General features: G+C 54.6%; 75 protein-coding genes, 2 tRNA genes and 2 pseudogenes (1 of these 79 cut by a window edge). 67 read left to right on the top strand and 12 right to left on the bottom strand.

Going from position 1 to position 53,434, the window contains the following annotated elements:
- The 5 genes and pseudogenes from DXB00_RS10720 to DXB00_RS10700 all read left to right on the top strand — a co-directional run.
- A pseudogene (locus DXB00_RS10720) lies at nt 1-575 on the top strand (phosphoketolase family protein) (it extends 1,776 nt beyond the left edge of the window).
- Nucleotides 576-893: 318 nt separating this feature from the next.
- Complete coding sequence (locus tag DXB00_RS10715; protein ID WP_119214885.1) at nt 894-1,265, top strand: GntR family transcriptional regulator; 372 nt, start codon at nt 894-896, stop codon at nt 1,263-1,265.
- Nucleotides 1,262-2,161 (top strand): ABC transporter ATP-binding protein, encoded by a 900-nt coding sequence (locus DXB00_RS10710; protein WP_119214884.1) that lies wholly within the window; start codon nt 1,262-1,264, stop codon nt 2,159-2,161. The genes DXB00_RS10715 and DXB00_RS10710 overlap by 4 nt, the downstream gene beginning before the upstream one ends.
- Entirely contained in the window at nt 2,136-4,301 is a 2,166-nt protein-coding gene (locus tag DXB00_RS10705) for a DUF6449 domain-containing protein (RefSeq protein ID WP_119214883.1), read from the top strand. The genes DXB00_RS10710 and DXB00_RS10705 overlap by 26 nt, the downstream gene beginning before the upstream one ends.
- Nucleotides 4,298-4,831, top strand: coding sequence for a VanZ family protein (locus DXB00_RS10700; protein ID WP_118729323.1), 534 nt, complete (start codon nt 4,298-4,300; stop codon nt 4,829-4,831). Before DXB00_RS10705 ends, DXB00_RS10700 begins: the two co-directional genes overlap by 4 nt.
- 979 nt (nt 4,832-5,810) lie before the next feature.
- Here the strand turns inward: DXB00_RS10700 and DXB00_RS10695 are convergent.
- From DXB00_RS10695 to DXB00_RS10685, 3 genes are all read right to left on the bottom strand, one after another.
- Nucleotides 5,811-6,590: a hypothetical protein gene (locus DXB00_RS10695; protein ID WP_118729322.1), complete on the bottom strand. Its 780-nt coding sequence runs from the start codon at nt 6,588-6,590 to the stop codon at nt 5,811-5,813.
- 6 nt (nt 6,591-6,596) lie between these two features.
- Nucleotides 6,597-7,142 carry a Panacea domain-containing protein gene (locus tag DXB00_RS10690; RefSeq protein ID WP_118729321.1) on the bottom strand — a complete coding sequence of 182 codons (546 nt, stop codon included), beginning with the start codon at nt 7,140-7,142 and terminating at the stop codon, nt 6,597-6,599.
- A gap of 126 nt (nt 7,143-7,268) precedes the next feature.
- A complete protein-coding gene (locus DXB00_RS10685; RefSeq protein WP_118729320.1) occupies nt 7,269-8,309 on the bottom strand; it encodes a tyrosine-type recombinase/integrase in 1,041 nt (346 codons plus the stop codon).
- A gap of 423 nt (nt 8,310-8,732) precedes the next feature.
- Here DXB00_RS10685 and DXB00_RS10680 point away from each other — a divergent pair, with 423 nt between their 5' ends.
- Entirely contained in the window at nt 8,733-9,521 is a 789-nt protein-coding gene (locus DXB00_RS10680) for a BRO-N domain-containing protein (protein ID WP_118729419.1), read from the top strand.
- A 48-nt stretch (nt 9,522-9,569) separates the two neighbouring features.
- On the opposite strand, the gene DXB00_RS10675 is transcribed toward DXB00_RS10680, so the two are convergent.
- Nucleotides 9,570-10,217: a LexA family protein gene (locus tag DXB00_RS10675; protein WP_147358074.1), complete on the bottom strand. Its 648-nt coding sequence runs from the start codon at nt 10,215-10,217 to the stop codon at nt 9,570-9,572.
- 143 nt (nt 10,218-10,360) lie between these two features.
- Here DXB00_RS10675 and DXB00_RS10670 point away from each other — a divergent pair, with 143 nt between their 5' ends.
- Nucleotides 10,361-10,567, top strand: a complete 207-nt coding sequence (locus tag DXB00_RS10670; protein WP_117490524.1) for a helix-turn-helix domain-containing protein — start codon at nt 10,361-10,363, stop codon at nt 10,565-10,567.
- 182 nt (nt 10,568-10,749) lie between these two features.
- Here the strand turns inward: DXB00_RS10670 and DXB00_RS10665 are convergent, their stop codons facing one another.
- Nucleotides 10,750-11,442, bottom strand: coding sequence for a hypothetical protein (locus DXB00_RS10665; protein WP_118729318.1), 693 nt, complete (start codon nt 11,440-11,442; stop codon nt 10,750-10,752).
- 73 nt (nt 11,443-11,515) lie between these two features.
- Between DXB00_RS10665 and DXB00_RS16425 the strand changes: the two genes are divergently transcribed.
- The 53 genes from DXB00_RS16425 (at nt 11,516) to DXB00_RS10435 (ending at nt 44,716) form a co-directional block, all read left to right on the top strand.
- The gene (locus tag DXB00_RS16425; protein WP_158581305.1) at nt 11,516-11,674 is read left to right on the top strand and encodes a hypothetical protein; all 159 of its coding nucleotides are present in this window, start codon (nt 11,516-11,518) and stop codon (nt 11,672-11,674) included.
- Between the two features lies 1 nt (nt 11,675).
- Complete coding sequence (locus DXB00_RS10660) at nt 11,676-11,930, top strand: hypothetical protein (RefSeq protein WP_118729317.1); 255 nt, start codon at nt 11,676-11,678, stop codon at nt 11,928-11,930.
- Nucleotides 11,927-12,100 carry a hypothetical protein gene (locus tag DXB00_RS16420; RefSeq protein WP_158578299.1) on the top strand — a complete coding sequence of 58 codons (174 nt, stop codon included), beginning with the start codon at nt 11,927-11,929 and terminating at the stop codon, nt 12,098-12,100. The genes DXB00_RS10660 and DXB00_RS16420 overlap by 4 nt, the downstream gene beginning before the upstream one ends.
- Nucleotides 12,101-12,115: 15 nt before the next feature.
- The gene (locus tag DXB00_RS10655; protein WP_118729316.1) at nt 12,116-12,316 is read left to right on the top strand and encodes a helix-turn-helix domain-containing protein; all 201 of its coding nucleotides are present in this window, start codon (nt 12,116-12,118) and stop codon (nt 12,314-12,316) included.
- Between the two features lie 17 nt (nt 12,317-12,333).
- A complete protein-coding gene (locus DXB00_RS10650; protein ID WP_118729315.1) occupies nt 12,334-12,900 on the top strand; it encodes a GcrA family cell cycle regulator in 567 nt (188 codons plus the stop codon).
- Nucleotides 12,901-12,986: 86 nt separating this feature from the next.
- On the top strand, nt 12,987-13,337 hold the full coding sequence (locus DXB00_RS10645) for a hypothetical protein (RefSeq protein ID WP_118729314.1): 351 nt from the start codon (nt 12,987-12,989) through the stop codon (nt 13,335-13,337).
- A complete protein-coding gene (locus DXB00_RS10640) occupies nt 13,334-15,247 on the top strand; it encodes an AAA family ATPase (protein ID WP_119214882.1) in 1,914 nt (637 codons plus the stop codon). The genes DXB00_RS10645 and DXB00_RS10640 overlap by 4 nt, the downstream gene beginning before the upstream one ends.
- A complete protein-coding gene (locus tag DXB00_RS10635) occupies nt 15,244-15,894 on the top strand; it encodes a phage replication initiation protein, NGO0469 family (RefSeq protein WP_118729312.1) in 651 nt (216 codons plus the stop codon). Before DXB00_RS10640 ends, DXB00_RS10635 begins: the two co-directional genes overlap by 4 nt.
- Entirely contained in the window at nt 15,891-16,607 is a 717-nt protein-coding gene (locus tag DXB00_RS10630) for an MBL fold metallo-hydrolase (RefSeq protein ID WP_158581304.1), read from the top strand. Before DXB00_RS10635 ends, DXB00_RS10630 begins: the two co-directional genes overlap by 4 nt.
- Nucleotides 16,604-16,750 (top strand): hypothetical protein, encoded by a 147-nt coding sequence (locus DXB00_RS16415; protein WP_158578297.1) that lies wholly within the window; start codon nt 16,604-16,606, stop codon nt 16,748-16,750. Before DXB00_RS10630 ends, DXB00_RS16415 begins: the two co-directional genes overlap by 4 nt.
- Complete coding sequence (locus DXB00_RS10625; RefSeq protein ID WP_118729310.1) at nt 16,743-17,117, top strand: hypothetical protein; 375 nt, start codon at nt 16,743-16,745, stop codon at nt 17,115-17,117. Before DXB00_RS16415 ends, DXB00_RS10625 begins: the two co-directional genes overlap by 8 nt.
- Nucleotides 17,118-17,138: 21 nt before the next feature.
- Nucleotides 17,139-17,921, top strand: coding sequence for a hypothetical protein (locus tag DXB00_RS10620; RefSeq protein WP_119214880.1), 783 nt, complete (start codon nt 17,139-17,141; stop codon nt 17,919-17,921).
- A complete protein-coding gene (locus DXB00_RS10615) occupies nt 17,918-18,910 on the top strand; it encodes a DUF4373 domain-containing protein (protein WP_308751199.1) in 993 nt (330 codons plus the stop codon). The genes DXB00_RS10620 and DXB00_RS10615 overlap by 4 nt, the downstream gene beginning before the upstream one ends.
- Nucleotides 18,900-19,232, top strand: a complete 333-nt coding sequence (locus DXB00_RS10610) for a nucleoside triphosphate pyrophosphohydrolase family protein (protein WP_117490506.1) — start codon at nt 18,900-18,902, stop codon at nt 19,230-19,232. The genes DXB00_RS10615 and DXB00_RS10610 overlap by 11 nt, the downstream gene beginning before the upstream one ends.
- A complete protein-coding gene (locus DXB00_RS10605; RefSeq protein WP_118729307.1) occupies nt 19,219-19,431 on the top strand; it encodes a hypothetical protein in 213 nt (70 codons plus the stop codon). Before DXB00_RS10610 ends, DXB00_RS10605 begins: the two co-directional genes overlap by 14 nt.
- Nucleotides 19,428-19,769: a hypothetical protein gene (locus DXB00_RS10600; protein WP_118729306.1), complete on the top strand. Its 342-nt coding sequence runs from the start codon at nt 19,428-19,430 to the stop codon at nt 19,767-19,769. Before DXB00_RS10605 ends, DXB00_RS10600 begins: the two co-directional genes overlap by 4 nt.
- 361 nt (nt 19,770-20,130) lie before the next feature.
- On the top strand, nt 20,131-20,346 hold the full coding sequence (locus DXB00_RS10590) for a DUF551 domain-containing protein (RefSeq protein ID WP_119214879.1): 216 nt from the start codon (nt 20,131-20,133) through the stop codon (nt 20,344-20,346).
- Nucleotides 20,343-20,495, top strand: coding sequence for a hypothetical protein (locus DXB00_RS16410; protein WP_158578296.1), 153 nt, complete (start codon nt 20,343-20,345; stop codon nt 20,493-20,495). The genes DXB00_RS10590 and DXB00_RS16410 overlap by 4 nt, the downstream gene beginning before the upstream one ends.
- Entirely contained in the window at nt 20,492-20,659 is a 168-nt protein-coding gene (locus DXB00_RS16405; protein ID WP_158578295.1) for a hypothetical protein, read from the top strand. Before DXB00_RS16410 ends, DXB00_RS16405 begins: the two co-directional genes overlap by 4 nt.
- Complete coding sequence (locus tag DXB00_RS10585) at nt 20,649-20,831, top strand: hypothetical protein (protein ID WP_118729303.1); 183 nt, start codon at nt 20,649-20,651, stop codon at nt 20,829-20,831. Before DXB00_RS16405 ends, DXB00_RS10585 begins: the two co-directional genes overlap by 11 nt.
- 66 nt (nt 20,832-20,897) lie before the next feature.
- Nucleotides 20,898-21,296, top strand: coding sequence for a hypothetical protein (locus tag DXB00_RS10580; RefSeq protein WP_118729302.1), 399 nt, complete (start codon nt 20,898-20,900; stop codon nt 21,294-21,296).
- A 196-nt stretch (nt 21,297-21,492) separates the two neighbouring features.
- On the top strand, nt 21,493-22,272 hold the full coding sequence (locus DXB00_RS10575; protein WP_119214878.1) for a hypothetical protein: 780 nt from the start codon (nt 21,493-21,495) through the stop codon (nt 22,270-22,272).
- A gap of 68 nt (nt 22,273-22,340) precedes the next feature.
- A complete protein-coding gene (locus DXB00_RS10570; protein WP_118729300.1) occupies nt 22,341-22,745 on the top strand; it encodes a terminase small subunit in 405 nt (134 codons plus the stop codon).
- Nucleotides 22,738-23,760: a hypothetical protein gene (locus DXB00_RS10565; protein WP_442861376.1), complete on the top strand. Its 1,023-nt coding sequence runs from the start codon at nt 22,738-22,740 to the stop codon at nt 23,758-23,760. The genes DXB00_RS10570 and DXB00_RS10565 overlap by 8 nt, the downstream gene beginning before the upstream one ends.
- Nucleotides 23,721-24,125, top strand: a complete 405-nt coding sequence (gene terL / locus DXB00_RS18245; RefSeq protein ID WP_442861375.1) for a phage terminase large subunit — start codon at nt 23,721-23,723, stop codon at nt 24,123-24,125. Before DXB00_RS10565 ends, terL begins: the two co-directional genes overlap by 40 nt.
- Nucleotides 24,119-25,483, top strand: coding sequence for a phage portal protein (locus tag DXB00_RS10560; RefSeq protein ID WP_118729298.1), 1,365 nt, complete (start codon nt 24,119-24,121; stop codon nt 25,481-25,483). The genes terL and DXB00_RS10560 overlap by 7 nt, the downstream gene beginning before the upstream one ends.
- On the top strand, nt 25,467-26,957 hold the full coding sequence (locus DXB00_RS10555; protein WP_118729297.1) for a minor capsid protein: 1,491 nt from the start codon (nt 25,467-25,469) through the stop codon (nt 26,955-26,957). Before DXB00_RS10560 ends, DXB00_RS10555 begins: the two co-directional genes overlap by 17 nt.
- Nucleotides 26,954-27,247: a hypothetical protein gene (locus DXB00_RS10550; protein WP_118729296.1), complete on the top strand. Its 294-nt coding sequence runs from the start codon at nt 26,954-26,956 to the stop codon at nt 27,245-27,247. Before DXB00_RS10555 ends, DXB00_RS10550 begins: the two co-directional genes overlap by 4 nt.
- A 232-nt stretch (nt 27,248-27,479) precedes the next feature.
- Complete coding sequence (locus DXB00_RS10545) at nt 27,480-28,073, top strand: phage scaffolding protein (protein WP_158578294.1); 594 nt, start codon at nt 27,480-27,482, stop codon at nt 28,071-28,073.
- Between the two features lie 17 nt (nt 28,074-28,090).
- The gene (locus DXB00_RS10540) at nt 28,091-29,095 is read left to right on the top strand and encodes a major capsid protein (protein WP_118729294.1); all 1,005 of its coding nucleotides are present in this window, start codon (nt 28,091-28,093) and stop codon (nt 29,093-29,095) included.
- A gap of 7 nt (nt 29,096-29,102) precedes the next feature.
- Nucleotides 29,103-29,369, top strand: a complete 267-nt coding sequence (locus DXB00_RS10535) for a hypothetical protein (RefSeq protein WP_118729293.1) — start codon at nt 29,103-29,105, stop codon at nt 29,367-29,369.
- Nucleotides 29,302-29,652 (top strand): hypothetical protein, encoded by a 351-nt coding sequence (locus tag DXB00_RS10530; protein WP_147358073.1) that lies wholly within the window; start codon nt 29,302-29,304, stop codon nt 29,650-29,652. The genes DXB00_RS10535 and DXB00_RS10530 overlap by 68 nt, the downstream gene beginning before the upstream one ends.
- A 1-nt stretch (nt 29,653) precedes the next feature.
- On the top strand, nt 29,654-30,019 hold the full coding sequence (locus tag DXB00_RS16400) for a hypothetical protein (RefSeq protein WP_158578293.1): 366 nt from the start codon (nt 29,654-29,656) through the stop codon (nt 30,017-30,019).
- On the top strand, nt 30,019-30,465 hold the full coding sequence (locus DXB00_RS10525) for an HK97 gp10 family phage protein (RefSeq protein ID WP_158578292.1): 447 nt from the start codon (nt 30,019-30,021) through the stop codon (nt 30,463-30,465). The genes DXB00_RS16400 and DXB00_RS10525 overlap by 1 nt, the downstream gene beginning before the upstream one ends.
- A complete protein-coding gene (locus DXB00_RS10520; RefSeq protein ID WP_118729291.1) occupies nt 30,462-30,884 on the top strand; it encodes a phage tail terminator family protein in 423 nt (140 codons plus the stop codon). The genes DXB00_RS10525 and DXB00_RS10520 overlap by 4 nt, the downstream gene beginning before the upstream one ends.
- Nucleotides 30,874-31,056, top strand: coding sequence for a hypothetical protein (locus tag DXB00_RS10515; protein WP_118729290.1), 183 nt, complete (start codon nt 30,874-30,876; stop codon nt 31,054-31,056). The genes DXB00_RS10520 and DXB00_RS10515 overlap by 11 nt, the downstream gene beginning before the upstream one ends.
- Nucleotides 31,057-31,578 (top strand): hypothetical protein, encoded by a 522-nt coding sequence (locus tag DXB00_RS18240; RefSeq protein ID WP_442861374.1) that lies wholly within the window; start codon nt 31,057-31,059, stop codon nt 31,576-31,578.
- Nucleotides 31,497-32,378: a phage tail sheath subtilisin-like domain-containing protein gene (locus DXB00_RS10510; protein WP_442861373.1), complete on the top strand. Its 882-nt coding sequence runs from the start codon at nt 31,497-31,499 to the stop codon at nt 32,376-32,378. The genes DXB00_RS18240 and DXB00_RS10510 overlap by 82 nt, the downstream gene beginning before the upstream one ends.
- 14 nt (nt 32,379-32,392) lie before the next feature.
- On the top strand, nt 32,393-32,938 hold the full coding sequence (locus DXB00_RS10505; protein ID WP_243107205.1) for a phage tail tube protein: 546 nt from the start codon (nt 32,393-32,395) through the stop codon (nt 32,936-32,938).
- A complete protein-coding gene (locus DXB00_RS10500) occupies nt 32,884-33,309 on the top strand; it encodes a phage tail assembly chaperone (RefSeq protein ID WP_118729288.1) in 426 nt (141 codons plus the stop codon). Before DXB00_RS10505 ends, DXB00_RS10500 begins: the two co-directional genes overlap by 55 nt.
- A gap of 193 nt (nt 33,310-33,502) precedes the next feature.
- The gene (locus DXB00_RS10495; RefSeq protein WP_118729287.1) at nt 33,503-35,356 is read left to right on the top strand and encodes a tape measure protein; all 1,854 of its coding nucleotides are present in this window, start codon (nt 33,503-33,505) and stop codon (nt 35,354-35,356) included.
- A 2-nt stretch (nt 35,357-35,358) separates the two neighbouring features.
- On the top strand, nt 35,359-36,072 hold the full coding sequence (locus tag DXB00_RS10490; RefSeq protein ID WP_118729286.1) for a LysM peptidoglycan-binding domain-containing protein: 714 nt from the start codon (nt 35,359-35,361) through the stop codon (nt 36,070-36,072).
- 12 nt (nt 36,073-36,084) lie between these two features.
- The gene (locus tag DXB00_RS10485) at nt 36,085-37,002 is read left to right on the top strand and encodes a peptidoglycan DD-metalloendopeptidase family protein (protein WP_119214877.1); all 918 of its coding nucleotides are present in this window, start codon (nt 36,085-36,087) and stop codon (nt 37,000-37,002) included.
- Nucleotides 36,984-37,961: an XkdQ/YqbQ family protein gene (locus DXB00_RS10480; RefSeq protein WP_119214876.1), complete on the top strand. Its 978-nt coding sequence runs from the start codon at nt 36,984-36,986 to the stop codon at nt 37,959-37,961. Before DXB00_RS10485 ends, DXB00_RS10480 begins: the two co-directional genes overlap by 19 nt.
- Nucleotide 37,962: 1 nt before the next feature.
- Nucleotides 37,963-38,226 (top strand): DUF2577 domain-containing protein, encoded by a 264-nt coding sequence (locus DXB00_RS10475; RefSeq protein WP_118729284.1) that lies wholly within the window; start codon nt 37,963-37,965, stop codon nt 38,224-38,226.
- Entirely contained in the window at nt 38,226-38,645 is a 420-nt protein-coding gene (locus tag DXB00_RS10470) for a DUF2634 domain-containing protein (RefSeq protein WP_118729283.1), read from the top strand. Before DXB00_RS10475 ends, DXB00_RS10470 begins: the two co-directional genes overlap by 1 nt.
- Nucleotides 38,642-39,724, top strand: a complete 1,083-nt coding sequence (locus tag DXB00_RS10465; RefSeq protein WP_118729282.1) for a baseplate J/gp47 family protein — start codon at nt 38,642-38,644, stop codon at nt 39,722-39,724. Before DXB00_RS10470 ends, DXB00_RS10465 begins: the two co-directional genes overlap by 4 nt.
- Complete coding sequence (locus tag DXB00_RS10460; RefSeq protein WP_118729281.1) at nt 39,721-40,284, top strand: putative phage tail protein; 564 nt, start codon at nt 39,721-39,723, stop codon at nt 40,282-40,284. The genes DXB00_RS10465 and DXB00_RS10460 overlap by 4 nt, the downstream gene beginning before the upstream one ends.
- The gene (locus DXB00_RS10455; protein WP_118729280.1) at nt 40,262-42,250 is read left to right on the top strand and encodes a hypothetical protein; all 1,989 of its coding nucleotides are present in this window, start codon (nt 40,262-40,264) and stop codon (nt 42,248-42,250) included. The genes DXB00_RS10460 and DXB00_RS10455 overlap by 23 nt, the downstream gene beginning before the upstream one ends.
- A 14-nt stretch (nt 42,251-42,264) precedes the next feature.
- Nucleotides 42,265-42,870 (top strand): hypothetical protein, encoded by a 606-nt coding sequence (locus DXB00_RS10450; protein ID WP_118729279.1) that lies wholly within the window; start codon nt 42,265-42,267, stop codon nt 42,868-42,870.
- Nucleotides 42,848-43,249 carry a putative ABC transporter permease gene (locus DXB00_RS10445; RefSeq protein ID WP_147358072.1) on the top strand — a complete coding sequence of 134 codons (402 nt, stop codon included), beginning with the start codon at nt 42,848-42,850 and terminating at the stop codon, nt 43,247-43,249. Before DXB00_RS10450 ends, DXB00_RS10445 begins: the two co-directional genes overlap by 23 nt.
- Nucleotides 43,250-43,400: 151 nt before the next feature.
- A complete protein-coding gene (locus DXB00_RS10440) occupies nt 43,401-43,859 on the top strand; it encodes a phage holin family protein (RefSeq protein WP_119214875.1) in 459 nt (152 codons plus the stop codon).
- Nucleotides 43,859-44,716 carry a peptidoglycan recognition protein family protein gene (locus DXB00_RS10435; protein WP_119214874.1) on the top strand — a complete coding sequence of 286 codons (858 nt, stop codon included), beginning with the start codon at nt 43,859-43,861 and terminating at the stop codon, nt 44,714-44,716. Before DXB00_RS10440 ends, DXB00_RS10435 begins: the two co-directional genes overlap by 1 nt.
- 215 nt (nt 44,717-44,931) lie before the next feature.
- Here the strand turns inward: DXB00_RS10435 and DXB00_RS17745 are convergent, their stop codons facing one another.
- The 7 genes and pseudogenes from DXB00_RS17745 to rpmB all read right to left on the bottom strand — a co-directional run bounded on the left by DXB00_RS17745 (nt 44,932) and on the right by rpmB (nt 47,702).
- On the bottom strand, nt 44,932-45,366 hold the full coding sequence (locus DXB00_RS17745; protein WP_158581303.1) for an AbiH family protein: 435 nt from the start codon (nt 45,364-45,366) through the stop codon (nt 44,932-44,934).
- A gap of 62 nt (nt 45,367-45,428) precedes the next feature.
- Nucleotides 45,429-45,773, bottom strand: a pseudogene (locus tag DXB00_RS18235) (AbiH family protein); the annotation flags it as partial.
- Between the two features lie 292 nt (nt 45,774-46,065).
- A tRNA-Tyr gene (locus DXB00_RS10420) sits at nt 46,066-46,150 on the bottom strand.
- 21 nt (nt 46,151-46,171) lie between these two features.
- Nucleotides 46,172-46,247 (bottom strand) — tRNA-Thr (locus tag DXB00_RS10415).
- Nucleotides 46,248-46,403: 156 nt separating this feature from the next.
- Nucleotides 46,404-46,733 carry a branched-chain amino acid transporter permease gene (locus DXB00_RS10410; protein WP_110436522.1) on the bottom strand — a complete coding sequence of 110 codons (330 nt, stop codon included), beginning with the start codon at nt 46,731-46,733 and terminating at the stop codon, nt 46,404-46,406.
- Nucleotides 46,734-46,735: 2 nt separating this feature from the next.
- Nucleotides 46,736-47,422, bottom strand: coding sequence for an AzlC family ABC transporter permease (locus DXB00_RS10405; protein WP_119214872.1), 687 nt, complete (start codon nt 47,420-47,422; stop codon nt 46,736-46,738).
- A 91-nt stretch (nt 47,423-47,513) separates the two neighbouring features.
- The gene (rpmB, locus tag DXB00_RS10400) at nt 47,514-47,702 is read right to left on the bottom strand and encodes a 50S ribosomal protein L28 (RefSeq protein WP_110436524.1); all 189 of its coding nucleotides are present in this window, start codon (nt 47,700-47,702) and stop codon (nt 47,514-47,516) included.
- 264 nt (nt 47,703-47,966) lie between these two features.
- Here rpmB and hprK point away from each other — a divergent pair, with 264 nt between their 5' ends.
- The 7 genes from hprK (at nt 47,967) to DXB00_RS10365 (ending at nt 53,176) form a co-directional block, all read left to right on the top strand.
- On the top strand, nt 47,967-48,899 hold the full coding sequence (gene hprK / locus DXB00_RS10395; protein ID WP_117492289.1) for an HPr(Ser) kinase/phosphatase: 933 nt from the start codon (nt 47,967-47,969) through the stop codon (nt 48,897-48,899).
- Between the two features lie 66 nt (nt 48,900-48,965).
- Entirely contained in the window at nt 48,966-49,508 is a 543-nt protein-coding gene (locus DXB00_RS10390) for a hypothetical protein (protein ID WP_117751844.1), read from the top strand.
- Nucleotides 49,509-49,676: 168 nt separating this feature from the next.
- Complete coding sequence (locus tag DXB00_RS10385) at nt 49,677-50,375, top strand: hypothetical protein (RefSeq protein ID WP_119214871.1); 699 nt, start codon at nt 49,677-49,679, stop codon at nt 50,373-50,375.
- Nucleotides 50,300-50,824, top strand: coding sequence for a copper amine oxidase N-terminal domain-containing protein (locus DXB00_RS10380; protein WP_147359208.1), 525 nt, complete (start codon nt 50,300-50,302; stop codon nt 50,822-50,824). Before DXB00_RS10385 ends, DXB00_RS10380 begins: the two co-directional genes overlap by 76 nt.
- Complete coding sequence (locus tag DXB00_RS10375; protein WP_117492295.1) at nt 50,821-51,072, top strand: stalk domain-containing protein; 252 nt, start codon at nt 50,821-50,823, stop codon at nt 51,070-51,072. The genes DXB00_RS10380 and DXB00_RS10375 overlap by 4 nt, the downstream gene beginning before the upstream one ends.
- A 21-nt stretch (nt 51,073-51,093) precedes the next feature.
- Nucleotides 51,094-51,942: a hypothetical protein gene (locus DXB00_RS10370; protein ID WP_118730429.1), complete on the top strand. Its 849-nt coding sequence runs from the start codon at nt 51,094-51,096 to the stop codon at nt 51,940-51,942.
- A gap of 337 nt (nt 51,943-52,279) precedes the next feature.
- Nucleotides 52,280-53,176: a hypothetical protein gene (locus tag DXB00_RS10365; protein WP_118730430.1), complete on the top strand. Its 897-nt coding sequence runs from the start codon at nt 52,280-52,282 to the stop codon at nt 53,174-53,176.
- Nucleotides 53,177-53,434 lie beyond the last annotated feature (258 nt).

Here is a 53,434-nt window from a genome sequence, read left to right as displayed (position 1 = left end):
CAGGCTGTGCAGCACTGCACCCAGGCATCGGTATCTGGGAGTGGGCGTCCAACGATCAGGGCGCAGAACCGGACGTTGTTATGGCGTGCTGCGGCGAGACGCCGACGCTCGAAACGCTGGCTGCCGTATCCATCCTGCGGGAAGAGCTGCCCGAACTCAAGGTTCGCGTTGTCAACGTGGTTGACCTGATGAAGCTGCAGCCCGAGCGGGAGCATCCGCACGGCCTGTCCGACTCCGAGTACGACATGCTGTTCACCAAGGATAAGCCGATCATCTTCGCCTTCCACGGCTACCCGACGCTCGTCCATGAGCTGACCTACCGCCGTCATAACCGCAACCTGCACGTTCGCGGCTACAGGGAGGAGGGCACCATCACCACGCCGTTCGATATGCGCGTGCAGAATGATATCGACCGCTTCCATCTCGTCAAGGACGTTCTGCTGCGCCTGCCGCAGCTTGGCAACCGCGGCGCGTACCTCTATCAGAAGATGAGCGATAAGCTGGTGCAGCATCAGCAGTATATCACCGAGTACGGTGAGGATATGCCGGAAGTCCGCGAGTGGAAATGGAAATAATAGAGAATTGAAAATGGAAAATGGAGAATGACCGTGAAGGGATGGTTCTCCGCAGGGCGCACATTGTGCGCCCTTTTTCTTTTGCAACGATAAATCATGTTCATACCGACAAATAACTGCACAAACATTACCGTAGGGTGCGCCGGGGTCGGCGCACCCTACGGTAAGGCTTTCTATCACGTTAATTACTAACTTCTAATTCCTAATTACTAATTATGCTTGACATGCCGTCTGGTTCGTGTTATTATCTAACTGTACTAAAACACACAGTACAGTTGATACACTCTCAAATCAACAAAAGGAAAGGAGGCGCGTCAGGTGATTAAAATCGACTATCGGGATGCCCGACCCATCTATGAACAGGTGGTGGACGGCATTGAGGGACTGGCTCTGCGTGGGGCACTGCCAGCGGACACCCAGCTGCCCAGTGTACGGCAGCTTGCGATGGAACTGTCGATCAACCCGAACACAATACAGCGCGCTTACGGAGAGCTGGAACGCCGCGGTGTGATCTACGCCGCAAAAGGACGGGGAAATTTTATATCGGACAATGCAGCGGTGCTGCGTTCCCAGAGGCTTAACGAACTGGGTGAGCAGATTACCGTACTGGCCGGTCAGGCGCGCTCACTCGGGGCGACCGAGGAGCAGCTGCGCGGCTGGGTAGAGAGGAAAGGAGAGAGCAGAACATGATTACGGCAACCAACGCGACCAAGCGGTTTGAGGACATCACGGCGGTCGATCACATCTGCGCGGAAGTCAAGGACGGCTCGGTCTACGGCCTGATCGGCTCGAACGGCGCGGGCAAGTCCACGTTCCTGCGCATGCTGGCAGGCATTTTGCAGCCGGATGAGGGCACGGTGCAGATCGACGGAGAGGACATTTTCGAGAACATTGCAATGAAGGAACGGTTTTTCTTTATCTCGGATGAGCAGTTTTTCTTCCCGAACAGCACACCGAAGGAAATGAAAAACTACTACAAGCGCTTTTACAGCAAATTCGATGAAGCGCGCTACCGCAAGCTGATGAACGGCTTCGGTCTGGACGAAAACCGCAAGCTGCGGACGTTCTCCAAGGGCATGAAAAAGCAGGTTTCGGTCATCTGCGGCGTATGCAGCGGCACGGACTACTTATTCTGCGATGAGACGTTCGACGGTCTCGACCCGGTCGTTCGCCAGACGGTAAAGAGCCTGTTTGCCGAGGATGTAGCGGACAGAGGTCTGACGCCCATCATCGCCTCGCACAACCTGCGTGAGCTGGAGGACATCTGCGACCATGTCGGTCTGCTGCATCGCGGCGGCATCCTGTTCTCGCGCGATCTGGACGACATGAAGCTCGGTATGTACAAAATGCAGTGCATTTTCTCAAATTCGCTGCCGGATTCCGCGTGGGAAGGCTTTGACATTCTGCACAAGGAGCAGCGCGGCTCGCTGTACACGATTACGGCGCGCGGCAGCCGGGAAGAGCTGCTCGCTAGGGTGAACGCGCTGAACCCGACCTTCTGCGAAATGCTCCCGCTGACGCTGGAGGAAATCTTTATCAATGAAACGGAGGTGGCAGGCTATGATGTCAAGAAACTCCTGTTCTAAGGGTCTCGTGCGGGATTGCATGAAACGCAACCTGTGGGCCATCGTGCTGTCCACGGTGGGATTCTTTATGGCGCAGCTGCTGCCGGTGATTATGACGGCGCAGCACAGCCTGTCGGCACATAAGCAGGATCTGGTCAATCTGAGTGCGGCAGATGCCGCGGCAAGCTGGCAAGGCTATGTGGAGAGCGTCGGTGAGATGCTCGGCGGACAGAATGTGTTTGTCAAGCTGGCCGTCATCATTCTGGCGGTCACCTGCGGTGTGAGCATGTTCGCGTACCTGCACAATCGCCGCAAGGTGGATTTCTATCACAGCCTGCCGATTTCGCGCAGCCGTCTGTTTGCGGTAAACTACGCGACCGGTGCGCTGTGCGCGCTCGTGCCGTACCTCGTGCTGCATGTACTGAGTATTGTCGGCGCATGTGCAATGGGCTTCGGGGAAGCGGTCAATGCCTCGCTCATCGGCGTGATCGCGTCCAACGTCATTTTCTTCTTCCTGCTGTACGCGATGGCGGCTGTTACGACCATCCTGTGCGGCAATACGGTCATCACGCTGCTGCTCGGTCTGTGGGTGTACTTCGGGCCGACGCTCGTAACCGCACTGTGGCAGGGTCTCAAGAGCATGTTCTTCCAGACCTATGTGACGGATGCCTCCATGACTTCGCTGCTGTTCTGCAGCAAATTTGCACTGCTGATTCAGTATTTCGGCGTAAACGGCACGAAAATGCATGGCTGGGCAGTGGAGCCTGTCCATGCGATGGATTACTCCGCCGGGCTGCAGGAGCTGAGTGCCATCGGTCTGCTGATCGGCTATGCGGTTGCGGCGATCGTTATCACCGCACTGGCGCTGTTCCTGTTCCGCATCCGAAAGAGCGAGCGGGCGGGCACGGCACTGGCATTCAACCCGATCAAGCTGCCCGTCAAGATTATTATCTGCGTGGTTATGGGTACGGCGTTCGCTGAGATTTTCAAAATGCTGGTCTACGAATCCGAGCTGTGGTTCTGGGTCGGTCTGGTGCTCGGCACGGTCATTTTCCACTGCGTGGTGGAGATTATCTACGCGTTCGACTTCCGCGCCATCTTCCGCAAGCCGCTGCAGCTGGTTATCATCCTTGCAGTGCTGTGTGCGGGTCTGCTGACCATGCAGTCCGACGTGTTCGGCTATGATAAATGGCTGCCGGATGAGGGCAGCATTGCAGCGGCAGCGCCGATGGGTTACGTCGGTGAATCGGCACTGCTCAGTGAGCCGGAAAACATCGCGGCAGCGCGGCAGCTGGCGGCGCTCGGCGTGGAAAGCCTGAATAATACGGATGAAAATGCACAGAAGGCGTGCATTACCGTCACCTTCAAGCTGAAGAACGGCAAGGTGAAGAGCCGTTCGTATGAGCTGCCGGCCACAGACGAAGTGTTCACGCTCAAAAAGCAGATTTACCAGTCCGCAGAGTACAAACAGAAGGCGTGGTCGCTGTTTGCGCTCGGCGAGGTCAATGAGGGTTATCACCGCAACATTGTTTTCTACACCAACGGTGACGGCTACAACGGCGTCGGCACACTCAGCGACTCGCAGAAGGCGCAGGAGATCATTGACACGCTCAAGGCAGAGACGCTGACCCACACCGGTGATGCCATGCCGGTGCTGCGCATGGAATTCTCGCAGCAGAACAACGACGATTATATCAGCGAGGGAGCGGTCTGCGTGACCGATAAGGATGTCAAGACGCTTGCACTTATCAAAAAGTATGCCAATATCGTTCCCAAGGCTGTCGGCGCGAAAAACGTAAAGCTGATTACACTGAGCATCTATCTGCCGGATAAAGACATCTGGCAGGGCGTGCAGGTGACCGACAGAGCGGACATTGACGCACTGCTTAAAAACGCGGTCAACATTGACGCAATGAATCTGTACGGCAGCAATGCGATGGCGTACGGCATTATGCAGCAGTTTGCCCGCAGCAGCGTATGCTTGACCTACACGGACGAAAAGGGCGATGAGTGGAACGCAAGCGCAGGCTACACCGAAGAGGATTATCCGGAGGATATCATCGAGAAATACCGTGCACAGGCGGAGAAGGACGCGGAAAACGGCGTCGGGTCTGTACAGGACGGTGATGTTGCCTATACGACGGAAGTGGCTGTCGGATGAGAAAGCGCGGTATCATCGGCACGCTGCTTCTGCTGGTGTATCTTGCAGGCGTGGGACTGTTCACCGGTCCCTCGCTGGCGCAGATATTCCTCGGCAGGCTGCCGCAGCCAAGACTGGAGCTCGTTCCGTTCGCGGATATGATTTCCGTGGTAAAATCTCCGGAGGCGCCCGGTCTGGGTCCGTTCGTGAACATTGCCGGAAATATCGCGCTGCTGTTTCCGCTCGGGCTGTTCCTGCCGCTGTTCTGGCGGTGGTTCGAGCGGGCAGGCCGCACCATCTGGTGGTGCTTCGGCACCTCGCTCAGCATTGAGCTGATACAGCTGGTCGCGGGCGGCGTCACCTCGGTGGATGATCTGCTGCTGAATACCCTGGGCGGCGCACTCGGCTTCGCGGCGGCAAAGCTGCTGATGAGAGCGTGTCCCAAACTCGCGCCGCGGGGCGAGGGAAGGGCAGAGTGGGCAGCACCGCTTGTCTGCTGGCTCGTCATCATCGCGGCAAGTACAATATCCGATCTGCTGATTCTGTGGTAGGAGACAGCGGGTCGCAGGATAGAGAGTAATATACGGAAAACAGGCACACCGAGAGGTGTGCCTGTTTTGGGGTTTATGTGATTGAAATACGAGGTAAATGCACAAAAGCCGCCCCGAAGAGCGGTTTATTGACAGTATGAAACCATGTATGCTATAATGAAGTTGCTGATATGGAACGGCGAGGTTATTCCCCCGGAATAAGGGGGTGACGCGCATGACAACAATGGAGGTACTTACGCTTCTGATGCTGCTTGCGACGGTTGTCTTCGGTATTTTGAACCTCAAGAAATAACCGCCACCTAAAAAGGCAGCGGCGTTTTCCTCAAGCTCTAAACTTGTTCGGGGAACGACCGCACCTGACACGTGAGAGCCGTTCTTATATCAGTATTATAAACGGACGCTCCGGTTTTGTCAAGTGATGAGACCGGAGCGCTTGTTTGTTGAGAGACATGGTTTTGCACCATATATCCCGTAGGGCGAACAGTGTTCGCCTAAATTACACGTTGTCATTGATTGGTAGGGGGGCGCACACTCCGACTCGCTAAGAGCCGCCTACGGCGGTTGCTCGCTGGACGCCACTGCGGTGGGTGTGCGCGCCCCTAAGGGATAACGTCGCAAATGGCAATATATCGTTACAAACGGTCCGTGCTGGTAGATTTCATCATTGAACGACCGTTCTTTCCTTCGGATTGGGCGCGTGCCTGCCGTGATTGGCGGGTGCAGCTTATGGCTTTACTGCCACACGCGTGCCTGCCCGTCCGGTGGTGGATTCGAACCACCGAAGTCATAGACGACAGATTTACAGTGTGGAGCAAACCCGCAGAATAGCTGACGATTTCGGGGTTGTTCCCTTATTATTCCCTTGTTCTTTAGATAAATATCACTCCGAAGTCGATGCCCTATACAGCAACATCTTTGCCTGAGGAGTAGGAATGGTATATGATGATGTATTATATTTGAACAGTTATGAAAATTTTTACTATCGCCTAAAAACAACCAATACAACCACTGCACTTATCAATACCATGATGTTAAAGTACAGAACATAAGGATATTTTCGGCGTAACCGTCCCCAGGCTCGATGATTTTCTGGGCAGGACTCACATTCTCTTCCTTTGCAAGATGCTGCAATGCTTTGATTCGCAATCTTAGATACTGCGTACATTAACATAAATAATGTGTTAAATGCAATAAATCCAACTATCAATAAATATAGAAGCATATTCTTCACATTCATATTATTTATGTTCGAGAAAGTTTCTGTCAGTAACTTGATCTCAGTTGAGAAACCCAATACTATACCAGAAAAAATACCTAAAATTGCAATAGATTGACCATGGAATCCATTGACACGGTCAAGTAGATCAGTTACATTTTTGTTGCTTTCTTTATTCAACTGTTGAGCTTGTTTTAATGCTTCATCCGCTTTAGCACTTAAAAATGCCACTTTCTCCATTCTAGCCAAACGTAATGCTTCTAACTTAATATGATCATATAACTTTGTCATACCCTTACTAAGGTTAGAATGATCGTCTGATATTCTCGACATCACTCGTTCAAGAACAGCACAGACATTATCGCGCACATCACTCTGAAAGCCCTCTAATTGTTGGGAAATTTCATAATATGAATGCCGAAAAGTACCATCGTTATAGATTTCTTGAAAATCATTGAGTAACTCGTCGGCTTCCTCATCAGATGGCTCAATATAATGTGTCATGCTCTCAATGAGTTCACTTAGTTTCTCAGAATATTCCATATCAGATTAAGAGTCCAATCCAAGAGGATCATTACATGCAAAGAATCGTTTAATTGCATTTTTGCTTATCATCTGTCGTGAAGCAGTATTTTTCCATGGATCCTCTTTGTGTGTCATACTTACTAATTGTCTTGCAGAATACAGTAAGCATTTGTTTAGGACCTTATGCAATAAATTAAATGCTTTACTATCAATCCGCAAAGAATTACCAAATTCATTGGCAGCAGTAACATCGATGTTATTGATAGGATTGCTTAGGTTTACATTATACTCAAAATAAGCTTCAGGAACAACCGGACCATATTGCCAGTTGTATATATCCTCATCAAAAGCAAGGGAATCTAAGCACCTCATAAAATATCCTTGAATATAGTATAAAATTTTCTGCAGCTGCAAGTTTGTAACCGTTCTACCATCATCAGCTGTCGTTGAACAAATATAGTTCGACAACGATAGCACGGGGTATTCTCGTTGCATACATTCCCCTCCTTTCAAATTTATTGTAACATAATTATCAGAAAAAGCAATATTCTTTCTAAATGCCATCCACATATCTACAAGCTCCTTTTTTATGATTTAAGAATACCCTTCAATATATGTCTGATATACCGTATAAATTGACCACAAATGGTCAACTAAGAAAAAATTCCTCCGATTTTTTTCGGAGGAATTACAAATTCAGTACGCCAGCTTCTGCGACGCCCGGCGCTGGTCGTCGGTATTGATGTGCGTATAGATCTCGGTGACCTTAACGGACGAGTGTCCGAGCAGGGTCTGCACGGCGCGCAGCTCGGCGCCGCCCTTGATGAGGTAGGTGGCGTAGGTATGGCGCAGCTTATGCGGCGACAGGCGGCGAATGGGCAGCCCATCGAAAAAGCTGTCGTACTGCCGGCGGAACGAGCCGGGTGTCATGTAACCGCCGCGCTTTGCCGGAACAACGTAGATACTCGTTTTCGGCGCGTCCGCCAGCACCGCGGCAAGCTGGTCACCGTAGGTGACAACGCGCACCCGCTCGTTCTTGGTCACGTCCACGGGCGCAAACTCGCCTTTGGCAACACGGGTGACAACGCGCCGGACGGTGATTGTGCGGTTCTTCCGGTCGATGTCGCGCCAGTGCAGCCCCATGACTTCCTCGCTGCGCAGACCGGCGTACAGCAGAATGGCAATCGCCACACCGAACGGTCGGTCAAGGTGAGAGAGCAGGCAGGCGATTTCGTCCGGCTTGTAGACGGTGATATTCTTGAATGTCGCGTCCGGCTTGACCTTGATACCCTCGCACGGATTGCGGCTGCACAGACCGTTCGCAACCGCGCTTTTCATGATCTGGTCGATGGTGATGAAGATGTGGTGGCGTGCGCTCTTACTGAGGTGCGCGGCGCTGCCCATCAGCCGCTCAATGTCGGCGGGCATGACCTTGTCGAGCGACATTTTGCCGAGCATAGGCAGGATATAGCGGTTGAAATACAGCTCGTAATTGGCGTAGGTGCGGTACTTGACCGACTGCTCTTTGCGTTCCAGCCACTCTGCGCCCCAGCCTCCGACCGACTTCCGCCGGGCCTGCGTCTGTTTACCTTTCTCGAGAAATTCCTCGTAGGCGGCTTTAGCGAGCGCACGAGTGCGCCTGCAGAATGACTTCTGAACATGGCTGCCGTCCGGCATATCGAGCCAGACACGCAGTTCCACACTGCCGTTCGGCTTTTTGCGGAAACTTCCGTTCATAATGATAAAACCCCTTTCTTATCGCATGAAGGTGTGATAAAATAGAGGTACTGATAGGTTTCGCGATTTGTCAGTACCTCATGTCCCGCTCTGGTGTTGGTAGCACCGGGGCGGGATTTTTTGAAAAAATATTTGTTGAATATTTATAGTAACGCCAAAGATGCCAGAAAGCTCCGCAGAACGCTGCGAACCGCTGGTGTCGGTTGGATGAATGATAAAACGTATCAAAAAGTTCAGAAAACGCGAGATTGAAGTTTTTTCACCGTCATTTTGTCAATTTACAGAATTGGTGCCATGCGGTAAGATACCACCTGTAATTACAACTGAGCGCGCTCACCCCGAAATGGGGGACAGCATTGGAGTAACGCATGGCGGGGTATGTTCCCGCCGCTCCTTTCCACCTATGGACGAAAGGACAATGCAATGAGCAAAGAAATTCAGATTTTCGCAAATGACCAGTTCGGCGAGGTTCGCACGCTGACTAAGGACGGCGAACCGTGGTTTGTCGGCAAGGACGTAGCGGACATTCTCGGTTATTCCGATACCGCACAGGCGGTCCGCAAGCACATCGATGACGAAGACAAGGGGGTGGTTGAAATGACAACCCCCGGCGGCAAGCAGAACATGGTTATCATCAACGAGTCCGGCTTGTACAGCCTTATCCTGTCCAGCAAGCTGCCGGCGGCCAGAGCGTTCAAGCGCTGGGTAACGTCCGAAGTGCTGCCTGCAATCCGCAAGCACGGCGAGTACACGGCACCGAAGGTATCGCAGAAGCGGCTCGGCGAGGTCAACAGCGCGGCACGCATTATCCGCCAGACACTCAAGGAGGCCGGTATGGCGCCGCAGTTTGTTGCCGTTGCCATGAAGAGTCTGTACGCGCCGGTCGGTGTGGAGATCCCGCTCGAGGGCGTAACGCTGAACAAGCAACTGTTCGATGCGACCGCGATTGCTAAAAAGGTTGGCGTAATGTCCAGATCGGGCAAACCGCACGCACACGCAATCTCCGCGATCATCGCGCAGGTGGACGTACTGCCCGAGGAAAAAGAGCTTGCGCCGTTCCAGAGCGCCGTCAGCGGCCACGCCGGAACGAACGTGCAGTACACGAAGTCGGTCGTTGCCAAGGTCAGCCTGTGGCTGGAGCGCCACGATTACCCGGAAAGTTTTGAGTACCGGGGCAAGAAGTACACGCTGCGGTATAGTGCGGCAGCATAAATATCCTATCCCTGTTCACGGTTCTACCAGTGAATGGGGATTTTTGTTTTAGCTCGGTCGAAATTCAACCTTGACGACCAGACCCAGAATTTGAACATTAGTCTCTTTCAAATCGTAAACAAACGGCTTGTGTTTGGGATTGGTGGACTGCGGCATGAGGGTTACTATGTTACCACTTCGAGAAAAGCGTTTGAGGGTTGCGTCTTGATCGTCGATAAGGACTGCCGCGATCTCGCCATTTTCAACAATATCCTGTCTACGGATAATAACAATATCACCATCAAAAATACGGGCGGCATTCATGCTGTCACCTCGTACGCGCAGAGCAAAGTATTCTGCGCCGCCGTTAAGGTCGGTAAAAGTGTAGCCCTCGATATTTTCTTCGGCGTAGATCGGCGCTCCTGCAGCGATGCGGCCGAGGATGGGGATGCGCTTTAGGTGAGAGAAGTCAACCGGAACGGCATTGTCGGGAAGTTTGTTTGTTTGTTCCTTGATAGGTGCTTTGCCGGTCAGCGTGTTCATGTCTACATTATAGAAGTCGGCAAAAACTTCAAGGGTTTCCAGATCTGGCTCGCGCTTGCCGGTTTCATACATACCGATCGCACTGCGGGATATTTTCAGGGTGTTTGCAAGCTCCTGCTGGGACAGTCCTTTTCTTTTTCGCAAATAAGTGAGCATATCACTAAGTTGTGCCAAATGGATCGCCTCCTTATGTTGGTATCATAACACGACCCGTGACAAAAGTAAATAGAAAAATGTCACGAAATGTGTTGACAAAGATTGACGAGGTTGTTATAATAACATTGTCACATAAAGTGACACGCAAGGAGGTGACAAAAATGACGATTGCAGAACGGCTTGTGCAGGCAAGAGGTAACATTCCGCGTGATATTGTAGCCAGTGCGGTAGGGATTTCGCTGTCTGCTATCTCGATGTACGAGAATGGACAGCGTGTACCGCGTGACGAGATCAAGGTCAAACTGGCGGATTACTACCACACGACCGTACAGGCTCTTTTTTTTGACACAGATAGTCACGATAAGTGACAAAAGCGAGGTAAGAAACAATGACTGAAAACACGCAAAAATCTATTAAGAAGGCACTTTGTTTTGAAAAAAACGGAGAAACATTTGCAGTTGAGATTAGTATTGCAAATGTTCCTCCGAAGCGCGAGCGAGATACCATAATCAGATGGTTGGATGAGCTCTATGTTAATGCAAAAATGGAGTTATGTTATCATTAAAGGAAGGATAATTTTAGCCATTTCTTCTGGATGTTTAGCCAGTTCTTGCATAATAATTTGCTCCTGATCTTCGGATGTTAAGCCAGGGCGGAGCATTTGCTGCAACAGGGTTGGTTGGGTACAGCAGAAATTGAGAAAATTTTTCATTACTTCCTGTTGTGGATCTGCTTTTTGTCCGAAAAGAGTGGGTACATAATTGGTAAATGCGCACAACTCCAAAAACTGGTTATCAGGCTTATTGGGATTTCGTTGATAGAAACCAAATCTTGAGATGAGCTTTGTTTTCAAATCTTCCATACCACCTGCTTCCAAAGAGTATTCGATATAGCGCAAGTGAGAAATATCGAAAGGAATTGAAGGTGCATTTTGCTCACGGATAAGAATGGTGCGTGGGCTGATGGCATGGCGTATACCGAGTTCATAAAATACATTTGGATTAGGATATGTGATGTCAGCAATAACATATTTGGAGTGCATCAACTTCATGAAAATATCATTGCTCATTGAACCGGGATTCAGTTCTTCATCTGCTCGGATGACTTCAAGCGTGGGGTCGGCAGCTTGGATAGCCTGCTTGATAATGTAGTCGTATCGTTTACGCAGATCATTTTCGGAAACAGTTACACCATTGTAAATTTGTGTACCGATTGGCATAACAACAAAGCAAGAATTTGTCATAATAAGACCTCCTTTGTCAATATTATAGCAAATGCTGGATTAGGGTACAAGCGTAAAAGTGAGGTGAAAACCAATGATTTTCCCAATTACCGCTTTATGCGTATCGTCGTTCGCCTTAGGCTGGACTGTACGCAGCTGCGTATATCAGTTCCTGCGCTGGCGTGCCTTAGACAATCTGGCAAAGGCCGTACGACGAGCGCTCGATGACAGCAATTCGGAGGAGAACCGATAAAATGGCAGAACAGAAACAAATACTGCGCATTTCGTCCACGGATAATATTCGCTACTCGGTGCTGCAGTTGCTGCATGAATGCCTTGCGGCGGCAGCAAGAAAGGGCGATGCCCAATCAGCTATTGCGCTGTCAAAATACATTTTCAAGGAATTTGATGAGCGAGATATGCTGCTTTATGTAGAAACGACGCAATACGAGCTGGAAACAAGAAAGCATGTACGAGAACCCATCAAGAAGGGTGGTGATGCTTCATGATTTACCTCCCGTCGGGCATTGCTTTTTGGGAGCTGCTCATTCTGGTGCAGATCCACCTGTTGAAGAACAGGCTGTTCCATCAGCGTATCGACATGTTCTGTGCGGTATTTTACATCAGTTTGGCTGCTCTGATCTGCATTGCACGGATGACAGCTAAGTTTATCACATAAGAGAGGAGAATTCACATGACGGACAAGCGTGAAACCTACACCGCAAAAGAATGCGCACAACGTCTGGGCATGAACCCTAACTCGCTGCGCAACCTGATCCGCACCAAGCAGGTGCCGTTTGGCATCGCGTACCGTCAGCCGAGCGGGCGTATGCACTTTATCATTCCCAAGGCCGCGTTCGAGAAGTTCATGGCCGAGGGTGTCAGCACGGAATGAAAAGGAGATGAAACCCTATGTCTAACAACAATTTCGCAGAAACTCTCGCCTCGGTCGCATCCGAGTTCGACAGTCCGCACCGCAAGCCGCGGCCGAGCAAGCGCCCGTACTTCCGCTGGACAGATGAACAGCTCGAGCAGTTGGCAACGCTGCGCGACGAGGGCAAGTCCGCGAACGAGATCGCGGAGGCGCTGGGCGTATCCCGCGATAAGGTCATCACCAAGCTGGCCGCCATGGCAGCACGGCAGCGGACCGGCAGCAAGACGCCGGAGCCGAGTACCGAACCGGTACCCGAGGTCGAAGCAGAGCCGGAGCAGGAAGCTGAAACCGAGCCGTCCGTCGAGGCCGAGCCGGAACCAGCAAAAGAGCCGGTCGATGTTGACCGCATGATCTTCACGGCGTTTGACGCTGTGGTCGGTCGGGTGGACGACTTCAACAAGATGGCTGTCTGCTGGCGCAAGGCTTTGTCGGTCATCGAGCAGGAAATCCGCAAGCTGTCGTACATCATCGAGCAGCACCCCGACGCCGATGTGTCGGTCTGCGAGATCGCGGCTGTTATCGCCTACGACGAAGTGCGCGCATGAAAAACGCCGCTGTCAGGACGGCAATCCCGATCAGCGGCAGGTAAAAGTATTCAACCACATAATAGCATGAAGTTAGGAGATTTTCAATGGTAAAGATTATCTGTACGGAAAAAAATGGCGTGAACAAGACCGAAGTCGAGCTGTCCGGCGAGATGGACTTCATCACCGCCCAGATCAGCTACGCGATTGCAAGCATGTACACCGAGATCCGCAAGCAGGACAAGAACGTCGGTGAAGCGTTTCGCGTGTCTATGACCCGCGCCATCGCAAGCAAGGATTCGCCCGTCTGGAAGCGCACGACTTACGATGACGCGACCTGCCGTGCAGCACTCGTCCGCAAGGGCGCGAAGCTGACCGGCGACGACATTGCCGACCTGCTGCGCCGCGGCACGCCGAAGGACATCATCAAGAGCCTGCTGGAGGAGATGGAAGCATGAACATCCTTCTGAAATCCTTGGATTTGGTGCACTTCAAGTGCTTCAACGTCCTGCACCTCGACTTTCACGAGGGCGTGAACAACATCTATGGCGAGAACGCCGCAGGCAAAACCAGCGTTTACGACGCGCTGACGTGGCTGCTTTTCGACAAGGACAGCGCAGGCCACAGCCGCCCGGCCATCAAGCCGACTGGTGCACCGGCAGGCACGATGCCCGAGGTCACCGCCATTCTGGAGGTGGACGGCGAGCCAATCAAGCTGCGCAAGGTGCTCCGCGAGAAGTGGGAGAAGCCACGCGGTTCGTCCATCGAGCGCTACGCCGGTGACACCCGTGACTATTACATCGACGATGTGCCGCTTGCCGAAAACGCATACAAGCGCCGCATTGCAGAGCTGATCGACGAGAGACAGTTTAAGTTGCTCACCGATGTCTGGGCGGTAACGAAAGGAATGCACTGGAAAGACCGCCGCACGCTGCTCGCTGAGATCTGCGGTCTGCCGGAGGACAAGCAGCTGCTCGCGACTGCACCGCAGTTTGCCGAGTTGACCGAGAAAGTCGGCCGCCGGACAGTGGATGAATACAAGTCCGTGCTGATGAAGCAGCGCAAGGACATGAACGCAAACCTGAACACGCTGCCGGTCCGCGTGGATGAATGCAGCCGCATGGTAGCGGAGCTGGAAAGTCTTGACTTCGCGGCAGCGCACAGCGAAAGCGACCGTTTGCAGGCCGAGCGCGAGCGGGTGCAGGGCGAGCTTGTGAAGCTCACGAACAACACCCTTGCCGCACAGGCACGCAACGAGCTGGGCGCACTGCAAAATCAGCTCCGTGAGCTGGAAACCGAAAACAACGCCCATCTTGCCAGTCAGCGCGTGCCGGTCGAGGACAAGACCGACGAGCTGCGCCGTGCGCTTTCCGAACGTAAGCAGGACGTTGATCGCTTTCAGAGAACCATTGACCATGAAAAGCGGTACATCGCGGACGGCGAAACCCGCCTAAACGATTACCGTGCCCGCTGGCGTGCGATTGACATGGAAGAGTTCACGGAAACCGTCTGCCCGACCTGCCATCAGCCGCTGCCGGCAGAGCAGGTTGCAGAGGCGCGCGAAGCCTTTGCCGCCTATCAGCAGCAGCGTAAGGGCGCACTCCTTGAGGACAGCAAGCTGGTCAAGCAGGGCATTGCCGCCGCGCAGGAGCGCCTTGCGAATGCGGAAACGGCGCTGAAATCCGCACAGGACGAGGTGCAGAAAGCGCAGATTGCCCTTGACGGATATACGCCGCCGGTCATCACAGAACCGGAGAACCTGCCGGACTACGACCGCCGCAGGAACGCCATCCAGATGCTCATCACGGATACGGAAAAGCGGCTCGACCGATTGAACAGCGACACCGCTGCGGAAAAGACCCGTCTGGAAACCGAGCACGCCGAGCTGACGCGCCGCAAGCTGGAAAGCGATGCCGTTCTTGCCAAGGAGCAGACACTCGCGGACACGAAAAAGCGCATTGCCGAGTTGCAGACCGAGCAGCGCAAAGCCGCCGCCAAGGTCGAGCAGATGGACAGGCTCATTGCCATGTGCGAGGAGTTTACACGCTACCGCGTGCAGGCTATCACCGAGAGCGTCAACAGCAAGTTCCGTCTGACACGCTGGCGACTGTTCACTGAGCAGGTCAACGGCGGTCTGGCAGACTGCTGTGAGCCGATGGACAGGAACGGCTCGACGTTCGAGGGCACGAACAACGCCATGCAAATCAACATTGGCATGGACATTATCGACACGCTTTCCGCACATTTTGACCGCCGTGTACCGCTTTTCGTGGACAACGCCGAGAGTGTTACACATTTGCAGCCTATCGGCTCGCAGGTCGTGCGGCTGGTGGTTTCGGAGCAGGATAAGGAGTTGAGAATCGAATGAGCCTGAAAGCAAAACGCAAGGTCGTGAGCAGCATTCCGCTGATGGACGGCGGCACCTACATAGGTGTTTGCGTTGCGGTCGTTGACCTCGGTCAGCAGTACAAGCAGTTCGAGAAGCAGAAGCAGGGCAAGTACGCCGAGGAATGTATGTTCATCTTCGAGATACCGGATGAGCGTGTCGAGGTGGACGGCGAGGACAAGCCGCGCTGGCTGTCGTCCCGCCGGTTTACGGTGTCGCTGCATGAGCGTGCGGCGCTATTCCAGATGCTGACCGCATGGCGCGGTAAGGCGCTGACCGATGCGGAGCTGGATCCGGCCGGTGATGGCTTTGATCTGATGCAGATGGCAGGCGTACCGGCCATGCTCAGCGTGACCGTCGTTGAAAAGGATGACGGTAGCAAGTACAACCGCATCGAGGCGGTCACCGGTTTCCCTAAAGGCCTTCCGGCACCGCAGCCGGAGAGTGAAATCCTCGTATTTGATGCGGATGAGCCGGACATGGAAGTGTTCGGCAAACTGCCCGAGTGGGTGCAGGACATCATCCGCAAGTCTACGCAGTTCGCGGACAACGCACCCGAGGAAAAGGTCGATATTCCGCCCGAAGAACCGGAAACGCCGCCTGACAGCAAAGGAGCGTGCCCGATTTGACGTTTACATCACTGGCGAGCAGCTCTCGCGGCAACGCCTACGTTGTGTCGGACGGTGAAACGACTCTGCTGCTGGAGTGCGGACTGACGTTCAAGGAGCTGCAAAAGCGGCTCGGCTACGGCGTGGCGGGCATTACCGCGTGTCTGGTCAGCCATGAGCACCAGGACCACGCCAAAGCCGCCGCACAGCTGCTGAAAGGCGGCGTTCCGATCTATATGAGCGAGGGCACAGCCGCCGCCCACAAGGACGCAATGGACGCGGCGCATCTCATCAAGGCAGGCGAGGTTCTGCGGTTCGGACACCTGACGGTCGTTCCGTTCCGTACGTTCCACAACACGGACGAGCCGCTCGGCTTCCTCATCGAGGACGGCCGCACTAAGGAACGCCTGCTCTGGGCGGTGGACACCGCGAATCTGGGCGTCACCGCCGATAAGCTGACCTACATCGCGGTTGAATGCAACTACGAGGAGCGCCTGCTGAACCGCAGCGACCGGATTCCCTCGGTGCTGAAAGACCGCATCCGGCACAGCCATTTCGAGGTAAATGACGTTATCAAGTGGCTGCACAAGCAGGATCTCAGCGGCGTGCTCACCATCTGGCTGCTGCACCTGTCCGCCGGCAACAGCAGGGCAGAGGCATGGCAGCGGCGGTTTGAACGGGAGTTCCGGGGATTGAGATTCGGATTTGTCCGGAATAAGAGGAGAATTTCATGAAGATTACATTTGACGTAGACCCGCGCACTGCATCGGCGCTGCTGAAATACGCTGCTCGTTGGAGCATGACACCTGGCGAGATCATAGACGGTCTGATGAGATTCTACAAACGTGAGATGAAGGAGAGGTACAACCATGAGTAACTTTAATAACACCGGCGAAGTTAAGGAGATCAGCATTCTGGACATGATGAACGGCGCGATCGGTGAGCGCACGGCCTACGAGCTGACGCGCATCATGAAAAACTGCCGCGACTTCAACACTGAGGCGAAAAAGGCGCGGACGCTGACCATCAAGCTGTCCATCGTGCCGACCGAGAACCGCGACAGCGTGGCTGTCCGTGCGGAGGTGAGCAGCAAGCTGATTCCGGTCAAGCCGATCGACGGCGCACTGCTGCTCGGTGGCACGGACGCAGAACCCATCGTTATGGAGTACACGCCGCAGGTGCCCGGTCAGCAGTCGTTCGACCCGTCCGTTGACACCGAACCCAAGGTCGTCAAGCTGGCGTAAATCAATAGGAGGATATTCAAAATGATCAAGGAAGCACTGGAATATATCGTAAACCTTTCGGCTCCGCATCTGGAGTTCCGCAACGGCAGCCACTATGCAGACCGCACGCTGCACCGCATTCCGAACGAGCTGACGGCATCGCCGCTGGCGGTACATACGCTTTCGGCGGTGCGCGACTACATCGAGAGCGGCACGGATGAGTGCGCTGAGGACGAGGACAGCCTCAGCCGCCGCTTTGTTATCCACGTTGCGGATTACGACAGCGTGCACCTGTACCGCGAGCTGAACAGCGACAAGGCGCGTGAGTGCTTGCTGGAAGCCGAGCTGTCCGCACCAACGTTCCCGTTTGGCCGCTGGCTGGGCGTGGAGGAGTTCATCATCAATATGCAGACGCATTTCGTGCCGACCGAAGTCCGCGACACGTTGGTGCAGCTCATCAGCACGGTAACGACCGAGAACGGCGTATCGCTGGCGGATGACGGCATGACGCAGCGCGTGACGGCCCGCAGCGGTATTTCTCTTGTGAAGCAGGTGAGCGTGCCGAACCCGGTTGTACTGGCGCCGTACCGTACCTTTACCGAGGTTGAGCAGCCGAAAAGTCCGTTCGTGTTCCGTATTCGCCAGACCGGCGATGAGGTGCAGGCGGCGCTCTTTGCGGCTGATGCGGATGCATGGAGCGTGAGGCTATCGCAAATATCCGCGACTGGTTCGAGCAGCACATTCCGCAGGAGCTCCGCGAGGACGTTATCATTCTGGCGTAAGCAGGCAAGGCACAGGGCGGCAACCCCGCCCTTCCTGCCCTGAAAACCGGAGGTGATACTACGGGCAGACCGACCAAGAACGGGCTGGATTATTTCCGTCACGATATTGGATTGATGAGCGACCCGAAGCTGATTACCGCACGGCGCAAATACGGCGCGGCGGCGATCGTGGTGTATTTACAGCTGCTGGTGATGGCGTACCGCGACAAAGGCTATTATTTAGCCTACGGCGATAGCGACCGTGACGGCGTGATCTGGTCCATTAAAAGCGAAGTATTGTCCGGACGCTATGAGCCGGACGCAGAAAAAATTGCAGAGATGATAGATTGTCTGGCGGCGCACGGGCTTTTCGACGGCGACCTATTCCAGCAGGGCATTATCACCTCGCACAGAATCCAGGAGCACTACTACTTTGCGACTGCCGGACGAACCAATCCGGAGGTGAAGTGGGAACTGTGGCTTCTGACCGAGCAGGAAATGCGGGAGATCAGCTCTCGCAGTGTTTTGCTGCAAAAATTCGTTTCCCGCGAGGAAAACCCCGGTTTCACAAGCGAGAAACCCCAGTTTCCCTCTGACGAAAGTACACATAGTAAAGTAAAAGAAAAAGATAGGAATATAGATAGTAATTCTACTCTACTACACAGCGACGTGGAGGAAATTTTAGGAGAACGGCTGAACAAGGCGAACCGCTCTGCTATCGCCAAGATGAGGTCATTAGGAATGACCGATGAGGTGATAACGGCTACTGCGCATTATGCAGTCGGCCACGCCAAGAGCGACAGCCGCGGTTATGTGCCGTACTTTATGACCGTACTGCGTGAGCGGCTGAAAAACGGCGTGCTGACGGCAGCGAACCTGTCCAGGCCGAAAGAGCAGAGCAGACCAAAGCAGGAGGACTCGAGCGGCTATCTCAGCCCGGCGAACATCGGCGGTACTGACCGAGGGCAGGACGATTCGCAGCTTTCGGACTGGGAGCGGGAATGGAAAAATCGGGTTATGAACCGCAGTAAGGAGAACAGTAATGACGATTAAAGAATATCAGCGCAAGGCCATGCGTACAGCGACGCCGAAGTGCTATAACACGGCAAATGCCGCTCTCGGCCTGACCGGCGAGGCTGGCGAGGTAGCCGATGAAGTCAAGAAGTGTATGTATCAGGGACATCCGTGGCAGCCGTCCAAAATTATCGAAGAGCTGGGCGACGTGCTGTGGTATGTGACTTTGATGGCTGAACTGATGAACGTACCGTTGGAGTACATCATGCAGGCAAACATCGAGAAGCTGGAACGGCGGTATCCGGATGGTTTTTCGCCGGCGGCGAGCGTGAATCGGGAGGAGAACAATGGCAAAATGTAAATTCTGCGGACAGGGCGTGCGGACTGCACCCGAGTTCCATCTGGCCTGCTGGGAGCAGCGGGCAAACAAGGTGATGGAGGGGTTCTGCGACGAGTATTGCAGATTTCCGCGAGAAATCAAGGACCATGACAATCTTATCGAGCATTGTTCGGAGTGCGTGGCCGCAGAGCTGCTGCGAATGGGAGGTAATGAGGTATGATGCTGGAACTGACAGGTAAGGACATTCTCGCCCTGACCAACGAGAGCAAGCGCAAGGCCGTCCTGGCCGACTGGCAGAACTGGGGTATCTGGCACAAGGCGCCCGAGATCGGGCTTAACGTGTACCGGCTCGACCTGCCGGACGGCAGCTTTTTCACCGCCAGCTGGTACGAGGGCGACGACTTCTTTCCCGGCGGCGGTACGCATAATGTCAACTGTCCGCGCTTCAATCTCTGCGACAAGGGCGGCAAGCTGAAAGCTGGGAGCAAGGCCGAGAGCCTGCTGACGGACAAGCTCAAGGAGCTGCGGAAGGAGCTGATGAGAGATGGCAACGCCTGAATGTTATTACTGCAAAGCAAAGGAACACTGCATTGCCGCGGCTCAGCCGGGGTCGGTTTTGTGCATGGTAAACCGCATGAGATACGGCGGTACACACGCGGATGATGTCCCGCCGAGAACAGAAGCGGTGTATTGCCAGTTTTGCGGACAGCCGTTAAAGGTAATCGGTCAGAAACGGTTTTGCAATAATACTCGTTGCCTGAACCGCTATAACGATGTCTGATAGGAGGATAAGCATGAATACAAAAGAACTTATCGAAGCCCTCGGACAGCTGAAAGTGCAGACCGGCTCTCTGGCCTGCCTCGGCTGCGGGCATGATCACAACTGCGGTTTGCATGGCTGCGCCTGATCCGCGAGGCAGTGACCCAGCTGATCGAACAGAACGGCTGGATCAACCCAAAGGAGCGCCTGCCGGAGCGCGGTGTGCCGGTGTTGACGTACAACAAGTGGGGACGTGCAAGAGTGGAAACGCTGCGTACCTGGGATGAGCAGCCGTATTTTGTCGGCGGGCTGAAAGCCGGAACCGATGTGCTGTTCTGGCGGCCGTTGCCGCAGTTGCCGGAGGTGCAGGAATGACAATCACTGATTTGCTGGTCAATCTGGACTGTATCCTGTGGCTGGTGCTGTTCTTCCTTGTGCTGCATCGGGTCCACTTCTGGGACGGGAAATTCAGCGAGTTACATGAGGAACTGCTGAGAACAATCCGAGAGGAGGACAAGAAATGAACGATTTCAGTGGCCCGGTAGATAAGAAAACAGCGAAAACCCTGCTGAAACTATGCAGGAAGACCATTCCGGTTATGACACTGCTGGACGCATACACCATTCAGGCTATCCTGCACGGAGCAGAACGGCGTGCCAAAGAGAGGGAGGACACCCATGACGATTAACCAGGTAATCCGCATCCTCGACCCGGCCACGACAGCCGAGGAGCTGGCAACGATCGAATACTACGGTGGTCTGCACGGCCGTGAAAAGATGGTAGCCGCCTGCGACGAAGCCTGCCGCGTAGCGGTTGGCATCATGCGGAAATATCAGGAGGCGCACAAGAATATTGACTAAATACAGCGATAAGGTTCGGCGCTATCTCGTGTGGCGCTACGGCATTACGGACAGGGAGGGGAAGCATTGAACAATCGTGAGGACTGGTGGGAGTACACAAAGCGCATCATCCGTTCGTATCCGGCGCTCGCGCGCAAGGCGGAGAGCGTGGGTGACATGCCCTGCACACCGGCCTACGGCGCGTCCGGCGGTCACAGCAGCGGCGGTAGTCCGGTTGAGCGTGCGGTCGTTGACCGCCTGACTGATAAAGAACAGCGACGGTATGATGCGGTGCGGGCTGCCATCTCGGGAACTGAGCGCATGAAGCACGGACACCAGCGCATGGAGCTGATCGACCGCGTGTACTGGAAGCGCAGCCATACGCTGTATGGTGCGGCGATGTGCGTGCCGGTGAGCGAGAGGACGGCGCATACATGGAATGCGGAGTTTATTCGGCTGGTCGAAAAATATTTAGACCTTCCGTGAAAATTTGCCTAACGTGCACCTAAATCTGTGTTTTAATAGTATCGTGAAGTTGACAGGGGTGAAACGCAGACCCTGTTCCTCTTGCTTCATGTACTATCACCTAGAAAGAGCACTCTTGTATGAAAGGGTGCTTTTTCATTGCAGATTATGACTTATTACGCTATAATAAAATAAATACAGTATGTAGGGTGATAGCATGAACGAAGAAAAGAAAACGTGTTTTGTCATTATGCCGATTAGTGATCCGTCAGGGTACGAAGAAGGACCTTTTCTGAAAGTTTATCAAGATGTATTCAGTCCGGCGATTGAAGCAGCTGGATATATACCACATCGAGTAGATGAAGACAGTAAAAGCAGCTTGATTCAGACGAAAATAATTAAAAATCTACTTGAAGCGCCAATGGCGATTTGCGATTTGAGCACGCGCAATCCGAATGTCCTTTTTGAATTGGGTATTCGCCAAGCCTTTAATAAGCCGGTCGTTATAGTTCAACAGGAGGGTACAGAAAGGATTTTTGATGTTGGTTGCATATCTTGCATCGATTATGATTCACAAATGGGGTATCGTGGTGTCGTAAAGGCGCGAGAGCAAATAAAAACGGCAATTAAAGCTACTGAAGGAAACAACGTTAATTCTATAATTAATGAGTTGAATATTAAACCTGCAAATATAACCGATACATCACTCTCTGATACATCGGTTAGCGATGATAAGCGTAATCAGCTATTATTATATATGCTGTTGAATAAAGTAGATCAAATGAATGAAGATTTGCAGAAAATAAAATCAGCATATAATGCAAACCAAAGGAATGCATCGCGACAAACATTATCGAGATCGCTACCAAAAGAACAGTTGGAGACATTGGCTTATATCGAAGCAAGAAATCGACTCTATCAGGAAAAGAACGATAAGAAAATAGATGAAGAAAAAACACTTGGAGAGCAATTGGCTGAACTCAACAAGAAGAAATAGAAAGAGACCGCTTTAACAGTTGTTAGGGCGGTTTTCTTTTACCCATTTTCAGAAAGGACGGTGAGCGCGTGAGCAAACTGACAGCCAAGCAGCAGGCTTGGGTAGATTATTACAAGCAGGGCAAGACGGCGGCGGAGGCGGCGCGGCTTGCCGGGTACAAGGCGAGGGATGACAACGGATTTCAATCCATCGGCAGTGAAAACCTGCGGAAACTTGCTGTTTACATCGCGGAGCGGGATAAAATCCTTGAAACGCCGCGCATTGCCGACATGGAGGAGATAAACGCCTTCTGGACGAACGTCATGCGCGACAAGGGAGAGGAAACCAAGGACCGCCTCAAAGCCTCCGAGCTGAGAGCGAAAGCGGCGGGCGCGTTTGTGCAGCAGATCGAGCACTCCGGCACGCTCGAGGTAGACAACCCGCTTGCCGGTCTGACCACCGAGGAGCTGCGAAAGCTGGCGGACGATGGTTGACCCTCGCATTCGCCGCGCGGCTCGCATAGAGCTTGCCCGGCGTGATTTCTGGTCGTTCTGCAAGCTGATGGCGCCGGACTTCTACCGCGAGGACCGGCCGTACCTCAAGACGCTGTGTCGGCGCTTACAGGCGTTCTGTGAGAGCGACCGCAAGGTGCTGGTGGTCAATATGCCGCCGCGACACGGCAAGAGCCGGACGGCGGTGCTGCTGAGCCAGTGGCTGTTTGGGCGCGACCCGTCCGAGCAGATCATGACCGGCAGCTACAACGAAACGCTGTCCACGACGTTCGCACGGGCAGTCCGTGACGGTATTGTGGAGGAACGGTTCGACCCGAACCGCATTGTGTTCTCGGACATTTTTCCGCAGACCCGCATCAAGTACGGCGAGGCCGCTGCGGGCAAGTGGGCGCTCGAGGGGCAGTACGCGAGCTACCTCGCTACCTCTCCAGGCGGCACGGCGACCGGCTTCGGCGCACGCAAGCTGATTCTCGATGACCTGATCAAGAAGGCCGAGGAGGCGTTTAACGAGGGCGCACTCGACAAGCAGTGGCAGTGGTTCACGGACACGATGCTGTCCCGAACCGAAACCGGCTACAAGATCGTTATCATCATGACGCGCTGGGCGACCGGCGACCTCGCAGGACGCGCTCTGGAGCACTGGCAGGACGCGGAACTCATCACCATGAAGGCCTTGCAGGACGACGGCACCATGCTGTGCGATGCGGTTCTCACCCGCGAGGACTACGAGGACAAGGTTCGCACGATGAGCGAGGAAATCGCGTCCGCGAACTATCAGCAGCAGCCGATCGACCTCAAAGGCCGTCTGTACAGCAGCTTCAAGACCTATACGGACATTCCGAGGGACGAGCACGGCAATCCGCTGTTTACCCATATCCGCAGCTACACGGACACGGCGGACACCGGCGCGGACTATTGTGCAGCATCATCTACGGCGAGTACGCGCACGAGGCGTATGTGCTCGACATTTACTACACAAAGGATCCGATGGAAGTGACCGAGCCGGAAACCGCACGGCGGCTGCTGGCGCACGGCGTAAACCTCGCGAAAATCGAGAGCAACAACGGCGGCCGCGGCTTTGCCCGCAACGTGCAGGAGCAGCTTCGGCGGCTCGGCTCCAACCGCTGCCGTGTGGAGTGGTTCCACCAGAGCGAGAACAAGGTCGCGCGTATCCTCACCAACTCAACGTGGGTGCAGGATCACATTTACTACCCCGCAAACTGGCGCGACCGCTGGCCGGAGTACGCAAAAGCAATGTTACATTACCAGAAAGAGGGCAAGAATGCCCATGATGACGCTCCCGACGCCACGACCGGCGTTGCGGAGCAGTTTACCAGGAAAGGAGGGGTCAGCGTATGGTGAAAGTGAACAGCCGCACGATTCAGCGGCTTTTACAGGGGCACGGGCAGTTCATCCGCGCAGCGGACGAGGCGCGGCGCTATTACAGCAACGTCAACCGCATCAAGCAGGACAACAGCGTTTTGCAGCGGCAGGCAGAGACCGAGCAGGCGCTCGGCAATCCGCTGCACCTCGCGGACAACCGCATTTCGCACTCGTGGCATAATCTGCTCGTGACGCAGAAGGTTTCCTACGCGCTGAGCTATCCGCCGGTGTTCGATGTGGGGAACAAGACCGCCAACGAGCGGATCGCAGAGATCCTCGGAGATCAGTACACCGCAACGGCCATGCAGCTCGGCATTGACGCGAGCAACACCTCGGTCGGGTGGCTGCATTACTGGCGCGGCACAGACGGCCGTTTCCGCTATCATACCGTAGACCCGGAGCAGATCGTGCCGGTGTTCTCCGGTACGCTGGAGAGCGATTTAGTCGGTGTGCTGCGCTGCTACACCATGCTCGACCCGGAAAGCGGTCAGACCGTGCAGGTGTGCGAGTATTGGGACGACACGACCTGCCGATTTTACCGTCAGAACGGCGTGTCCGGCAGCTATGCTTACTTCGATTACCCGGAAGTCGGACAGGAGCTGCGGCACGGCCTCGGCGCTGTGCCGTTCATCCCGTTTTACAACAACGCCGACCGCATGGGCGATCTGCCGCTGTACCGTGACCTGATCGACGCCTACGACAAGGTGGTTTCCGGCTTCGCCAACGATATGGAGGACGTGCAGGAGGTCATCTTCGTCATCAAGAACTACGGCGGCACGGACAAGACCGAGTTCATGAGCGACCTCAAAAAGAGCAAGCTCATCAAGGTCGAGGGAGACGGCGGTGTGGATACCATCCGTGCGGAAATCCCGTTTGAGGCACGTAACGCCTTTCTCGAGAGAACCCGCCGTCAGATCTTCGTTTCCGGCATGGGCGTTGACCCGAATCCGGAGAATTTCGGCAATTCGTCCGGTGTGGCGCTCAAGTACCTGTACAGCCTGCTTGAGCTGAAAGCCGTGATGTTGGAAACGCAGTTCCGCTCCGGCTTTGCCGAGCTGGTGCGTGCTATCTGCCGCTTGGAGGGTATCGCGCAGCCGAAACGCATTCTCCAGACATGGACGCGCAACATGGTGCAGAACGACCTCGAAACCGCGCAGATCGCGCAGCAGTCGGTCGGCATTATCTCGGACAGAACGATACTCGCAAACCATCCGTGGGTAGACGATGCCGAGAGCGAGCAGAAGCAGATGGAAAAGGAACAGCAGGCAGCAGCCGAGAAGCAGCCGCAGTTTCAGTTTCCACCAAAGGACGGTGTAGGCGATGGCAGCAGCGGATAAGCTGAACGGCGCGTACTGGCGCAAACGTGCCATCGAGCTCGCCGAGAAGCAGAAACGTGAGGACGATGATCTGTGTCTGCGGTTCCATCGGGAATACGAGCGCATTCTGCACGAACTGGACAAGGAAATCTCGATCTTCTACGCCAGATACGCCGAGAACGAGAGCGTCAGCATGGCAGATGCACGCAGGCTGCTGCGGGATGCAGAGCTGGAGGACTTCCGGATGTCGCTGGACGAGTTCCGCGCGAAGGCGCTTGCCGGCGGCTTTGACAAGGAATTGGAGGAGGTTTATCTCCGGTCGCGCATCTCACGTTTGCAGGCGTTGCAGACGCAAGTCGAACTGCGTATGATGGAGCTGTTCAGCTCTCAGCGCGATGTGCTGCGCGACCATTTGCAGGAGCGTTACACCGACACCTACTACCGCACGGTGTACGCCGTCAGCCAGCAGGTCGATGTGGCAAGCACGTTCGCAAGGATTGACCCGCAGACGGTCGAGAAGATCCTCGCTACGCCATGGGCCGGCAGTGAGTTTTCCTCACGCATCTGGGCAGACAAGGACAAGCTGACCCGTGAGCTGATGCAGACGCTCTCACGCGGCTTTGTCCGCGGCGACTCGCTCGACCGCATGACGAAAGAGTTTGCCAAGCGCATGGGCGTGTCTGAGAGCCGCGCGGCGGTGCTCATCCACACTGAGAGCGTCCATATGGCGGCTGAAGCTGCCGAACAGGGATACCGGGAAACCGGTATCCGCTCCTATCGGTTCGAGGCGGCGCTCGATCTCAAGACCTGCACGGTGTGCGGTGCTCTGGATCAGCGCGAGTTTCCGCTCGCGGAGCGTGAAACCGGCATTAACTATCCGCCGCTGCACCCACGCTGCCGGTGTACCACCGTCCCGGTGACGGAGTTCCAGATCGGCAGTAAGCGTGCCGCCAGAAATCCCGCGACCGGCAAGACCGAGTATGTCGAGAAGAAGCTGACGTATGAGGAATGGCGGAAGAAGTATGTTGATGGGGACGCAGACAAAACCGAGTGGGAAGAATATCAGCGCGTCTTGGGTGAAAAAGCACCGAAAACGCTTGAAGAATTCCGCAATATCAAGTATACTGAAAGTAAGAAATGGGGGATAATGATGGAGAACAAACGCCTGTTTGAGAAAATCGACAGCACCGAAACCTATTCCCCGGAGTACCGCGCCAAGCTGAAAGAAACCTATCAGTATTTCAGCGATGCCGGATTTGCGTTCCGTGAGCACGCACTCAACCGTGTGCTCGGTCAGAAAACCGGCAAGGATAAATTCACGTTCACCAAGGAAGAATTACTGCGTATACTGAATAAGCCCGCAAACTACCAACAGCCGGACGGCAAATATGTTCGTTTTTACGACGGCATTTCTGTTATTTCGGCGGATGACACCGGCGAAATCGTCAGTGTGGTAGTCAAGCGGACGCCAAGAAAGGACTGGACTGCGTTATGAAATACACCAATGAACTGATGCTGATGATTGCAAAGTTCCTGTACGGCGAGTACGATGCAGAGCGTTTTTCGTTTGATTTCCCTGCAACGCTTTCGGATGCGTATGACGCTTTTCAGCAGGAAAACCCTGACCTGTGCGACTATCTGGAAGAAGAAATGCCGGATGCGTGCGGCTACTTTGACCCGTATAACACCGGTGACCCGGATACGCTGAACGAACAGCAGTTCCGCATGAAGGTCATGGGAATTTACCAGAACGCGCTGCCGATGTCCATGCGGCCGGCATCGTAACAAATTGTTTGCGAAAATTGATAGAAAAGGTATTTTGAAGTAGAGATTGTGCTGCTACGCACCCTCTGGGTCAAAAGAAATGTGGGAAAGGGCACACCCACCAAAATACCAGAAATCCCGATAGGGGCGCTCCGCAAGGGGCGCCTTTGTCGTACAACCGAAGAACTAACCACCAAGACAACCGTCAAGGTGGTTTTTTCATACCCATTTTTCGATGAAAGGAGCAAAAACAATGGAATTTCTCAAAAGCCTTTTTGAAAAGGGCGCACTAACGTGGGAGCAGTTTCAGCAGGCAGCCAAGGACGCAAAGTTTGAGGTGGTCAACGCCGCCGGCGGTGCTTACGTTCCCAAGGCCGACCTGGACACCAAGGCGCAGGAGCTGACCACGGCGAACAACACCATCAAGGACCTGCGTGCCGCCGCCAAGGCGTGGGACGGCAAGGACCCGAAGAAGCTGGAGGATGACCTCAAAACCCTCCAGACCAAGTACGACACCGACACCGCGAACATCCGCCGCGACGCTGCCATCGACCTGGCACTGACCCGTGCCCATGCACGCGATCCGCAGCTGACCCGTGCGGCGCTCTCGATGGACGACATCAAGATCGGCACGGACGGCAAGGTGACCGGTCTGGACGCGCAGCTCGAAACGCTGAAGAAAGACAAGGCGTGGCTGTTCGAGGAGGACAGTGCAGGTCAGTCCGGCAAGCAGGGCAGCAAGGGCGGAAACCCGAACGGCGGCTATGACCCGCAGTCCGGCGGCAAGCCGAACACGGTAAACGACCTCGGTTCCGCTCTCGCAGAAGTATACAACACCAACGGATAAAGAAAGGAAGATGAAAAATGCCTATCACTCTCGCACAGGCAAAGGTCGGCATGGCAAACCATGTGGACCAGCAGGTTATCGACCAGTTCCGCCGCGGCTCCATGCTGCTGAACGCACTGACGTTTGACAACTCGGTTTCCCCCGGCACGGGCGGCTCGACCCTGACCTATGGCTACACTCAGCTCAAGACCCCGGCAGGCGCGGACTTCCGCGACATCAACGCCGACTACACCGAGACCGTTGCCGACCGCGAAACCAAGTCGGTTGACCTCAAGATCTTCGGCGGTACGTTCAAGATCGACCGTGTTCTCGCTAACACCGCGAACGGTCAGATCAACGAGGTGCAGTTCCAGCTCGAGGAGCACATCAAGGCGACCACCAACCTGTTCCACTACACTGCCATCAACGGCGACAAGGGCACCAAGGGCTTTGACGGTCTGGATACGCTGCTTGTCGGCACCTCCACCGAGCTCAACGCCGACGCCTCCAAGGCGATCGACCTGTCCACCTCGGCGGCCATCGACACCAACTACAAGACCGTGCTCGATATGCTCGACGAGTTCCTCTCCGAGCTGGACGGTGTGCCGACTATGCTCATCGGCAATGCGGCGCTGCTGACCAAGATCCGCTCGTGCGCCCGCCGTGCCGGTTATCTGACCCACGCCGAGGACGCTTTCGGCCGTCAGATGAGCGGTTACAACGGCATTCCGTTCATGGATATGCAGTATTACTACGACACCGCCGAGAAGAAGGAAAAGCCGGTCGTGCCGATTACGTCGCGTGAATACGGCGCGTCCTCGTCTAAGACCACGGTTACGGGTCTGACCGACCTGTACGCAGTCCGTCTGGGTCTGGACGGTTTCCACGCCGTATCTCCGATGGGCGGCAAGGTGATCTCGACCACGCTGCCTGATTTCTCCACCGCAGGTGCAGTCAAGGCCGGTGACGTGGAAATGGTAGCCGCTACCGTGCTCAAGAAGTCCCGCGCTGCCGGCGTGCTGCGTAACTTCAAGGTAAAGTGAGGTGCACATGATGTACAAGATCAAGGCACCGAGCGAGGAGTACGACCGCAAGATCGGCGGTGTGCAGTTCGTCAGTGGTGAGGCGCAGACGGATAACGAGTGGCTTGCAAGCTGGTTCTCCGGCCGTGCGGGCTTTACCGTGGAAACCGTGACCGCCGAGGAGGAAACCGAGCCGACCGAGGACAAACCGAGGGGGAAGCGCAGAAATGACAAGGGAAACGCTGATGCTGCGGGCGCAAAGCCTGCTGCCGAACCTGCCGCAGGAAACGCTTGAGTTCGCCTGCGATCTGGTGCTCGAGCAGATCTGTAACTACTGCAATCTGACCGAGGCACCGGACGGCCTGACGAACACTGCAGCGCTTATGGTGCGCGGCCTGGTAAACAGCGTTCAGCTCCAGAACGAGAATATGCAGCCTGCCGCAAAGGGCGTGTCCAGAGGGGATACGTCCTTTTCCTTTGCCACGGCGGCGGAGCAGCTGGCGGCGCTGGCAGGCTCGGGTGACTTCCTCACCGACTACAAGGCACAGCTGAATGCCTATCGAAAGATGAGGTGGTAGTATGCTCGGCAATCCGGAGCTGGAACGGGCGCTGCTTGAGCAGACCTATGACGGCGTGATGACCGTCACCGGCACACGCAAGCAGGAAGTGAACGGCGAAACCGTCGTAACGCCGGACGCAGTGCTGCACGAGAATATCCCATGTGCACTGTCGTTTTCGGGTACACCGGACAGCAGGACCGACGCAAACAGCGGTCAGATCAGCTATCAGGCGACGATTTACTGTGCGCCGGACTTGACCGTTCCGGCAGGCTGCCACATTGCGGTTCAGCAGTATGGCGTGACCTATCGGCTGAAATACAGCGGCGAAAGCGTGGTCTATCCGACCCATCAGCAGCTTTCCGCTGTCCGAGAGGAGCGAGCGTAATGGCAAGCTGGGGAAGCTGTGATTTTCACGAGCTGCGCGACTTAAACGAACGTATTAAGGCCGCCGCCAGCGAGCAGGAGATGGACGCTTTCTACACCGGACTGCTGGACGAGATGATGAACGGTCTGCTGACCGACGTCAAGGAACTGACACCGGTTGACCGCGGCCACCTGCGGCGTAACTGGTTCATCACCAAGGCGAAGCGCAGCGGAAAGCATTACCGCGCGGAAATTTACAACAACATCGAGTACGCGCCGTGGGTCGAGAACGGCCACCGGCAGGAGGTCGGACGGTACGTTCCGGCCATCGGCAAGCGCCTTGTGAACGGCTTTGTCGAGGGCAGGCATATGCTGCGTGAGGGTCTGCTCGACTTCCAGAAAGAAGCGCCGGACTTTATCAAGGCCAAAAGCGAGGAATTTCTCAGCCGCATGATGGAGGGCAAATGATTAACACCGTACAGGAAATTGTAGACCGTCTGCGCACGGCGTTTCCGCCGGAGCAATACGACATTTACACCGAGAGCATCGAGCAGGGCTTCTCTGTGCCGTGCTTCTCCATTCGGCAGCTTCGTGCGGACGTCACGCCGTACCCGTCCGGCCTGCATGAGATCGTGCAGCACATGGACGTGCGGTTCTTCCCGTCGGACGGCCGTCCGCAGGAGCAGTGCCGAGAGACCGCACAGACGCTCACGCTGCTGCTGCGGCGCACGGAAAGCCTGCGCGGGAGCAATCTCTCGTGGGAAATTACAGATGATGTGCTGCATTTCTTCGCGGACTACCGGCAGTTTGTCCGGGAAATCCCGGAAGATATTCCGATGGAGAATTTGCAGACCACCGTAGGAACGGAGAACGAAAATGGCAGTTAAACGCAAAAACGAGGCAGGAGCACCGGCGTTTACCGGCGCACAGCTCCTGACCTTCGACAGATACCGCGAGCGGCGCGACCTGCTGGGCGTGCTGCTCGACAAGGATCAGCGCTACACCTTTCCCGAGGTGGACGCGCTCATTGACAACTTTATGAAAGGCAAGGTGAATTAAATGGCTTTAGGCGGCGGTATGTATACCGTGCAGAACAAGGTTCTGCCCGGTGCGTACATCAACTTTGTGTCGGCGGCTCGTGCGTCTGCGACCCTGGGCGACCGCGGCACGGCGGCTTTCCCGCTGTCCCTCGACTGGGGACCGGAGAACGAGGTCGTGACCATCGAGAACAGCGAGTTCCAGAAGGGCTCACTTGCGCTGACCGGCTACGCCTACACGGCGGACGAGCTGCGTCCGCTGCGCGAGATCTTCGCAAATGCCAAGACGCTGCACCTGTTCCGTCTGAACAGCGGCGGTGCAAAGGCAGCCTGCAAGTACGCAGAGGCGAAGTATCCGGGCAAGATCGGCAACGAACTGAAGATCGTGATTCAGCAGAACGAGGGCTTCACGGTATCGACGAACGAGTCTACGACGTTTCGACCTATATCGGCACGACCCTTGTGGACACGCAGAAGGCAGTTAAGGCAGTTGCAGACCTTTCCGACAACGACTATCTGCACTGGAAGGGCAGCGAGGCATTGACCGAGAACGCGGGCCTGCTGCTCACCGGCGGCACGACCGGCGCGGTGCAGGATGCAGCTTACCAGACGTTCCTCGACAAGATCGAGCCGTACAGCTTCAACGCGGTCGGCTGCGACACGAAGAACAGCACGGTCAAGGGTCTGTTCGCCAACTGGACGCGCCGCCTGCGTGATGAGCAGGGCGTAAAGTTCCAGTGCGTGCTGCATGGCTACCCTGCGGCAGACTATGAGGGCGTGATTTCCGTCAAGAACGGTCTGGTCGGTGCATCTGATGATACCTCGGCTGTCTACTGGACGACCGGCGCGGAATCCGCGTGCGCGGTCAACCGCTCGATGACCAACTCGACCTACACCGGCGAGTACGACATCGACACGAACTACACGCAGACCCAGCTTGAAAAGGCGATCAAGGCCGGTGAGTTCACGTTCCACCGTGTGGGCGACCAGACGCGCGTGCTGACCGACATCAACACGTTCGTAAGCATTACAGACGAAAAGAGCGCGGATTTCTCGTCCAATCAGGTCATGCGCGTGCTCGACCAGATTGCGAATGACATTGCATCGCTGTTTAACTCGAAGTACCTCGGCAAAGTCCAGAACGACGCCTCCGGCCGCGTGAGCCTGTGGAGTGACATCGTAGCGCATCACACCCAGCTCCAGACCATCCGCGCCATTGAGAACTTTGACAGCAGCAGCGTCACCGTGTCGCAGGGCGACATGAAGAAGTCGGTTGCGGTCGAGGACCATGTACAGCCGGTTTCCGCGATGGAACAGCTTTACATGAAGGTAATCGTTGAATAAAGGAGGGAAAAGTCATGCTGAACGCTCCTGTTATGGAAGCAAATGATGCGGTAGCCGGTTCGATGGCTGAGTGCTACGTCACCCTTGACGGCAACCGCTACAATATGATGCAGCTGTACAGCTTTGAGTCGTCCGCGAAGGTCGACATTCAGGACGTAAAGCTGCTCGGCCGCACCGGCAAGGGCAAGAAGCCAAGTGGGTGGTCCGGTTCGTGGAAGGGCACGGCGCACTTTAACCAGAGCGTGTTCCGCCGCTGGTTCCTGATCTACTGCAAGACCGGCAGGATGACGCCGTTTGAGATTCAGGTGTCCAACGAGGACCCGTCCTCGTCTGCCGGCCGTCAGACCATCACGCACACCGGCTGCCTGATCGACAGCTCGATCTGGCGAAGTTCGACGCGGGCGACAGTCTGCTCGATGAGGAGCTTTCCGGCACGTTCGATAACTGGGATATGCCGGAGGAATTTAACACGCTGTCCGGTATGGAATAAGGAGGAATTTGTACAATGGGTAATCTTACCGCATTTCTGGCGCAGAACGCCAAACAGGTTGAAAACGTAAGGCTGGTCGTGTCCGACCGCTTCACCGATGAGGACGGCAAGCCGCTCGAGTGGGAGGTGCGCTGCATTTCCTCGCGCGAGGATGAAACGCTGCGCCGCGACTGCCAGTACCGCGTACAGGTGCCGGGCAAGCGCGGCAGCTTCCGTCAGGAATTCGACAACGTGCTGTACCTTGCCAAGCTGGCAGCCGCCTGCACGGTTTATCCGAACCTCAACGACGCAGAATTGCAGGACAGCTACGGCGTAAAGTGCGCCGAGGAGCTGATCTCGGCCATGCTGACGCCGGGTGAGTATACGAACTACACGGAAAAGCTGTTCGACATCTGCGGCTTCGGTGACAAGCTCGATCTGGTGGAACAGGCAAAAAACTGATTCGGGACGGTGAGGGCTCTGATGATTATGAAGCGTATGCAGCGCATTACTGCCTGCAAAAGCTCCATATCCTGCCGTCCGAATATTTAAGTCTGCCCAAGGAAGAACGGGCATTTATCTGGGCGTCTTGTGTCGTGAACAACGAGGACGAAAAGGCGGCTCTGGATAAAGCAAAACGAGGGAGGTGAGTTCTATGGCACTGTCAAATACCGTCCAGCTGCGCGACGGTATGAGTAATGTACTCAGCCGTATCGCGTCCAACCTGAGTACGGTCAACGACCGATTTGAACGGATGCAGAGCCTGACCGAACAGGCGGCGCCGACCGGTCTGTATTCACAATTTAACAGCGAATTGGCAGGTGTGCGCGAAGAACTCACCCGAACCGTGAGCGAAGTCGAGGAGCTGCGGAGCGGCATGACCTCGGCGCAGCCGCCGGCAGAGAACCTGACGGCATCGCTCAAAAAGCTGGGCACCGCGTTCCTCGGCTCCAAGCTGGTGAGCGGTATCGTGAGTATGTCGGACGAAATGACGCAGACCACGGCGCGTCTGAATCTGATGAACGACGGTCTGCAAAGCACCGCCGACCTGCAGGAGCTGATCTATCAGTCGGCTATGCGTTCGCGCGGCGCGTACAACGCTACGGCGGATGCGGTCGCGAAGATGGGCCTGCTTGCCAGTGATGCATTCAGCAGCAATCAGGAAACGATCGCGTTTGTCGAGCAGCTGAACAAGCAGTTCAAGATTGCCGGCACGTCCGCCGAGGGACAGGCAGCCGCCATGCTCCAGATCACGCAGGCGATGGGCTCGGGCGTGCTGCGCGGCGAGGAGCTCAACTCGGTATTCGAGCAGGCACCGACTATCATCCAGTCGATTGCGGACTACCTCGGCGTATCGGTCGGTGAAATCCGCAGCATGGCGCAGGAGGGCGAGCTGACGGCGAGCGTTGTCAAGTCCGCGCTGCTGTCCTCGGCGGAGGAAACCAATCAGAAGTTCAACGAGATTCCGCTCACCTGGTCGGACGTCTGGACGCAGGCCAGCAACATGGCGATCATGGCCTTGCAGCCGCTGCTCGAAGCCATCAACTGGGTGGCGAACAACATCGAGGTCATCGGCCCGCTGGTGCTTGCGGCTGCGGCAGCCTTTGCGCTGTTTGCGGTGGCGGCGAACTGGACGAAGATCTGTGCTGCGGCTACGAAGGCACTGACAGCCGCGCAGAAGATGCTCAATGCCGTGATGTCGCTCAACCCGATCGTGCTGATTATCGGCTCGATCATCATTCTGATCGGCGTTATCGCCGCGTACATCAACTACACGAACCGGGCGAAGAACGAAACGACGAGCGCTGTCGGCGTGATCTGCGGCCTGTTTGCGATGGCAGGCGCGTTTGTCTACAATATGTTCTATCTGCCGGTCTACAACGTGATTGCCGATCTTATCAACTTCCTCGGCAACGTGTTCCAGCACCCGATTGCGTCAATCGAGATTTTGTTTTTGCAGCTCAGCCAGTATGTTGTCGGCGTCATCCGCGGTATGGTGAGGACGATCGAGAAGCTCATCAATCTTATTCCGGGCGTGAAGATCAACATCACCAGCGGTCTGGACACGTTCTACGACAGCTACACCGACAGCATCCAGAAGATCAAGGATCAGTCCGGGTGGACGGAGTACGTTAAGCACAAGGAGAAGATCGAGTATTCAACGGCTTACGCCAACGGTTACAACTGGGGCGCAAACCTCCAGAACAGCATCTCTGAAAAGCTGGGTCTTGACCTGCCGGACGATCCGGCAACGGGTTTGCTGTCCAACATCGCGGACAACACCGCCCAGATTGCGGACGATGTGAGCGTATCCTCGGACGACATCAAGCTGCTGCGCGATATTGCCGAGCGGCAGGTCATCAACAAGTACATCACCGCCGAGATCAAGGTGGAAATGGTCAACCACAACAACATTTCGAACGAGATGGATCTGGACGGCGTAGTCAATCTGCTGGAAGCCAAGGTCACCGAGGCGCTTGTCACCAGTGCGGAAGGAGTGCACATCTAAATATGTACGAGTTTTACATGGACGGTGTGCGCCTTCCGGTTACGCCGAGTGCGCTGACCATCAAGATCAGCAACCAGAACAAGACCATCAACCTCATCAACGAGGGGCAGGTGAACGTTTTGAAAACGCCGGGGCTGAGCAAAATCAGCTTTTCGGCGCTGCTGCCGAATCGGGAGTATCCGTTTGCGTGCTACCCGAGCGGTTATCAGCCTGCACAGTATTATATGAGCAAGCTGGAATCGCTCAAGACCGCCTGCAAGCCGTTTGAGTTCTCGGTTATCCGCATAGACGATAGCGGCGAGGAGCTGATGAGCGCACAGCCGATGACGGTATCCCTTGAAAGCTATGAGCTTGCTGAGGATGCCGGCAGCTACGGCGTTGACGTGATGGCAAAGATTGAATTGCTGCAATACGCGCCGTACCATACCAAGTCTATCGAGTTCAAAAAGAGCGAGAGCAGCAGCGGCACCAAGAAGGCGACCGTCACGCAGAAGCGCGACACCACTACGGCACCTAAGAACAAAACGTACACTGTTAAACAGGGCGATACCCTATGGAATATTGCCCGAGTACAGTTAGGTAACGGCTCTAAGTGGACGAGCATTTACAGTCTGAACAAAGCTGCCATTGAAGCTGCAGCAAAGAAGTACGGTAGATCAAGCAGCAGTAACGGTTGGTGGATTTATCCCGGCACTGTGCTCAAGCTGCCGAGTTAAGGAGGGGAGAACATGGGTAAATATGTTTGGCCGTGTCCGTCCTACTCGCGCATTTCGAGCGGTTACGGAAACCGCGTACACCCAATTTACGGCACTGTCAAGTTTCATGACGGTGTAGACCTTGCTTCTGCTTCGGGTACTCCTATTCTTGCGTTTGCTCCTGGTACTGTAACGGTATCCGGCTTGAACGGAGGTTATGGTAACTACATCAGTATTAACCATGGCGGCGGTCTGATGAGTTTCTACGGACATTGTTCGAAACTGTATGTTTCCAAGGGCGCAAAAGTCACCGCCGGTCAGAAAATCGCGGCCGTTGGTACAACTGGCAACTCGACCGGCTGTCACCTGCATTTTGGTATGCACTTGAACGGTTCGTCGGTCAATCCGCTGAACTATGTATCGTCGAAGGACACAGTATCTAACTATTCCGGCGCGAAGTCGGGCGGCACGGCAACGAACACCGTAAAGGCGTTGTTTACGGCGTATTATCCGGCGGCGAACGCGATGGAGGGCGGTTTTCTTGACGCGCTCGGAAACAAGCTCGATCCGAGCAAGCACACCTGCGCCGCGCCGCCGTCTGTGCCGTTTGGGACGAAAATCACCGTGCAGGGCACCGGTACGGCGCTTGACGGCGTGACCTACACCGTCAATGATCGCGGCGGCATGATTCAGATTGAGAATGGCGTGTACCATTTCGATCTTTTGATGAACAGCAATGCCGAGTGCAACCGCTGGGGCAAGAAGTACGGCAAAGCGTCATCGGCGGCTCGGGCGGCTCGTCCGGCTCGACCTCTTCGGGCACGAGCACCGAGAAAGAGAAGAAGAAGGACATCACGACCGTTGTTGTTAAGTCTGTCACCGGCGCGGCGGGCACGCGCAAGGAGATCCTGCGGGATGTGCCGTCCTGCCAGATGCCGGGTGCGGAGCTGATCATCCAGAACAAAAACGGTCAGCTTCAGCAGCCGATGATCGAGGGCGACATCGTGTGGGAAACCACCCGCAGCGGCGCGGCGTCCTCGCTGACGTTTACGGTGGTCAAGGACGACACGCTGAATTTTCACGAGGGCAATCCGGTGTCGTTCCGGTTCAATGGCTCCAATGTCTTTTACGGCTACGTCTTTAAGAAGTCGCGCTCAGACAATCGGCTGATTAAGGTCACGGCCTATGACCAGCTGCGGTACTTCAAAAACAAAGACACGATTTCGTACACCAACAAGACCTACGCCGAGGTGCTGAAAATGCTTGCCGCCGACTACGGTTTGAAGGTCGGAACTGTCGCGGACACCAAGTACAAAATCCCGCAGCGCATTGAGGAGGGAACGCTTTTCGATATGCTCGGCAATGCGTCCGACCTGACCATCATCAACACCGGCAAGGTGTATGTGCTCTACGACGATTTCGGCAAGTTGTGCCTCAAACCCTACGAGAGCCTGCTCCTGCCGCTCTACATCGACGAGGACACCGCCCAGGGATACAGCTACACCTCGTCCATCGACAGTGACGTGTACAACCGCATCAAGCTGGCGTGGGATAACGACGAAACCGGCGTGCGAGAGGTTCATGTGATGAACAATACCGCCAGCCAGAGCAAATGGGGCACGCTCCAGTATTACGAAAAGCTGGATAACGCCCTTAACACCGCCGATTTGCAGACCAAGGCGAAAGCACTCATGAACTATTACAATGTCATTCATCGAGAGCTGACCATGCAGAAGGTTTTTGGTGATGTGCGGGCGCGTGCCGGTACGTCCGTTTGTGTCGGTATGGGGCTGGGCGACATCAACATCAAGAACTATATGTGTATTGAGAAAGCAAAGCACACGTTTAGCAATGGCCTGTACACGATGGATTTGTACCTGAGCGGAATTCGAGGTGAGTTTAGTGCCTGATATGCAGCGTTTTATCAACACGTTAAAGCAGATTTCGGAAAATGAGCGTCAAGCCGCTTTGCCGATGACAATCTGCTTCGGCAAGGTGATTGCACTCTCGCCGTTCCGTGTGCAGATCGACCAGAAACTTGTACTCACCAAGGAGTTTTTCATCGTGAAAAGCGGTGTGAGCGCCTCCTCGTTCAAGGTGGGCGATGTGCTCATCCTGTTCCGCAATGATGGTGGACAAAAGTACCTGGTATTCGACAAGAAAGGGGCGCTGTAATGCTGCCGACAGAGTATAATGACGATCTCGTGCAGGATTTCGAGATCGAAACACAGCCTACACGCACCTATGCGCTGCGGTTTGACGGCTACCCGTGTTCCGGCGGCAAGCTGGACGGACTGGAAGCCATGAAGCAGGCCATCTTCCTGATTCTTCAGACTGAGCGGTTTCAGTACGCGATTTACAGCTGGAATTACGGCATTGAGCTGAACGCCCTGCTCGGTCAGACCATGACGCCGTATCTGCAGTCCAAGGTTGCCAAGGCGATTGAAGATGCGCTCATGGCAGACGATCGTGTGCTCTCGGTTGAGCAGTTCTCGTTCACCAAGGGCAAGCGCAACCTGTTTGTGAAATTTACCGTAACCACGACCGAGGGCGACGTGGAAAGCGAATTTGAGTTTGGAGGTGAAACGGCATGATCGGACGATACTCGGACGAAATGACGTTTGACTACATTATGAACCGTATGCTGGAATCCGTGCCGGATACGGTAGACAAGCGCGAGGGCAGCATCATCTATGACGCACTTGCACCGGCGGCCGCAGAACTGGTCAAATGCTACACGGAGCTTGATGTGGTCATGGACGAAACCTTTGTTGATACCGCATCCCTGCAGTACCTTATGCTGCGCTGTAAGGAGCGCGGCGTAACCATTCAGGGCGAAACTGCTGCTGTTATCGAGGGTGTGTTCACGCCGTCCAGTGTGGAGCTGACCTCGGGCTTGCGGTTCAACTGCGATGAAGTCAACTATGTAGTTACCGAGAAAATCTCGGCAGGTCACTACAAGCTCGAGGCCGAAACGCTCGGCACGGTCGGCAACAAGTATACCGGCCTGCTGCTGCCAATCCAGACGGTGAACGGTCTGGAAACCGCCCAGATTGCAGCGGTGCTCATTCCGGCCGAGGACGGCGACACGACCGACACCCTGCGTGAGAAGTATTACGCCAGTATCGACGGTGAAGCATTCGGCGGCAATGTTGCCGACTACAAGGACAAAACCAACGCGATTACTGGTGTTGGCGGCGTTAAGGTCTATCCGGTGTGGAACGGCGGCGGTACGGTCAAGCTGACTATTATCGCGTCCGACTTCACCGCGCCGAGCAGCGAACTGATTTCCAAGGTGCAGACCGCCATCGACCCCGAGCAGAATCACGGCGAGGGTCTGGGGCTCGCGCCGATCGGGCATACCGTGACCGTCACCGGCGCGAAGTACGCCGACCTCACCGTTGCGGCGAACATCACCTTTGCCGCCGGTTGGAACTGGGAGAACGGCAAGTCGCAGCTTGTGAGCGCCGCCAATGCGTATCTTAACGAGTTATGTAAAGAGTGGTCGGAGAACAAAACAACGGTGGTTCGCATCTCGCAGATCGAAACACACCTGCTGACCGCGGATTGTGTGGTCAATGTGGACGGCACAACGGTCAACGGCGATACCAAGAACATTGAACTGGCTGCGGACGAGATTCCGCGGCTGAGTACGATTGGCGGTGCGTCGTGAGAAAGAAGCTGCAAGACTACCTGCCGCCGATCCTGCTGAAAACCTACGAGTTTCCGCTTTTGTGCGACACTGAGCAGCCGGAGATTGACCGCCTGCGTGATGCCGCTGATGCGGTGCTCGATGCGCAGTTTATCAGTACCGCCGGTGAGACTGCTATTGCGCGTTACGAGAAGATCTTCGGTATTACGCCGATGGACACGGACACGCTGGCCGAGCGCCGGTTTAAGGTGCTCGCCAAGATCAATGCGCAGCTGCCGTTCTCGGTGCGCCGCCTGCGGCAGCAGCTTGAAACGCTCTGCGGTACGGACGGCTACAAGCTGGAACTGGACGGCGACAGGTACACACTGACGGTCAAAGTCGCGTTGACCGCAAAGCGCAATCAGCAGGCGGTTGAGGAGCTGCTTGCAGATATTGTGCCGGCGAATATGGTCTGCACGACGTCGCTGCTGTATAACACATGGGAGCAGATCAAGAAGTTAACATGGGGAGAGCTGAAAAAGCTCACCTGGCGAGAAATTAAGGAGGAGGTGCTGCCGGATGGAGCAAACACCGAATTATAAGCTGAATAAACCCGGCTACGAGGAGTTTGGCGATGTTGAAGTGCTCAACCAGAACTTTGCCGCGATCGACACCGAGCTGAAAAAGAATGCTGACGCGGTGGGCGAACGTGTCAAGACCACCGAACTGGCTGAGAAGGTCAAGGAGAGCGTCAAGAGCGGCGGTCTGACCGCTGCTGACTTGGGCGCGGTATCGGCGAAGGATAAGGGCAAGGCAGGCGGAGTTGCGAGCCTTGACAGCAGTGGCAAGGTGCCGAGCGGCCAACTGCCCGCAATGGATTATGATCCGTCTGGCACAGCGGCAAGCGCAGTATCCACGCATAACAGCAGTACAAGCGCACATTCTGTGCTGTTTGCGGCAAAGCAGGACAAAATCAAGGGCAAGAAGGGTAAATATGTCGGCTTTACGGCTGATAATACCGTGGGTGAGGTAGACGCACCGGCATCCGGCGGCAGTCACATTACGCTGACGTTTGCGGCTGATTTTGTCGGCTGTGCGTGGACACTCAAGGGTGGCGGGGAAACCTACACCGGCACGGTGGACAGCAGTCTGACGGCAACGGTCAGCGTGCTGGGCATTGGTGTGACCTACACGTTGAGTGCAGCGCTGTCCGGCACGACGTACACCGCCGAGGTGACGACCAAGGCGTATTACACGGCGCTTGCAGTAACGCTCGAGAAATTCCAGTCCACGATTACCGTTACCATTGACAGCGGCTCGACGGTTACGGCTACACTGGGCAGTACGGTATTGACCAAGACGAGCACCGGCACGGCGGTATTTACCGTCGGCAAGGCGGGTACTTGGGTAATCAAGGCCACCAAGGGTGACCAGACCGCAGAGGGCACGGTAAGCATTATCGCCAGTGGCCAGAGTAAGAGCCTGACGCTGAATTACGCTAACGTATTCGGTGTGATGTGGGATACGAGCAATTCGAGCACCGCGCTGACGCGCTTAACACCGAGCACTGACCCTTACGGACTGGTAACTAAGAGCGTAACGACTGAGCCGGTTCCGGCGGTTGGTACGGGTGCAGGTTCGAGTCCTTTTGACAGCTTTATGCCATGGAGCGGCATGAAAGAGTGCAATCTGAACAATGCGGGCGCTGTAACAGCATGGAAAGGTGACAGCGGGTTCTCACGTTCTAATAACTTTACCATGGTGTTTATTCCGGAGTTCTATGTTGCGGCGAAACGTAACGGTACGAAGCAGTATTTCTATGTGTCGGATAAGCCCAAGACTGGAATGACGAAACATCCGGGCAGTGGAAAGTATGTGGGAAGATACACTATTCCCGGAAGTAAATCCGGTGTTACGTCTACTGTAAATATCACTTGCACAACCGCACGCAGCAACGCTAAGAAAAACGGCGACAAGTGGCACTTGTACGATTTTGCAACTTACTGTGCTATCATCTGGCTGTACCTCATCGAATTTGCAGACTGGAATTGTCAGATCACGATAGGAGCAGGCGTTACAAAAAGTGAATATTCGGGCCCTGTCAGAAATGGAATGACGGATACGATGATATATCACACCGGAAATTCAACTGCTGGGTCAATAGAGTGTGCTGTACAGTATAGGTGGGTTGAAAACCTGTTGGGTAATGTATCCCAGTGGGTGGACGGCTTCAACGCGGACGGCACAACTGCTTACTACTGCACCGACCCGAGCAAGTACGCGGACGATACGACGACCGGTTATACCAAAATCGGCACGCTGCCTGCGTCCGGTTGGATTAAGGACTTGACCGTTACTGACAACGGTCTACTCATCCCCAAAACTATCGGCGGTTCGGAAACAACGTACATTCCAGACTTCGTGTGGTCGTCCTATGGTTGGAGCGTGCTGTGTGTTGGTGGCCATTGGGGCGGTGGCTCGTATGCAGGTCTGTTGTACTTCAATGCGAGCAACGCCTCTTCGCGTTCGGGCTCGGACATCTCCGCGCGTCTCCTGTGCGAGGCCTGAAAGGAGTGACATAAATGAAGGTACATGGCGATAACAAGCCGGAGAAAATCACGGCGAACAGCTTGCCAAACAAGCCCGGACGGGCGTGGGTGCGTATCTGCTTGAACGCCCGGCAAGACGAGCGCGGCTGGGTGTATGACGAGTATGTCACCGAGGTTGCAGATGGTTCGGACTTGCAGGCGCGTGTGAATGAGCAGAACGACGCACTGCTTTTACAGGCCGTCGGCGAGGAATACGGCACACCGCTGACCTCAGTTGATGATCTGCGTGAGCAGCGTATCGCAGACAGCAAGACTGACCTCGCTGCATGGCTGTCCGAAAATCCGCTGACATGGACGGATGGTAAGAAGTATGCTGTAACGTCGGAAAAGCAGGCACAGCTTACCTCTGCACTGGCGGTACAGCAGGTTGCAGAGTCTGCCGGAGTGGAACGTGAGCTGCGATGGAACTCTACCGGCGATGAGTGTACGGTCTGGCAGTATGCTGACCTGTGTGCGCTGGCACTGGCGATTGCAGCCTATGTCGAGCCGCGCGTAAGCATCCAGCAGGCGGCGGAAGTCGATCTCCGCAATGCTGTGACGGCAGAGGAGGTCTTGAGTGTTGCGTGGAATTACGCCTAAGTCTGTGCTTGAGCACCTGCTGTTCGCGGTAATCGGTGGTGTGATGTACATGCTGATCGAGATCGCATGGCGCGGATACACGCACTGGTCGATGGGTGTACTCGGCGGCGTATGCTTTGTGGCAGTTGGCCTGCTGAATGAGATCCAGCAGCGACCGCCGATCATCTTGCAGATGGCACAGGGTGCTGTGATCTGCACCGTACTGGAGCTGCTGGCTGGTCTGGTGCTGAACGTCTGGCTTGGTCTTGACGTGTGGGACTACTCTGGCGTGCCCGGTAACATCATGGGGCAGGTGTGCCCGCAGTTTATGTTTGCATGGGCGGCACTGTCGGCGGTGGCCGTCTGGGTTGAGGACCGATTACACAAGATCTTTGACTAATCGACAAAAATAGCTGGAATTTTTACACTTGCGATAGGGCAATCGCCCAGAAAGGACAACATTATGCATCCCAGCAACATCTACATCAAGCACTGGCGCAGCGTACAGTACGAATATAATCGCATTATCGCGTAAGAAAGTAGGTAAAACCATGGATAAAGTAAACGATTTTAAGCTGGCCGTGACGGCAGTTGTCGCGCTGCTGACCTCACTCTGGGGCTGGTTCGGCTGGCTTGTAGTGCTGTTTGTGGGCTGCATGGCGGTGGATTATCTCACCGGCACCGCAGCAGCAATGCACCGCGGCGAGTGGTCGAGCAAGTCGGCACGAGACGGCATCTTTCACAAGATCGGCTCAGTTATTGTAGTAATGGTGGCCGGTGCGGCTGATCTGCTCATCGGCGCCATGCTCGGGCACCTGCCGGGCGTCGTACTGCCGTTTGAGTATACGACACTGCTGTGCCCGTTGGTGGTCGTGTGGTACACGCTCACGGAGTTGGGCTCGATCGTCGAAAACGCAGTCAACCTGGGCGCACCCGTGCCGCAGTGGCTCCAGAAGATGCTGTCCGCAGCAAAGGACGCAGTGGATAAGTTAGGGGAGGAGAACGATTGATGAACATTCCGTTTGTGCCGGCTGATTCGAGCAACTTCTATTCGGGACGTGGCGGCAATTCGATCAAGTACATCGTCATGCACTATACCGCCAACGACGGCGATACCGACGAGGGCAACGCGCACTATTTTCAGGGCGCAGGCCGACGGGCAAGTGCACACTATTTTGGCGATGAGGACAGCGTTACGCAGTCCGTCCGCGACAACGATGCAGCATGGCATTGTGGCGGCGATCTCGAGAGCGCGCATCACCCGTTACGCGGCATTTGTATGAACCGTAATTCGTTGGGTGTGGAAATGTGCAGCGACATCGTAGGTGGCAAGTACACCATCACGCCGCAGACGGTAGACCGTGCCGTCGAGTTGGTCAAGTATCTTATGGCGAAGTACGGCATTGACGTAGATCACGTCGTGCGGCACTATGATGTCACCGGCAAGCTGTGCCCCGAGCCGTGGGTACGCGATGAAAGTCTGTGGCGTAAGTTCAAGGCACGGCTGACCGCGCCGGTTGAACCCGAACCGAAGAAGGAGGACGACGAAGTGGTAGAGAAGAAAAAGGTCCTGCTCAATGGCAAGACCTACGAGTGTGACATCATCAACAAGGATGAAATCAACTATATCAAGATGAGATCGCTCCAGCAGGCAGGCTTTACGATCGACTTTGATGCGGTCCGCAAAGTGCCGTCGATTACCGCGCCGCAGTGCCGCACGTTCATTCCGGACGGTACCGCAGAGGTGCAGGACGCCATCGACACCGTGCAGGAAGTTGCGGGGCTGGAGGAGCAGACCATCGAGTACCTGCTCCGCTATCAGTGGGGCGAGGATTTGGTCAAGAAGTTGGCAAAGGCGATGAAGTAAGGAGAAACCCCTCAGTGTTCGGTTTGGACACTGAGGGGTCTTTTCATATGTAAGGCTAAGCATATATGCGATGCTTATGAATCTGTCGAACGATTTTTCTGCATATACGGATCGATAGGGTGCAGATCTATTTTATGAGCATAATACCGTTTGGTAAATTCGTCAGGGTTGCCATACAGACGAATTAAGTTGATTATCTTCTGTTCGTAATCGGCCTAATTATAATAATAAATATGAGTCCGGACAGCGGTATTTAGAATCATCAGCAGGACATCTTTGTCGGTGATGTCCATGGAATGCCCAAAGATGTCCACTTCGATTTCCTTGTCGGCGGCAAACCAATCATAGACTTCGCGCCCGGTTCGTTTTTGGATCCGCTGAAAATATTTCTTGAAGTAGATCGTGTCCAGATTTTCTGGGTCCTGATCTTCTGTGCCAAGGACAATATTTTGAGGGGTGCCGGACGTAGAGCATCGCCCGTGGATGAAGTGTTCGCGCAACGGCGTGTTTACACCGATACCATTATCCAAGGTTTCGGCGGTATCGTAGTATGTATTGGTATAGTTGAATGACAGAAAGTAATCATATTCCTGTTGATAGATGAAATTGGGGAACTGCGTGTTTGGAGAATAATTTTGGGGCTGGTACACCTCGGAAGGTATACACTCAGATATAGGTCGATATATTCAATCAGTTCATTGAGATATTTTTGCAGTTCGGACCATTGCTTGAATGTTTGACCACTTTTCAGCGGCCGAGAAAAAGTCTGAAAGCAGGAGTTGATATTGGCGTTAAAGGGGGAACCGGAGCGACCAAGAGAAAAGTAATTAACGATTTCTCGGATATCAGTTTCGAAATCTGTCCAGTTGCTCCCTGATTTGCTTTGAGTAAAATATTTGATAAACGGGTTGAAGTAAAAACGGTCGATATCTTCAGCGGATAACCACTTCGATGCGCTTTTAGGGAGGGTAAACTGTTTCTGCAACTCAGTTATCATATCTTTGTATCTTGTAGGCAAACCATGAGCAAGGTCGAAACCATTACCAACAACAAGCATGCGTGACATTATATTTCACCGTCCAATCTTTGATAACTATATTGTAATTGGGACTAAAAGATTGTGCAACAATAAGATACACGCCCCTTCGGAAATATCGCTGTTTCAGCTCGCGCGGGAGACCGTTTTCCGTTCCCTTAAATTTTCCCTTAAACGGACTGTTTTCCCTCGTTCAGCAGCACTTCACCGCCACTTTCAGGAAAATCGAAATCGTGGATTTATCCAAACTTATCAGAGCGAAAACATCAGTATAAACAAAAAGAACGCACCGTTTTCGGTACGTTCTTCGCTTTGGTGGAAGGTGGTGGATTCGAACCACCGAAGTCATAGACGACAGATTTACAGTCTGTTCCCTTTGGCCACTCGGGAAACCTTCCATATTCGATTACCAGCTTGATTGGAGCTGGTGGACGGACTTGAACCCCCGACCTGCTGATTACAAATCAGCTGCTCTACCAACTGAGCTACACCAGCGTTTTTGTCAAGCCGTCTGTCTCAGCGACTTATATATAATAGCATGCAGAGAGCAAATTGTCAACAGCTTTTTGCAAAGTTATCGAAAATAATTGTAAAGCCCTGTAAACCGCTATCGGAAAAGGGCGGACACACCGATCCGCCCCTGCGTACGGATTAAACGAACACATTTTGCACCAGCACCATGTAAAGCACCGTGCCGACGCCGATGGACAGCAGGTTATTATGCTTCCAGATGTGCAGCAGCGCCGTGATGGCAATGCACAGCAGTTCGGGAATACCATGCGTACCCGTCACCCAGCCGACGTTCTTGAGGCAGTACACGACCAGCAGCGCGATGACTGCGGGCGGCAGGGTAGAGCCGAGGTATCGGATGATCGGCGGGATGGGCTTGGAGCCGTTGAACAGCAGGAACGGCGCGACGCGCGTTGCAAATGTGCAGACGGCTGCCACGGCAATCATGGCGATAGCATAAACAGTTGTCATAATCAGGCGACCTCCTTTGCCAGACGGCCGCGCATAGCGACCAGCATGACGCAGATTGCGAGCATGGCGGGCAGAATGAAATTGTCCGGCCCGAGGATGGCGAGCGACACAGCTGCCGCAGCCAGTCCCATCAGTGCGGGAATGTGGCACTTGGTGCTCTGCCACTGCTCCACGAAGATAACCGTGAACAGCGAGGTCATGGCAAAATCAATGCCGGTGGTGTCAAACGGCAGTATGCCGCCGATGATCGTGCCGAGCACGCCGCCGAGGATCCAGTAGCTATGATCCAGAATGGCGATCCAGAAGCGCATATCGCCTGCATCAATGCCCTCGGGCGTCTTGACCGAGCATAGCAGGGAATAGGTCTCATCGGTCAGCGAGAAGATCATGTACCACTTGCGGCGGCCCATCGCATGAAAAGTCTCCAAAAAGGACAGACCGTAGAAGATATGCCGGCAGTTGAGCAGCAGTGTCATCACAGCAACGGTAACAAGGGATGCCTTGGCTGCCAGAAGCGACACAAGCAGATACTGTCCCGAGCCTGCGTAGATGGTCAGGCTGCAGAAGAAGGACCAGATCGATCCGAAGCCGATATCGCGCAGCATAACACCGAATGCAAAACCGATGAACAGATAGCCGCACAGTACGGGTATCGTGGCGGTAAAGGCAGGACGAAACGCCTTTTTCATGGAAATCACCTACATACTATAAGGGTAAAAGAAAAGCGCTCTGCGAACAGAGCGCTTTGGCATTTCAACGTAAACGCACAGATCGTTAAAATCAGATAGCGCGGGTAACCTTGCCGGAACGGAGGCACCGAGTACATACGTTGATATGGCGGGGAGTACCATCGACCATAGCCTTTACGCGACGAACGTTCGGCTTCCAGGTTCGATTGGAACGACGGTGAGAGTGGGAAACCTGAATACCAAAGGTCACACCCTTATTGCAAATATCGCACTTTGCCATTTTCCTGCACCTCCTTCTTTCGGGCATTGCATAGCAGATATTATATTACCACATGTATAGAATGAATGCAAGCATTTTTTTCAGAAAAAGAGAAAATTTCAAGTTTTCCTGCGGTCCGTGCGGAAATCGTTGAAAATAACAGGAAAATAGGGTATAATACATCTATATCTACTTTATGTATTATACTATGTATTATACAGTAATAAAACAGCAGAGTAAAGAGGATATAGAATACCTGCCACAGCGGAAGGGAGCATTATACTTATGCAGTTAAAAGAATTCGGTGTCAGCTTGGGCGATCTGATCCATGAATTTAATTTTGAGGTCGTTTACGGTCCGGAGGGCTTTGAAAAGACCGAGATCACCAAGGACGACGTAAACCGTCCCGGTTTGCAGCTGGCAGGATTTTTTGATTATTTCGATCCGAACCGTATCCAGATCATGGGCAAGGTTGAGTCCAGTTATGTAGAGGGTCTGTCGAGCGAGGAGCGCCGCAGCCGTTTCGACCGTCTGTTCGAGACCGGCATCCCTGTGCTGCTGCTCTCGCGCAACATTGACGTATTTCCGGAGTGCCTTGCGGCTGCACAGGAGCACGGTGTGCCGATCCTCCGTACCAACGAGTTTACCTCTACCATCATGAGTGCGATCATCGCCTCCCTCAAGGTCAATCTTGCACCGCGTGTTACACTGCACGGCGTACTCATCGAAATCTACGGCGAAGGTGTGCTTCTGCTCGGTGACTCCGGTGTCGGCAAGTCCGAGACTGCGATCGAGCTGGTAAAGCGCGGCCACCGTCTGATCGCGGACGACGCGGTTGAGATCAAGCGCGTATCCGACAAGACGCTCGTCGGTACGGCGCCGGAGGTTATCCGCCACTTTATCGAGCTGCGCGGCATTGGCATCGTTGATGTTCGCCGTATCTTCGGTGTCGGCGCGATTAAGATGACCGAAAAGGTTGAGCTTGTCATCAACCTCGAGCCGTGGGAGGACGGCAAGCAGTACGACCGTCTCGGCATGGACAGCCAGACGACCTCCATCCTCGATATCGCGGTTCCGAGCCTGACCATTCCGGTAAAGCCCGGCCGTAACCTTGCCGTTATCATCGAGGTTGCAGCGATGAATGACCGTCAGAAGAAGATGGGCTTCAACGCCGCGAAGGAGCTGCAGGAGCGTATGCTCAAGCAGTACGGCAACTGATAAAAGGTAAGGCAATACAATTCAGACGGTATTGCCTTGAAAATTTAATAAAAGGTGGGGATCTTTATGAAAAAAACAGCGGTATTGGTATGTATGGCGTCCGTTCTTCTTTCGGGATGCAGCGGTGCCGGTGGGGAAAAGGTGTCGCAGACGGCGGATTCCTGCGCGCAGGCGGTTGCGTCCGAGCTGGCAAAGACCGACTGGACGGCAGTCAGCACCGATATAAACAGCGATGACGCTGCGTATGTGATGGCGCATAGGGACACGGTTGCGCTCGACAGGTTGATCGCGTTTACACTTACAGCCGATGGCGGGCCGAGTGAGGGCGCGTGCGAGGAGCTGCGGAGCCGTTTTCTGGAATCGCCGCACACTGTTCTGGCGTATCTGGTGCTGATGGGGGATCAGACGGTATCGTCGGACGACAGCACACCGGTGGCAGAGTTCATCTGCGGGCAGATTGCCTCGGCGGATGCCGCATGGCATGACGGCTCGGAGGAGTTTGCACAGGTAATGGAATCGTGCAAAGCCGACTATCCGGAAGGACCGGCGGCGGAGCTGCTGAGCAAAATGGAGACGGCGCACGAAGCCTCTCTGGAACGAAATAAATAAGGGATGCAGGCAAAAGCGTGACTTTGACGGTCATGTCTTTTGCCTGCGTTTTCTTTTAGGGAAAACGACTAAACAGAGCGGATGTTTTTTGTTGCACTCACCGAAAGAAAACCGGGAACAAAACCACTTCCGGACCGTCTAACTGGGTATAAAAAGGAGGTAGTTATTATGATGGAGAAAAAACGAATGGCGGCATTGCTTGCAGCGGTGCTGTTCGGCATGAGCGCGATTCCCGCCGGAGCAGTGAACCTGATCGACACGGACGCGGCAGCGACCGACTCCGCCGAGCACGCGGAGCTTGACCTGTACGGCGTGCGCGCCACAATAACCGACAGGCAGGACGGCGAGCTGACCGTCAGCACCGAAACCGCAGGCACAGTTGTGGTGCACATTGCGGAGCAGACGATCATCATGGACACGCAGACCGGTCTGCCGGCAGGCGCACAGGATATCAAAAAGGGTGACGAGGTGTACCTCTACTGCGGGGAAATGATGGCGCTGTCCGAGCCGCCGCAGGTGTATGCCAAGGTGATTCTGGTCAATCTGACCGACGAACACGAGCCTGCAAGCCTGCTGTCCGCCGAGCAGGTGAAGAGAAATGCGGACGGCAGTCTGACCGTGCAGGCAAGCGACGGCGGTCTGACGCTGAACATTGCACGGAATGCGTCTGTTACGCCGTTCGGCACGAAAAACAAGGCAAAACTTGAGGATATCCGCATGGGAACCCGGTTTTTGCATGGTATGATACGATTCTGGAATCCTATCCGGCACAGGCGGGCACGGACAAGGTTGTGCTGCTGCCTTCTGAGGACGATACGTTCGCCATCGTCATTGAGGGCGATATGGTCGCTGGCGAAGGCCGCATGACAAACGGCGTGGCCATGGTTCCGCTGCGCCTGACCGCCGAGCTGTGCGGCTTTACGGTCAAGTGGAATGCGAAGGACCGCACGGTACACCTCACCAACGGCACGGTGCAGACGACCGTGACAATTGGTCGAGACAAATACTTCCACGCGACCGCAATGCCGGACGCGGACGGCATGAGCCGCCCGGGAGCGCTCGGCGCCGCACCCTATATCACGCAGAGCAGAACGTGGGTTCCGGCGGAGCTGTTCGGCTTGCTCGGTGAGCAGCTTGAGATGCGCGGGGACGCGCTGTATCTCGGCGGGGTGCCGAATGCTTTCACCGGAGAAGCCGATGAGACGAATGCGTTTAACATCGTGTGCAAGGACAAGACGCTCGACAAAGGGCGCATGGAAAACGGCGTGGCTATGGTGCCGCTCCGTGAGGTCGGCGAAGCCTCGGCTACACCGTGACGTGGGACATAGAGAACCGTCAGGCGAAGATGAACAACGGCAAGGTTATGACGCATATAAACATCGGTGAGGATTCCTATATCCGTTCGGTGATGAACGGCGATGGCACGGAAGCACCGGTTTCGTTCGGCGCGGCGCCGTATTTCGCTGATGGCAAGACGTGGGTTCCGGCAAAGCTGTTTGAACTGCTCGGAGAACAGGTTGAAATGAAGGGGAATACGCTGTATCTCGGTGGAACGGAGAACTAAATACGAGAAAGGATGACCGCCATGAAACGAAAGTGGAAAGCCTGCCTGTGCATAGCCGCGTTCCTGCTGGCCGTGCTGCCGGTCTCCGCAAGTGCGGATTCGGGTCCGAAACCGCAGATCACCATTCAGGTGCAGAATGCGCCGGACGGCGATTACTACGTTGACCTGCTCATTCCGGGCGAGGTACCCGAGCAATGCATCGACAATATCGAGTGGAATCATATCGACCGCGCGTCTCTGCCGCTGGATGCGCTGGAGCGCGACCGCATGGACGGCTGGCACTATGCCATGCTGGACGGCACACAACCGCCTCTGTTTTACAAGCATCCGGACAAGGACACGTTTGTGTTCAGCTATTTCGGCACGCCGGACACGTTTCGGATTGCGGTTTATGATGATTCTCAGCAGAAAGTAAACTTTTCTGAGGTGATGAAGCGCACACAGCTGCAGCAGGTATTCACCTGTGACTTTGCGGATAATACGGTAAAAACCGGAAATCCGCTGCTGACATATCTCAAACAGTTTGCGTCCTCGCTGCTGCCGACGCTGCTAATAGAGGGAATCCTACTGCTGCCGTTCGGCTTCTGGGACAGGCGCAACGCAAAGCTGTTCCTCGGCGTCAACATCGGCACACAGCTGCTGCTCACGGTCGTAACGGCGGCCTGCATGTGGATTGGCATGCCGTTCTACCGGTATCTGGTATTTGCGCCGCTTGAGCTTGTGATTTGGATTGTCGAGGCCGTTGTTTACCGCAAACGGCTGCAAACCCGGCGGGAAACGGCTCATCCAATCGCTTACGCGCTGTGCGCCAACGCACTGAGCGCAGCCGCAACTTTGTTCAGCGTGCACATGGTATTTCCGTGGGTTTGAGTGAAAAGAACCTGTCAATCGACAGGTTCTTTGCAGGCTGTCGCGAAACTACAGTTTCGCCGACAAGCAGGAACGGACCGTAGGCCGTTCCAAAGTCGTCCAAAAGTTCCCATACGGAAACTTTTTCCCTCTTAAGGTATAAAAACCGAGATACACGCTCCCGGTTTTATGAATTTGCAAAGCAAATTCTATTTAACGCGCGCTGCCGCGCGATATGATAAAATTGGTTCAATACCAACTTTTTTGACAAACTGAAAAGAACCTGTCAATCGACAGGTTCTTTTGCGTATTTCGGCATTTTGTGGTATGCTATACGGAGCAAAGGAGGCGAGCGGCCGTGTCAGCCAAAGCATACTATCATCTGCCCGGATTGTTTGAATTTTACGAGTTTTACCGCGCATTCCTGCCGTTATACCGCGCAAATCGTGACTGGTTTTATGACTGGTGTGAGATTGGGTCCATTTACGGCGCACCGGCGGACTGCCTTTGGGGAGGGGGACGAGCGGGTTTCGGTGAGTGCGGCGCACGCGAAGCGCTGGCTCTGGCACAGGAGTACGGCGTTTCTGCGCGGCTGACATTCAGCAATTCGCTTCTGCGCGAGGAACACCTGTCCGACCGCAAATGCAATGCACTCTGCGAGCTGTTTTCGCAGGCAAACGGCGTGCAGAACGGCGTAATCGTGCATTCCGAGCTGCTGACCGACTACCTGCGGACGCGGTATCCGGCGCTGTACCTCGTGTCGTCTACGACCAAGGTGTTGACCGATTTTGAAGATTTTCGGCACGAGCTGGACAGGGAAGAATTTCGGTATGTCGTGCCGGATTTTCGATTGAATAAACGGTTTGAGGAATTAAACGCCTTGTCGCAGGTGCACAAAGATAAGGTGGAATTTTTGTGCAATGAGTGCTGCTGGTTCGGGTGCAGTGACCGTAAGCAATGCTACGAGGTTGTCAGCCGCAAAAATCTCGGTGAGGACTGTGAGCACCGGTGTAAAGCACCGGATGCACAGAGCGGCTATCGGTTCTCCAAGGCGATGGAAAATCTGGGGTTCATCGGCGTTGATGCTGTTCTGCGGACGTATCTGCCAATGGGATTTTCGCAGTTCAAGATCGAGGGCAGAGGACTGGGAAGCGCGCTGATCCTCGAGTTTTTGCTGTATTATATGACAAAACCGGCGTATCAGCTGCGCGTGAGAGAAGAAATCTATCTGGATAATATGTTAGACCTGTTTTAACGCATAAGAAAAGAACCTGCCGTAAGACAGGTTCTTTCAGTCTGTCAAAAAAGCATTATTTTAATTTTTACGCTTCGTGCGGCAGCACGCATAAAATAGAATTTGCGGAGCAAATTCATAAAAAGTCAGGGCGTGTACCTGACTTTTTATACAAGGGACGAAAAATTGTGCCCGTAGGGCGCGGCTTTTCGTCAAGATTCGATTGAAAGCGTGGTTTCAATCGAGAGGCTGCTCGAAAAACGGAGTTTTTCGACAGCT

Source organism: Butyricicoccus sp. OF10-2 (assembly GCF_003481925.1).
Classification (GTDB): Bacteria; Bacillota; Clostridia; order Oscillospirales; family Butyricicoccaceae; genus Agathobaculum; species Agathobaculum butyriciproducens.
The sequence above is the reverse complement of the archived record's forward strand: the minus strand, read 5'-3'. Positions and strand labels throughout refer to the sequence as shown.

Bases quoted from the DNA above. Each gene is read 5' to 3' on its own strand.
- DXB00_RS10710 (WP_119214884.1), top strand. From the start codon at position 1,262: ATGATTACGGCAACCAACGCGACCAAGCGGTTTGAGGACATCACGGCG.
- DXB00_RS10705 (WP_119214883.1), top strand. From the start codon at position 2,136: ATGATGTCAAGAAACTCCTGTTCTAAGGGTCTCGTGCGGGATTGCATG.
- DXB00_RS10700 (WP_118729323.1), top strand. From the start codon at position 4,298: ATGAGAAAGCGCGGTATCATCGGCACGCTGCTTCTGCTGGTGTATCTT.
- DXB00_RS10695 (WP_118729322.1), bottom strand. From the start codon at position 6,590: ATGGAATATTCTGAGAAACTAAGTGAACTCATTGAGAGCATGACACAT.
- DXB00_RS10690 (WP_118729321.1), bottom strand. From the start codon at position 7,142: ATGTGGATGGCATTTAGAAAGAATATTGCTTTTTCTGATAATTATGTT.
- DXB00_RS10685 (WP_118729320.1), bottom strand. From the start codon at position 8,309: ATGAACGGAAGTTTCCGCAAAAAGCCGAACGGCAGTGTGGAACTGCGT.
- DXB00_RS10680 (WP_118729419.1), top strand. From the start codon at position 8,733: ATGAGCAAAGAAATTCAGATTTTCGCAAATGACCAGTTCGGCGAGGTT.
- DXB00_RS10670 (WP_117490524.1), top strand. From the start codon at position 10,361: ATGACGATTGCAGAACGGCTTGTGCAGGCAAGAGGTAACATTCCGCGT.
- DXB00_RS10665 (WP_118729318.1), bottom strand. From the start codon at position 11,442: ATGACAAATTCTTGCTTTGTTGTTATGCCAATCGGTACACAAATTTAC.
- DXB00_RS16425 (WP_158581305.1), top strand. From the start codon at position 11,516: ATGATTTTCCCAATTACCGCTTTATGCGTATCGTCGTTCGCCTTAGGC.
- DXB00_RS10660 (WP_118729317.1), top strand. From the start codon at position 11,676: ATGGCAGAACAGAAACAAATACTGCGCATTTCGTCCACGGATAATATT.
- DXB00_RS16420 (WP_158578299.1), top strand. From the start codon at position 11,927: ATGATTTACCTCCCGTCGGGCATTGCTTTTTGGGAGCTGCTCATTCTG.
- DXB00_RS10655 (WP_118729316.1), top strand. From the start codon at position 12,116: ATGACGGACAAGCGTGAAACCTACACCGCAAAAGAATGCGCACAACGT.
- DXB00_RS10650 (WP_118729315.1), top strand. From the start codon at position 12,334: ATGTCTAACAACAATTTCGCAGAAACTCTCGCCTCGGTCGCATCCGAG.
- DXB00_RS10645 (WP_118729314.1), top strand. From the start codon at position 12,987: ATGGTAAAGATTATCTGTACGGAAAAAAATGGCGTGAACAAGACCGAA.
- DXB00_RS10640 (WP_119214882.1), top strand. From the start codon at position 13,334: ATGAACATCCTTCTGAAATCCTTGGATTTGGTGCACTTCAAGTGCTTC.
- DXB00_RS10635 (WP_118729312.1), top strand. From the start codon at position 15,244: ATGAGCCTGAAAGCAAAACGCAAGGTCGTGAGCAGCATTCCGCTGATG.
- DXB00_RS16415 (WP_158578297.1), top strand. From the start codon at position 16,604: ATGAAGATTACATTTGACGTAGACCCGCGCACTGCATCGGCGCTGCTG.
- DXB00_RS10625 (WP_118729310.1), top strand. From the start codon at position 16,743: ATGAGTAACTTTAATAACACCGGCGAAGTTAAGGAGATCAGCATTCTG.
- DXB00_RS10620 (WP_119214880.1), top strand. From the start codon at position 17,139: ATGATCAAGGAAGCACTGGAATATATCGTAAACCTTTCGGCTCCGCAT.
- DXB00_RS10610 (WP_117490506.1), top strand. From the start codon at position 18,900: ATGACGATTAAAGAATATCAGCGCAAGGCCATGCGTACAGCGACGCCG.
- DXB00_RS10605 (WP_118729307.1), top strand. From the start codon at position 19,219: ATGGCAAAATGTAAATTCTGCGGACAGGGCGTGCGGACTGCACCCGAG.
- DXB00_RS10600 (WP_118729306.1), top strand. From the start codon at position 19,428: ATGATGCTGGAACTGACAGGTAAGGACATTCTCGCCCTGACCAACGAG.
- DXB00_RS16410 (WP_158578296.1), top strand. From the start codon at position 20,343: ATGACAATCACTGATTTGCTGGTCAATCTGGACTGTATCCTGTGGCTG.
- DXB00_RS16405 (WP_158578295.1), top strand. From the start codon at position 20,492: ATGAACGATTTCAGTGGCCCGGTAGATAAGAAAACAGCGAAAACCCTG.
- DXB00_RS10585 (WP_118729303.1), top strand. From the start codon at position 20,649: ATGACGATTAACCAGGTAATCCGCATCCTCGACCCGGCCACGACAGCC.
- DXB00_RS10575 (WP_119214878.1), top strand. From the start codon at position 21,493: ATGAACGAAGAAAAGAAAACGTGTTTTGTCATTATGCCGATTAGTGAT.
- DXB00_RS10565 (WP_442861376.1), top strand. From the start codon at position 22,738: ATGGTTGACCCTCGCATTCGCCGCGCGGCTCGCATAGAGCTTGCCCGG.
- DXB00_RS10560 (WP_118729298.1), top strand. From the start codon at position 24,119: ATGGTGAAAGTGAACAGCCGCACGATTCAGCGGCTTTTACAGGGGCAC.
- DXB00_RS10555 (WP_118729297.1), top strand. From the start codon at position 25,467: ATGGCAGCAGCGGATAAGCTGAACGGCGCGTACTGGCGCAAACGTGCC.
- DXB00_RS10550 (WP_118729296.1), top strand. From the start codon at position 26,954: ATGAAATACACCAATGAACTGATGCTGATGATTGCAAAGTTCCTGTAC.
- DXB00_RS10545 (WP_158578294.1), top strand. From the start codon at position 27,480: ATGGAATTTCTCAAAAGCCTTTTTGAAAAGGGCGCACTAACGTGGGAG.
- DXB00_RS10540 (WP_118729294.1), top strand. From the start codon at position 28,091: ATGCCTATCACTCTCGCACAGGCAAAGGTCGGCATGGCAAACCATGTG.
- DXB00_RS10535 (WP_118729293.1), top strand. From the start codon at position 29,103: ATGATGTACAAGATCAAGGCACCGAGCGAGGAGTACGACCGCAAGATC.
- DXB00_RS10530 (WP_147358073.1), top strand. From the start codon at position 29,302: ATGACAAGGGAAACGCTGATGCTGCGGGCGCAAAGCCTGCTGCCGAAC.
- DXB00_RS16400 (WP_158578293.1), top strand. From the start codon at position 29,654: ATGCTCGGCAATCCGGAGCTGGAACGGGCGCTGCTTGAGCAGACCTAT.
- DXB00_RS10525 (WP_158578292.1), top strand. From the start codon at position 30,019: ATGGCAAGCTGGGGAAGCTGTGATTTTCACGAGCTGCGCGACTTAAAC.
- DXB00_RS10520 (WP_118729291.1), top strand. From the start codon at position 30,462: ATGATTAACACCGTACAGGAAATTGTAGACCGTCTGCGCACGGCGTTT.
- DXB00_RS10515 (WP_118729290.1), top strand. From the start codon at position 30,874: ATGGCAGTTAAACGCAAAAACGAGGCAGGAGCACCGGCGTTTACCGGC.
- DXB00_RS18240 (WP_442861374.1), top strand. From the start codon at position 31,057: ATGGCTTTAGGCGGCGGTATGTATACCGTGCAGAACAAGGTTCTGCCC.
- DXB00_RS10505 (WP_243107205.1), top strand. From the start codon at position 32,393: ATGCTGAACGCTCCTGTTATGGAAGCAAATGATGCGGTAGCCGGTTCG.
- DXB00_RS10500 (WP_118729288.1), top strand. From the start codon at position 32,884: ATGGGTAATCTTACCGCATTTCTGGCGCAGAACGCCAAACAGGTTGAA.
- DXB00_RS10495 (WP_118729287.1), top strand. From the start codon at position 33,503: ATGGCACTGTCAAATACCGTCCAGCTGCGCGACGGTATGAGTAATGTA.
- DXB00_RS10490 (WP_118729286.1), top strand. From the start codon at position 35,359: ATGTACGAGTTTTACATGGACGGTGTGCGCCTTCCGGTTACGCCGAGT.
- DXB00_RS10485 (WP_119214877.1), top strand. From the start codon at position 36,085: ATGGGTAAATATGTTTGGCCGTGTCCGTCCTACTCGCGCATTTCGAGC.
- DXB00_RS10480 (WP_119214876.1), top strand. From the start codon at position 36,984: ATGCCGGGTGCGGAGCTGATCATCCAGAACAAAAACGGTCAGCTTCAG.
- DXB00_RS10475 (WP_118729284.1), top strand. From the start codon at position 37,963: ATGCAGCGTTTTATCAACACGTTAAAGCAGATTTCGGAAAATGAGCGT.
- DXB00_RS10470 (WP_118729283.1), top strand. From the start codon at position 38,226: ATGCTGCCGACAGAGTATAATGACGATCTCGTGCAGGATTTCGAGATC.
- DXB00_RS10465 (WP_118729282.1), top strand. From the start codon at position 38,642: ATGATCGGACGATACTCGGACGAAATGACGTTTGACTACATTATGAAC.
- DXB00_RS10455 (WP_118729280.1), top strand. From the start codon at position 40,262: ATGGAGCAAACACCGAATTATAAGCTGAATAAACCCGGCTACGAGGAG.
- DXB00_RS10450 (WP_118729279.1), top strand. From the start codon at position 42,265: ATGAAGGTACATGGCGATAACAAGCCGGAGAAAATCACGGCGAACAGC.
- DXB00_RS10440 (WP_119214875.1), top strand. From the start codon at position 43,401: ATGGATAAAGTAAACGATTTTAAGCTGGCCGTGACGGCAGTTGTCGCG.
- DXB00_RS10435 (WP_119214874.1), top strand. From the start codon at position 43,859: ATGAACATTCCGTTTGTGCCGGCTGATTCGAGCAACTTCTATTCGGGA.
- DXB00_RS10410 (WP_110436522.1), bottom strand. From the start codon at position 46,733: ATGACAACTGTTTATGCTATCGCCATGATTGCCGTGGCAGCCGTCTGC.
- DXB00_RS10405 (WP_119214872.1), bottom strand. From the start codon at position 47,422: ATGAAAAAGGCGTTTCGTCCTGCCTTTACCGCCACGATACCCGTACTG.
- rpmB (WP_110436524.1), bottom strand. From the start codon at position 47,702: ATGGCAAAGTGCGATATTTGCAATAAGGGTGTGACCTTTGGTATTCAG.
- hprK (WP_117492289.1), top strand. From the start codon at position 47,967: ATGCAGTTAAAAGAATTCGGTGTCAGCTTGGGCGATCTGATCCATGAA.
- DXB00_RS10390 (WP_117751844.1), top strand. From the start codon at position 48,966: ATGAAAAAAACAGCGGTATTGGTATGTATGGCGTCCGTTCTTCTTTCG.
- DXB00_RS10385 (WP_119214871.1), top strand. From the start codon at position 49,677: ATGATGGAGAAAAAACGAATGGCGGCATTGCTTGCAGCGGTGCTGTTC.
- DXB00_RS10370 (WP_118730429.1), top strand. From the start codon at position 51,094: ATGAAACGAAAGTGGAAAGCCTGCCTGTGCATAGCCGCGTTCCTGCTG.